The organism is Pseudoxanthomonas mexicana (genome assembly GCF_001556105.1).
Lineage (GTDB): Bacteria > Pseudomonadota > Gammaproteobacteria > Xanthomonadales > Xanthomonadaceae > Pseudoxanthomonas_A > Pseudoxanthomonas_A mexicana_A.
This window is the reverse complement of record NZ_LSIF01000034.1, coordinates 1-57671: the sequence shown is the minus strand read 5'-3', so window position 1 is coordinate 57671 and position 57671 is coordinate 1. Positions and strand designations below refer to the sequence as shown.

Annotated in this window: 39 protein-coding genes and 3 tRNA genes (1 of these 42 running past the window's edge); 8 read left to right on the top strand and 34 right to left on the bottom strand. The window is 66.3% G+C overall.

The window, feature by feature from the left end; all coding sequences use genetic code 11:
- From AX730_RS05775 to AX730_RS05760, 4 genes are all read right to left on the bottom strand, one after another.
- A protein-coding gene (locus tag AX730_RS05775) for a glycosyltransferase (RefSeq protein WP_062353292.1) crosses the window boundary here: on the bottom strand, positions 1-127 show its 5' end (the start). Its footprint begins 1037 nt before the window's first position; 127 of the gene's 1164 nt are visible here — the first part of the coding sequence; its start codon is at positions 125-127; its stop codon lies beyond the left edge, outside the window.
- A gap of 78 nt (positions 128-205) precedes the next feature.
- A complete protein-coding gene (locus tag AX730_RS05770; RefSeq protein ID WP_232310187.1) occupies positions 206-1480 on the bottom strand; it encodes an O-antigen ligase family protein in 1275 nt (424 codons plus the stop codon).
- A 61-nt stretch (positions 1481-1541) separates the two neighbouring features.
- Entirely contained in the window at positions 1542-2675 is a 1134-nt protein-coding gene (locus tag AX730_RS05765) for a glycosyltransferase family 2 protein (RefSeq protein WP_232310186.1), read from the bottom strand.
- On the bottom strand, positions 2675-4192 hold the full coding sequence (locus AX730_RS05760) for an oligosaccharide flippase family protein (protein WP_269746987.1): 1518 nt from the start codon (positions 4190-4192) through the stop codon (positions 2675-2677). Before AX730_RS05760 ends, AX730_RS05765 begins: the two co-directional genes overlap by 1 nt.
- A 142-nt stretch (positions 4193-4334) precedes the next feature.
- Between AX730_RS05760 and AX730_RS05755 the strand changes: the two genes are divergently transcribed.
- Entirely contained in the window at positions 4335-5525 is a 1191-nt protein-coding gene (locus AX730_RS05755) for a glycosyltransferase (protein ID WP_083537752.1), read from the top strand.
- A gap of 23 nt (positions 5526-5548) precedes the next feature.
- Here the strand turns inward: AX730_RS05755 and AX730_RS05750 are convergent, their stop codons facing one another.
- Genes AX730_RS05750 through AX730_RS18380 form a run of 3 tightly spaced genes read right to left on the bottom strand, consistent with a single transcriptional unit; the run spans position 5549 to position 10403 of the window.
- Positions 5549-6559, bottom strand: a complete 1011-nt coding sequence (locus AX730_RS05750) for an NAD-dependent epimerase/dehydratase family protein (RefSeq protein WP_083537751.1) — start codon at positions 6557-6559, stop codon at positions 5549-5551.
- Entirely contained in the window at positions 6556-7626 is a 1071-nt protein-coding gene (locus AX730_RS05745; RefSeq protein WP_083537750.1) for a Gfo/Idh/MocA family protein, read from the bottom strand. Before AX730_RS05745 ends, AX730_RS05750 begins: the two co-directional genes overlap by 4 nt.
- Positions 7623-10403, bottom strand: coding sequence for a right-handed parallel beta-helix repeat-containing protein (locus AX730_RS18380; RefSeq protein ID WP_198147046.1), 2781 nt, complete (start codon positions 10401-10403; stop codon positions 7623-7625). The genes AX730_RS05745 and AX730_RS18380 overlap by 4 nt, the downstream gene beginning before the upstream one ends.
- Before the next feature lie 315 nt (positions 10404-10718).
- Between AX730_RS18380 and AX730_RS05735 the strand changes: the two genes are divergently transcribed.
- Positions 10719-11702: a polysaccharide deacetylase family protein gene (locus AX730_RS05735; RefSeq protein WP_062353279.1), complete on the top strand. Its 984-nt coding sequence runs from the start codon at positions 10719-10721 to the stop codon at positions 11700-11702.
- Between the two features lie 19 nt (positions 11703-11721).
- The gene (locus AX730_RS05730) at positions 11722-12435 is read left to right on the top strand and encodes a J domain-containing protein (RefSeq protein ID WP_062353277.1); all 714 of its coding nucleotides are present in this window, start codon (positions 11722-11724) and stop codon (positions 12433-12435) included.
- 52 nt (positions 12436-12487) lie between these two features.
- Here the strand turns inward: AX730_RS05730 and AX730_RS05725 are convergent, their stop codons facing one another.
- The 17 genes from AX730_RS05725 to AX730_RS05640 form a co-directional block, all read right to left on the bottom strand.
- Positions 12488-14071 carry a class I adenylate-forming enzyme family protein gene (locus tag AX730_RS05725; RefSeq protein ID WP_198147044.1) on the bottom strand — a complete coding sequence of 528 codons (1584 nt, stop codon included), beginning with the start codon at positions 14069-14071 and terminating at the stop codon, positions 12488-12490.
- Positions 14071-14328: an acyl carrier protein gene (locus AX730_RS05720; protein WP_062353274.1), complete on the bottom strand. Its 258-nt coding sequence runs from the start codon at positions 14326-14328 to the stop codon at positions 14071-14073. Before AX730_RS05720 ends, AX730_RS05725 begins: the two co-directional genes overlap by 1 nt.
- 262 nt (positions 14329-14590) lie before the next feature.
- The gene (locus AX730_RS05715; protein ID WP_083537748.1) at positions 14591-16243 is read right to left on the bottom strand and encodes a right-handed parallel beta-helix repeat-containing protein; all 1653 of its coding nucleotides are present in this window, start codon (positions 16241-16243) and stop codon (positions 14591-14593) included.
- A gap of 479 nt (positions 16244-16722) precedes the next feature.
- Positions 16723-17583 carry an alpha/beta hydrolase family protein gene (locus AX730_RS05710; RefSeq protein ID WP_157074116.1) on the bottom strand — a complete coding sequence of 287 codons (861 nt, stop codon included), beginning with the start codon at positions 17581-17583 and terminating at the stop codon, positions 16723-16725.
- A complete protein-coding gene (locus AX730_RS05705; protein ID WP_062353265.1) occupies positions 17580-23372 on the bottom strand; it encodes a non-ribosomal peptide synthetase in 5793 nt (1930 codons plus the stop codon). The genes AX730_RS05710 and AX730_RS05705 overlap by 4 nt, the downstream gene beginning before the upstream one ends.
- The gene (locus tag AX730_RS05700) at positions 23369-30775 is read right to left on the bottom strand and encodes a type I polyketide synthase (RefSeq protein ID WP_062353262.1); all 7407 of its coding nucleotides are present in this window, start codon (positions 30773-30775) and stop codon (positions 23369-23371) included. The genes AX730_RS05705 and AX730_RS05700 overlap by 4 nt, the downstream gene beginning before the upstream one ends.
- 206 nt (positions 30776-30981) lie before the next feature.
- Positions 30982-32376 (bottom strand): TIGR03013 family XrtA/PEP-CTERM system glycosyltransferase, encoded by a 1395-nt coding sequence (locus AX730_RS05695; protein ID WP_062353259.1) that lies wholly within the window; start codon positions 32374-32376, stop codon positions 30982-30984.
- Between the two features lie 128 nt (positions 32377-32504).
- The gene (locus tag AX730_RS18375; RefSeq protein WP_083537747.1) at positions 32505-33305 is read right to left on the bottom strand and encodes a 4'-phosphopantetheinyl transferase family protein; all 801 of its coding nucleotides are present in this window, start codon (positions 33303-33305) and stop codon (positions 32505-32507) included.
- Between the two features lie 150 nt (positions 33306-33455).
- Positions 33456-33532, bottom strand: a tRNA-Arg gene (locus AX730_RS05680).
- Positions 33533-33707: 175 nt separating this feature from the next.
- Positions 33708-33800: transfer RNA gene (locus AX730_RS05675), tRNA-Ser, on the bottom strand.
- A gap of 78 nt (positions 33801-33878) precedes the next feature.
- Complete coding sequence (gene csrA / locus AX730_RS05670; RefSeq protein ID WP_062353251.1) at positions 33879-34088, bottom strand: carbon storage regulator CsrA; 210 nt, start codon at positions 34086-34088, stop codon at positions 33879-33881.
- A gap of 149 nt (positions 34089-34237) precedes the next feature.
- Entirely contained in the window at positions 34238-36889 is a 2652-nt protein-coding gene (alaS, locus tag AX730_RS05665) for an alanine--tRNA ligase (protein WP_062353247.1), read from the bottom strand.
- 93 nt (positions 36890-36982) lie between these two features.
- Positions 36983-37492, bottom strand: a complete 510-nt coding sequence (gene recX, locus AX730_RS05660; protein WP_407071473.1) for a recombination regulator RecX — start codon at positions 37490-37492, stop codon at positions 36983-36985.
- 34 nt (positions 37493-37526) lie between these two features.
- Positions 37527-38558 (bottom strand): recombinase RecA, encoded by a 1032-nt coding sequence (recA, locus tag AX730_RS05655; protein WP_062353242.1) that lies wholly within the window; start codon positions 38556-38558, stop codon positions 37527-37529.
- Between the two features lie 178 nt (positions 38559-38736).
- Positions 38737-39378, bottom strand: a complete 642-nt coding sequence (gene lexA, locus AX730_RS05650) for a transcriptional repressor LexA (protein WP_062353239.1) — start codon at positions 39376-39378, stop codon at positions 38737-38739.
- 105 nt (positions 39379-39483) lie between these two features.
- Positions 39484-39975 (bottom strand): CinA family protein, encoded by a 492-nt coding sequence (locus tag AX730_RS05645; protein ID WP_062353577.1) that lies wholly within the window; start codon positions 39973-39975, stop codon positions 39484-39486.
- Between the two features lie 125 nt (positions 39976-40100).
- On the bottom strand, positions 40101-42668 hold the full coding sequence (locus tag AX730_RS05640) for a TonB-dependent receptor (RefSeq protein ID WP_062353236.1): 2568 nt from the start codon (positions 42666-42668) through the stop codon (positions 40101-40103).
- Positions 42669-43059: 391 nt separating this feature from the next.
- On the opposite strand from AX730_RS05640, the gene mutS reads away from it, so the two are divergent.
- The 3 genes from mutS to AX730_RS05625 all read left to right on the top strand — a co-directional run bounded on the left by mutS (position 43060) and on the right by AX730_RS05625 (position 49039).
- Entirely contained in the window at positions 43060-45603 is a 2544-nt protein-coding gene (mutS, locus tag AX730_RS05635) for a DNA mismatch repair protein MutS (protein WP_062353575.1), read from the top strand.
- Positions 45604-46003: 400 nt separating this feature from the next.
- Entirely contained in the window at positions 46004-48247 is a 2244-nt protein-coding gene (gene katG, locus AX730_RS05630; protein WP_062353233.1) for a catalase/peroxidase HPI, read from the top strand.
- A 174-nt stretch (positions 48248-48421) separates the two neighbouring features.
- Positions 48422-49039 (top strand): DUF937 domain-containing protein, encoded by a 618-nt coding sequence (locus tag AX730_RS05625; protein WP_062353230.1) that lies wholly within the window; start codon positions 48422-48424, stop codon positions 49037-49039.
- Between the two features lie 68 nt (positions 49040-49107).
- On the opposite strand, the gene AX730_RS05620 is transcribed toward AX730_RS05625, so the two are convergent.
- From AX730_RS05620 to ffh, 8 genes are all read right to left on the bottom strand, one after another.
- Positions 49108-49509 carry an RNA-binding S4 domain-containing protein gene (locus tag AX730_RS05620; protein WP_062353228.1) on the bottom strand — a complete coding sequence of 134 codons (402 nt, stop codon included), beginning with the start codon at positions 49507-49509 and terminating at the stop codon, positions 49108-49110.
- 22 nt (positions 49510-49531) lie between these two features.
- The gene (locus tag AX730_RS05615; RefSeq protein ID WP_062353225.1) at positions 49532-49777 is read right to left on the bottom strand and encodes a hypothetical protein; all 246 of its coding nucleotides are present in this window, start codon (positions 49775-49777) and stop codon (positions 49532-49534) included.
- A 128-nt stretch (positions 49778-49905) separates the two neighbouring features.
- Positions 49906-50307: a 50S ribosomal protein L19 gene (gene rplS / locus AX730_RS05610; protein WP_062353223.1), complete on the bottom strand. Its 402-nt coding sequence runs from the start codon at positions 50305-50307 to the stop codon at positions 49906-49908.
- Positions 50308-50456: 149 nt separating this feature from the next.
- Positions 50457-51215, bottom strand: a complete 759-nt coding sequence (trmD, locus tag AX730_RS05605) for a tRNA (guanosine(37)-N1)-methyltransferase TrmD (RefSeq protein ID WP_062353573.1) — start codon at positions 51213-51215, stop codon at positions 50457-50459.
- 63 nt (positions 51216-51278) lie between these two features.
- The gene (gene rimM, locus AX730_RS05600) at positions 51279-51806 is read right to left on the bottom strand and encodes a ribosome maturation factor RimM (protein ID WP_062353220.1); all 528 of its coding nucleotides are present in this window, start codon (positions 51804-51806) and stop codon (positions 51279-51281) included.
- 38 nt (positions 51807-51844) lie between these two features.
- Positions 51845-52099 carry a 30S ribosomal protein S16 gene (gene rpsP, locus AX730_RS05595; RefSeq protein WP_062353216.1) on the bottom strand — a complete coding sequence of 85 codons (255 nt, stop codon included), beginning with the start codon at positions 52097-52099 and terminating at the stop codon, positions 51845-51847.
- A 105-nt stretch (positions 52100-52204) separates the two neighbouring features.
- Positions 52205-53005, bottom strand: coding sequence for an aminotransferase class IV family protein (locus tag AX730_RS05590; RefSeq protein ID WP_062353214.1), 801 nt, complete (start codon positions 53003-53005; stop codon positions 52205-52207).
- 119 nt (positions 53006-53124) lie between these two features.
- Positions 53125-54495: a signal recognition particle protein gene (gene ffh, locus AX730_RS05585; RefSeq protein ID WP_062353211.1), complete on the bottom strand. Its 1371-nt coding sequence runs from the start codon at positions 54493-54495 to the stop codon at positions 53125-53127.
- A 115-nt stretch (positions 54496-54610) separates the two neighbouring features.
- On the opposite strand from ffh, the gene AX730_RS05580 reads away from it, so the two are divergent.
- Both AX730_RS05580 and AX730_RS05575 read left to right on the top strand, forming a co-directional pair.
- Entirely contained in the window at positions 54611-55402 is a 792-nt protein-coding gene (locus AX730_RS05580; protein ID WP_062353208.1) for a cytochrome C assembly family protein, read from the top strand.
- Positions 55399-55917 (top strand): demethoxyubiquinone hydroxylase family protein, encoded by a 519-nt coding sequence (locus AX730_RS05575; RefSeq protein WP_198147042.1) that lies wholly within the window; start codon positions 55399-55401, stop codon positions 55915-55917. The genes AX730_RS05580 and AX730_RS05575 overlap by 4 nt, the downstream gene beginning before the upstream one ends.
- 120 nt (positions 55918-56037) lie before the next feature.
- Here the strand turns inward: AX730_RS05575 and radA are convergent, their stop codons facing one another.
- Both radA and AX730_RS05565 read right to left on the bottom strand, forming a co-directional pair.
- Positions 56038-57429 (bottom strand): DNA repair protein RadA, encoded by a 1392-nt coding sequence (gene radA, locus AX730_RS05570; protein ID WP_062353205.1) that lies wholly within the window; start codon positions 57427-57429, stop codon positions 56038-56040.
- A 104-nt stretch (positions 57430-57533) separates the two neighbouring features.
- A tRNA-Thr gene (locus tag AX730_RS05565) sits at positions 57534-57609 on the bottom strand.
- Between the last annotated feature and the right edge of the window lie 62 nt (positions 57610-57671).

Sequence of the window (57671 nt, the reverse complement as noted above, 5' to 3'; positions counted from 1 at the left end):
ACAAGCCGGGAATGCGCGGATAGCTCGCCTGCTGGAAGAACACGCGTACCTGCGCAAGCTGCGACAGCGCGCGCGCCGTTTCATGGATGTAGCGACCCCGCGTCTGGTCGTGGGGTACGGGCAGCATCGGTGTGACAAGGGCTATTCGGGGCATCATCAGACTATTTGAACGCGATTGTTGCCGATCTCAGGCCAGTCGCATGGGTCACCCCATCGCCAACAGCACCTTCAACACGACGTAGAACGCCGCTACGGCACCCATCGTCAGCACGCCCCAGCGCACGATGTGGCTACGCAGGCGCAACTCGCCCAACGCCGGGAATCGCGCCAGGACGTTGGAGTGGTGCGCCACGACGAGGGCGGCGAGCAGGTACAGCAGGATCACGTAGCTACGGCTGAGGAAGAAGGCCGCGGCGAAGAATCCCGACTGCGCCACCAGCAGGACCAGCGCCATCCTCCTGGCCTCCTGCCAGTCCAGGATGTCGTCTTCATCCTCGAACTCGGGTTCGAAACGGACGATGCGGTACATCATCCAGAAGCCGTAACCGACGAACGCGAACCACAATGCGAAACCGACGATGCCGGTCTCCGCCAGCACCAGGATGATCGAATTGTGCGCCGTCAGGTAGTGGTATTGGGTGAATTGCCCGGCACCGACGCCCAGCACGGGGTGGGTGATGAACATCTGCATGCCCTCGTACCAGGCGTCGATGCGACCCGACGCCGACGATTCCTGCACGTTCAACTCGTCAAGCCGCGAAGGCATCAACCGCAGCACCACCAGGGCACCGGCGCCCAGCATGGAGGCCCAGATCGCGCCGCGCTGGATCCAGATGTACACGGCCGTCATCGCGACCACGGCCAGGAACGAGCCTCGCGAATTGGTCAGGTAGATGCCATAGGCCAGCAGCAGGCACCCGCAGAACCAGAACAGTCGCCGCATGCCGAGGAAACCGCCACGGCTCCCCAGGTAGACCGCCATCGGGATCGAGATGACGAACAGCATGCCCAGGTCGTTGGGATCGCTGAAGATGCCCACGTACTGGATGCGTCCGTCCTCGACCGTGGTCTGGCCGGTCCAGCCGACGCCGGTGGAGGCCTGCTGGGCACCGTGCACCGCCATGACGAACGCGCACAGCACGAACACCATCATGGTCGTCCGCGTGTAGCCCGGCGTATTGACCGCATTGGCGAGCAGGAAGAACGACACCACGCACGGCAGGAAATAGAGGAAGGCCTCCAGCGCGCCTGCGAACCACCCGATCGCCAGCAATGACAGGCAGAGGACGAGATGGAACATCGGCAGCAGGATGTACTGCGGCGCGTTGAATCGCTTCTCGCGCGAGAACACCCAGGCCGCCGCCGCCGCCGCCATCGCCAGCGGCAGGATGGGAATGGCGAAGCCCTGCATCTGCGGATAATCCTGCGGCCGCAGCAGCACCAGCATGAGATAGATCAGCACGAAGACGAACATCATCATCGGCAGCTACCCGAAGAGGCGTGTGCATGGCGTCCGCACCGGGGCATCGCAGGATCTCCGCTCACCACAGGTGCAGCCTCGGGTTGCGTACGTACGCGACCAGCGCCTGGCCGGCGTAGAGGTTCATGTGCAGGAACGTGGACATCAGGCGCACGGGCATCCAGGTCGACAGCGCGGGTAGCCAGGTCGCAGCGGTCAACAGCGCGATGCCCCCTAGTCCGGCAAGCAGGCAGGCCAGGTAGAACGGATGGGAGAACGCCAGGACCGCCGACGAGGCGGCCAGGATGCAGAGCAGCCAGGGCACCGCCAGTCTCAGCAGCTTGTGGCTGACGAAGCGGAACCAGAGCGGATTCTGGAACGGGATCACCAGCCACGGCGCGATCGCGACCGCCTGGTAGTTCCCGGCCAGCGTGCGGACTTTGCGTACGCGCTCCTGCGTCGATGTCGTGGAAGGCGTGTCCCAGGCGACGGCGCCCGCCTCGAACACGACGCGATAACCATCCCGCACCACATTCATCGGCGTCAGCACGTCGTCGAGCACGGTGCCGGCCGGGAGCGGCACGTACAGGTCCCGGCGGATCGCATACAGCGCGCCGGTGACACCCACGACAGACCCGCTGCGGGCTTCTGCGTTGCGGATCATTTTCTCGTACCGCCAGTAGGCGCCCACGTTGGCCGCGAATCCTCCCTCCTCATCGAGGAAGCAGAGTTCGCCACTGACCGCCCCGATGTCCTGGTCAGCGAAATTGGCCACCAGCCGGGACAAGGCATCCGGTTCGAGCCGCTGCCGCACATCGACCATCAGGAGGACTTCCCCGGCGGCCATGCCCGCGACGTCGGCCAGGCAGGCGGCCTTGCCGCGACGATGCGGAAAGTCGACGACGCGCACGCGACGGGACGCGATATTCCGCAGCGCATCGGCGGTGGCATCCGTGCACCCGTCGCAGGCAACGACGATGTCCAGGCTACCTGCCGGATAGTCCAGCGACAGCAGGTTCTCGACCTTGGACACCGCGCTTTCCGCCGCATTGTGCACGGCCAGGATCGCGGTGACGCGCGGGAAGTACGCGCGCTTGCGCACGGGCTTGGGAAACAAACGGCCCCACGCGAGTATCCACAGCGGATAGCCCACGTACGTAAACACCACGACGAACAAGCTGGCCCAGAACGCCAGGAGAACGGAGGTATGCAACATCAAGGCGCGCCATCCGCCGGCAATCCGTCGGCCCAGCGTTGCAGGCGACCCTGCAACCGGCTCGCGAGGGCCGGGTAGCGCTGCAGCAACAGGCCCAACTGATGCACGTCGCCCGCCCGCCAGGCACGCATCACCATCGTGCCCAGCACGAAGACCGCCGCGTAGAGCAGGCCCGCGGCCAGTTCGGTCCACAGGTTGATGCCGCTGATCAGCATCGGAATGATCGCGATGGCGAGGGCGACCAGCGCACAGGCCAGCATGCGTCCGAGTTCGCGCCACGGCACCCGCAGTTTCAGCAGGCGCGACACGCCGGTGGCCATCAACGCGAAGATCAGGACTTCGGAAATGGCATGCGCGGCGACGGCGCCATTGAGACCGTAGCGCGGAATCAGCAACAGCGACAGCACGGCCACGCTCACGATCGAGAACAACACGTAGCCTACGCGCAGGTGCTGGTTGTCCGTGGTGGACAACAAGGCATTGAACGCGCCGCCGATCATGGTGAATCCGCCCACCACCATCATCGCCCTCAGGGGGCCCACCACCTGCTTGTACTCCGCGCCATAGAGCAGCGCGACCGCGGTATCGGCCAGCAGCGCGCCCGTACCCGCCAGCAGCAGGCCGATGAACGCGAAGTACCGCATGGCGTTGGCCATGATCGCGTTGACACCGTCCTGTCCCGTCTTGCCGAATGCGTGCCCCATCATCGGCATCAGCACCGTGCCCAATCCCGACGCGAGCAGGTCGACGCCGCCTCGCGTCAGCGCGGCGGCGATCGCGAAGTAACCCACCGCCGCAGAGCCCACCATGGCGTTCAGCATCCAGGTCTCGATGGACTTGTTGCTGATCGCATAAGACAGCGTCAGCACCACCGTCCAGCCCAGGTGACGCTTCAACCGCACCAGCGTCGCCGGTTCGATCGGTTCCGGCGAAGGCCGTACCCCCGCCTTGCGCAACATCGCAGACGAGCACACCACATAGCCCACGCTGACCGCGGTGAAGAGCAGCAGGTAGGCCAGCAGCGACGCGTTCATCGCCACCAGCACAAGCACGGCCACGATGTTGATCAGGCTCATCGTCACCGTGGAGCGCGCCTCGACGTGGAACAGGCCGTATCCCTTGGCGACGGAGACATCGAACAGGAACATGGACTTGGCGATGGCCGCGACCAGCACCACCCCTGCGAACACGGCCAGGTGTCCCTCCCAGCCGGCGGGCGTGAAGAACGGCATGATGAGCAGGAACACCAGCGTGACCAGCACCACGCAGACCAGTTGCCACCGGCGCAACCATCCATGGATGCTGCGGGCGGTCTCCGGCGAACCCCGCCCCAGGCTTTCCGATGCGAAGCGGATGACCGTCGTGGTCAGGCCGTTGTTGCTGAACATGATCAACAGACCGGCCATCCACACCATGTAGGTGTAGCGTCCGAACTCGTTGGGTCCCAGGGTCCGGGCCACCAGGACGCTCGTCAGCAACCCCAGCGCGTAGGTCACGTACGTGGAGCCCATGACCATGATGGCGCCGCGTATGGCCGTTCTGCCGTTGAAAGGCTGGTTCATATTCCCCTGGGGTCGGTGCAATGGGCCGCACCCATGCTGATTGTCAGGAACAACGCGAAAACCACCCGACAGTGGTCACGTACCCGGCATCGCCCGCATGGCTGACGTTCATGCAGTGACCTCCGGCCGCTACCTTTTCCGTTGTTCGCTCCATATGGAACCTTCAGGCAAGCTGGGCATCGTTCATATCGTTGATTCTCTCGAGTACGGCGGACTGGAACGCGTCGTCGCCGACCTCGCCATCGCACAGGCCGCGCATGGGCATCGGGTCAGGATATTCAGCCTCTGTGACACCGGCGGGTTCCGTCCGCTGCTCGAAGAAGCCAACATCCCCGTCATCATCGGCCACAAGCGGGGCGGCGCGGATCCCGGACTGATCCGTTCGCTGCGCGCCACGTTGCTGGATGCCGGCGTGGATGTGGCGCATACGCACAACTTCGTCCCCAGCTATTACGCCGCGGCCGCGACACGGTTTTCCGGGCGGCGACCGGCCCTGGTCAACACCTGCCACAACATGGGGAGAAGGCTGGCCAATCGTCGGCTGCGCTGGCTCTACCAGTGGTCGTTGGCGCGGTCGCAGAAGATCGCCCTGGTCGGCATGAAGGTGCGCGACCAGTTGCTGTCGCGCGACCTGGTCCCGGCCGCCAAGAGCAGCATCGTGCTGAATGGCATTCCGGTCGATCGTTTCCAGCCATCGCCGGCGGACCGCGCCCGGATCCGTGCCGAGCTCGGCATCGCCCGCGAGGCGCTGGTGGTCGGCACGGTCGGCAGGCTGGTCGAACTGAAGAACCAGCGGCTGTTGCTGGAAGCGGCCGCGCTGCTGCAACCGTCCCATCCCGACCTGGTCGTGGTCCTGGCAGGCGAAGGCCCGCTGCTGGACGACCTGACGGCGCTGGCCGGGCGACTCGGCATCGAGGACCGCGTCGTGTTCACCGGTCCCCGCAAGGACGTCCCCTCGCTGCTCAACGCCTTCGACATCTTCGCCCTGCCCTCGCACACCGAGGGCCTGTCGATCGCCTTGCTGGAAGCCTGCGCCGCCGGACTTCCCCTCGTCGCCACGCGCGTGGGCGGCAACGATGAAATCGTCCAGGACCACCACACGGGCCTGCTGGTTCCGTCGGACGATGTCGGTGCGCTCCGCACGGCGCTGTCGGACCTGCTGCAGGATCCCGCGAAACGCCTGCGCATGGGCGAGGCGTCCCGCCGATGGGTGGTCGAACACGGTTCGATCGGGGTCATGCGGGACCACTATGACGCGCTTTACGCCAGCGCCTTGGGCGTGCGCTGAATCCCCGTTCCGGATCCCGGCCGCTACTGGCCGGCCCGGCTTGCCAGGTCCTCGAACGCGCGCTCGAGGCCGGCTTCGGTCGCAACGCGCTGCTGCCACCCGATCGCCTTCAGCTTGTCGTTCGGGTAGTCGAAGCGGCGGTACATCGAACGGACCACGTACGGCGTGAACACCGCGGGCAGTTGCCCCTTCGACCACTGGTGGTAACGAAGCAGCACCCTGGCGCCCAACAAGAACAGCGGATACGGCACCGGCACGACGCGCAGCTTCCCGACCCTGCGCCGGTAGGCCCGCAGATACTGTGCGCAGGTGGGGATATCGTCGTCGACCACGTTATACGCCTGACCGTCGACGCCACGCAGTGCGGCGCAGGCGATCGCATCGGCGCAGTTGTCCACGTAGGTCAGCGGCAACGGTGCGCCACGGCCCAGGCTGAAGAACAGGCCCATCGCACCGATCCCCACCCGGTTGGAGAACGCACCGCCGCCCGGCCCATAGATCACGCCGGGGCGCAGTACCACGGTCTCGAAGCCATGCCGGCTGCGGTACTCGTCGAGCAGGTGCTCCTGCCGTGTCTTGGCATGCGCATACGGCCCCTTGTCGATGCCGATCGGTTCGATCGGCACCGTCTCGTCATGTGCGGCGCCGGTCGGCAGCGATGCCGTGCGGTAGACCGCGAACGAACTCACCATCACCACCCGGCGCACGCCGGCATCGGCGGCGGCCTGCAGCAGGTTGCGGGTGCCGACGACGGTGTTGGCGAACATGTCGGCCGCCGAGCCGCGCATGCCGGCCGCCGCGTGCACCAGCACCTCCACGCCCTCGAGCATCGGCGCCAGGTCGTGGCGGTGCAGCAGGTTCGCCGCCACCACGCTGACACGGGCGTCGGGATGCGCGCGCTGGAGCTTTTCCAGCAGGCCGGCGGGCGCGGTGCGGCGCACGTGGATGCGCAGGTCCTTCACGCCCGCGACGAGCAGGCTTTCGGCGATCCTGCGACCGAGGAACCCGGCCGCGCCGGTCAACAGGACGGTCATGCGGGCCGCTCCAGCGCTTCGACGATGCCGTCGATCACGGTCGCCACGCGCAGGATGTGCGCATGCGGCACGGGATCCTCGCCCTTGCCCTCGATCGCGTCGTAGAACCCTCCCAGCAACACGCGCATGCACTGGAAGTAGTGGAACCGGTGGTGCATGAAATCCCCTGTGTTCTTCGCGCCGCTGCGAGCGAAGCGCAGCGCCTGTACCCACGCCGGGAACAGCCGTCCCAGCGCGCTCGGCTGGTCCTGCCGCGCACTGCGCACCAGCGTGCGTGCCGCGTAGTCGAGCTCGACGGTGTCGCGCGTGCCGTACACCTTCATCGCGTGCGAGACCGGCCTGGCGTGCGAGCTGACCATGCCTGACACGGTGGTCCCGTTGGCGCCGGCGAGGGTGAAACGCAGTTCGTCCGGCATCGCATCCAATGCCGGATCGCCACTGGCCGGGCGCATACGGTGGGCGAACGCGTTCACCACCACCGGCTCCTCCAGGAACGGCACGACCTTGGCCAGTACGTGGTCGAGCACGTTGTGGAACAGCTTGCCCGGCAGCCGGTGGACCCAGTGCGCCGGATCGCCCATCACCGCGATGCCGTAGTCGCCACCGAGGTTGTAGCCGTAGCTGGTGTCCACGTGCACCACGTCGCCCAGCGCGTGCTCGGCCATCAGGTCGCGCAGTTGCAGGCCGGGAGTCTCGAAGTTGTAGAGATAGTTCACGCCGATCCTGCGGCGGGTCGCCTGCGCAGCATCGAGGATGCGCCGGGTACCGGCGGCATCCAGCGCGAACGGCTTTTCCAGGAAGACGTGGCAGCCAAGTTCCATTGCCTCGCAGGCGAGTTGCACGTGCGAATCCGGCGGCGTCACGATGTGCACCACGTCCAGGCGTTCGGCCCGGATCATGTCCGCCATGTCGGCGTGGCCGGTCACACCACTCCAGCGTTGTGCGAACCGTTCGACCATCAGCGGTTCACGGTCGCACGCGGCGACGAGGTCGGCGCGACCGATCGCGCGCAGTTGCTCGGCATGACCATCGGCGATCTTGCCGCACCCCACGATCCCTACCCTCATCCGATGCTCCCGGCGGTGCGCGGCATCGCCGGCTCCGACGCGGTTTCGGCGACGCGGTACGCCGGTCGCGGGATCACGTAGTCCCGGTACTCGCCCGGCTCGCCGGTTTCCCCGGCCTCCGCGGCCTTCGCCAGGTTGTACATCTCGCGCGCACTGACGTAGTGCAATTTCCACTCCTTGCCGTCGTTGTAGCGGGACTCCAGGTAGCGGTGCGCCTCGTCCATCGACGGGCCCAGCAAGGTGTCCATGTCGCAATCCTCGGCGCCGTGGGTATGAATCTTGACGAAGGTCCACTCGGGACGGCCTTCGACATGGATGCCGGTCTTCACCCACGCGTCGATGCGATCACGCGACGGCGGCGCCACCTTGCGGATGTCGGAATTCTCGATGCGAGGGATCACGCCGAACTTGCGGCTCTTCCAGCGGAAGCCCAGCGGGCCCTGGATGATCATCAGGTCCGCGTCCTGCCGGCCGCCGACGCGCACGCGCGGACCGGTATCGTGGGATTTGCAGCGCAGCGGATCGTCCTTGGCGTAGTGGATGCGGTTGACCGTTCGCGTCTGGCACGGGTCCGGCGCTGCCGGCAGCGTGAAGTCGGCGTAGCAGCCCTCTTCGCGCAGCACGATCAGTTCGTTGTTGACGCCGCAGTGGCGGCCGCTGGGATGGCTGTTGTCCAGCGCCCAGTTGCCATGGATGAACGACCAGCGTGGCTGGCCGGTGAGCGGGTCGCGCGGCAGCGCATCGTGACGCGCGGCCAGCAGTTCGGTGAAACGCGACAGCTTCTCGCGAAGCCCGGCCTCGGTGTCGTTGTCGTGGTGGAGATGGATTTCGATCTCACCCAACCCCTGCCGGCAAAGGTCGACCAGCGCGTCGAGGTGTTCCTCGCGGTACTCCTCCTCGGGATAGAAGAACGAGTGCACTGGCGCGCGGCCATCGGCGTCGCGGTGACCGGCACACAGCTTCGGCAGGTCGCGACTCCAGCGCGCCACGCGCGCCCGCTCCTTCTCCAGGTCGGGCTTGCCCCAGGCCGGCTCGTAATGGTCGACGAAGCAGAACAGCAGGTGCCGGGTGGTGCCCTTCGGGACCGGCGCGCGCCAGTCCTGTTTCATCCAGGCAAGCAGCCAGCCCATGACGTTGCGTTTGCGTACCAGATGCACCGCCAGGACCAGGCCCAGCAGCGCGACGACCGTCAGCGAAAGCAGAATGAACTTCATCAGTGGTATCCCGGGAGCAAAGCGGTCCCATGCATTCTGCAGGGAGAGGTAGTGCGAGCGCGCGGCAAGGTCGGCATCGTCTGCGCCGGCGTCCAATGTGGCAAGGGTACCGTCGCCGACGGCGACCGCCGGTGGTGGTGGTGGCGCGGCCGCCGCCTGCAGGCCCGTCTCGTACGCACCGAGGTCGGGCGGATCGCCGCGCGGATGGCCGTCGACGTCATCGGTGACCGTGTCCAGCGGCGTGCCGGCCCTGATCGCAGGACTGCCGGGCTGCGGCTTGCCCGTCTCGTCCAGCAGGAAAGCCGCCTGCATGCCGTGGGCATCGGCCCCCATGCGCCGGCGCCAGCGGTCGAAATCGCCATTGGCGACCAGCATCGGCGACTGGGGGCGCTGATCGATGAAGCGGCAGGCGCCCGCACGATCCGAATACCCGTTCCAATCCATGCCGGGATCGCCATCGAGCGCTGACAGTCCGCCGCCCAGTTCCTCTTCATGCACCCAGCGGATCTCCACGCACGGGCGGCCATCCTGCATGACGAGGTTGTTGCGTACGGTCGGATTGACGTTCGCCGGCCGCTTGGCGTCCTTGTCCCAGTCCTGGAACGACAGGCCGAAGAACAACGCAGCATGCCCCTTCAGCCCGGCATTGATGATGGTGTTGTTGGCGACGATGGCGTCCTTGGACGCGTACATGCCAATGCCCGAGTAGCCCGTGTTGCGCACCACGTTGTTGCGCACGATCCCGCGGATCGACTCGTAGTACTGCGGGTTCGCGCTCAGGTCGAAGAACTCCACGCTGGTGTCGAAGCCCACCAGGATGCCCGCATCACCCGTGTTCTCCACCCGGTTGCGCTGCACCACCACGTCCCGTGCGCCCCCCTTGAAGTACATGCCGGTGGTGGCCGTGTCGTGGATGTAGCTGTCTTCCACCAGCATGCCGTCGGCATTGACGTTGTCGATGCCGTCGGCGTTGCTGTTGTCACGTGCGCCGGTGGTGTGGATCTCCACCCGCCGGATCGTGGCCCGGTTCGACTTGGGCGTGATCTTGATCCCGTCGCGCCCCGTGCTGTGGATCAGCAGGTCTTCCAGCACCACGTCGCTGGCGCCGGTGTCCGTGGCCGGGCCGCCCTGGTACCAGTTGGTCTGCAACATGATCCCGTAGTAGTAACCACCGCTGATCTCCAGGTTCGACAAGCGGCTGCCAGAGGCCGCCGGGTCGATCTGGATGGTCACCGAGTCTGCCGTGGTGATCGCGCAGTGGATGCGTGCCTTGCCTTCACCGGCGTAGGTCTGCAGCGTCATCTTCTGCCGCAGGCGGACATCGCACTCGTTGTAGATGCGGTTGTTGGCGGGCGCGCGCAGGGTGATGGTGTCGCCGGCCCGGCCAGCGCTGATCGCACGCTTGACCGTCCGGTAGGGGTTCTGCAGCGTGCCGGTACCGCTGGTGTCGTTGCCGGCCGTCGACACGTAATACTCCGCCGACAGCGCGGGCACGCTCAATACCGCACCCGCGACAAGCAGCAGTGCGGCCACGACACCGGAAACGCGTGCAGGAATGGGCATGTACATCGGCGACGGATTTCCTGAAGTTTCGAGTCCCGCCGTGTACCATCACGACAGTGCGGGGCTCGGGCGATCCCGGGCGCACACGTCGCGCCCGTCATCGCTATTGCCGACAACGCGTTCGTCGTGATCGCCCCAGGAAATGGCCCGCGCACCGCGTCTCATTGGGGAAAAACGCGGATGTGCCCGGATTCCGGCCATGACAGTCCTGTTTCAGCGACAAACCGCGTTGTACAGGGACAGGATCTGCAAGACGCGTGTCGCATGCCGGGGCTGCGCGCGAGGTCATGAAGGGGATGGAACTTGAAAAGAGGCATGATCGCCAAACTGCTTTCGGTGACGGGATTGGGCCGGGTGCTGGCCGCCATTCCCCGCCGAGGGGTGCTGGTGTTCAATTACCATCGCGTCGGCGATGGCGCGCAGTCGCAGCCATACGACCGCGCCCTGTGGAGCGCCAGCGTCGATGACTTCGACGCACAGGTCGGCCATCTCGCCCGTGGTTTCGATGTCATCTCCCCGAAAGACCTCGACCACGCGCTTGGCGACCGCCGGGGTCGCTATGCGCTGATCACCTTCGACGACGGCTATCTCGACAACTACGAGCTGGCCTTCCCGATCCTTCGACGCCACCGTGTTCCCGCTGCGTTCTTCATTGCCACGGGTTTCATCGACAAGCCTTCACTGCCGTGGTGGGATGAAATCTGCTGGTTGCTGCGCACCTCCACCCAGCCACGTATCTCGCTGGCGCCGTGGATTACGCAACCGCTGCTGCTGCAACCTTCGTGCGATACCGCCATCGCCCTTGTGCTCGCCCGATACAAATCACTACCCTCGAGCGAAGCCGCGACGATGCTGCACGCGCTGCGCGAAGCAGCGGGCGTCCGTCATCCGGACGATGTGTCCGGTCACTGGATGAACTGGGACATGGTCCGCGAGATGGCGCGCGCCGGCATGACGATCGGCGGGCACACGGTCAACCATCCGGTGCTGTCGCGGATGCCGAAAGAGCAGCAGTACCAGGAAATCTCCGGCTGCGCCGCGCGCCTGAAGGCCGAAGTGGGCTGCGACATGGAGTACTTCGCCTACCCCGTCGGCAACCGCACGTCGTTCAACGACGACACCCGCAGTTGCCTGGAGGCGCTGAACGTGCGCCACGCGTTCTCCTACTATGGCGGCTATGCCACGCAGGCATCGCCGCGTTTCGACATCCCTCGCGTGGCCATGGAAAGGCACATCATGAAGCACGAGTTCGAAGCCATGGCATCGCTGCCGCAGATCTGCGCGCGCCCCTACAACTAAGCTCCCGCACTGTTTCCACATGAACCACGGCGCAGACTTTCTGGCCTTGTACAGGGAACTCGGCGTCGGCCCCGAGTGTGACCCCGACACCTTCAAGCGCGCCTATCGCCGACGCGTATCCGGACTGCATCCGGATCGCGCGGGCGGTAATTCCGGCAACGAAGACGCGCTGAAGACACTCAACTACGCATATTCGTCCGCGCTGGAGTTCCATCGCACGCACGGCCGCTTCCCCGGTACGACGGTGAAGGCGGCACCCGTGGCGCCTGCGGCACGAACGGAGGTCATGCACAACCCGGAGGATGCCCTCGAGGGTGAAGCCGGCGGCAGCCCTTCGAGATGGCGGACGCTGGCCTGGCTCGGACTCGCGGTCGCATTGACCGTCCTGCTGTTCTCCGCGAACGAAGGGAACATGCGTGTCAAGCAGGCGCCGTCATCCGACATAGCCCGGGCCACGGCACAAGCCGAATCCCCGCGCGCCGCCGACGGGCCCGTACTGAAGCTGGGCATGTCGCCGGATGAAGTGATCGCGGTCATCGGCCCGCCGTTCAGCAGCGACGATACCGGTCAGCAATGGCTGTACGGCGCATCATGGGTGCGGGTCGCATGTGGGCAACTGGTGGACTGGTACAGCTCGCCGCTGCAGCCGCTGAAAGTCACCCACGATCGTCCCGACCCGAGCGACACGGTGGCCGACTTCCGCCCGCGGCGGCACTGTCCCGCCACCTCCTGATCGCAACGCCGACGAGGTACGCGGAACCCGCGAGGGGTCCCGCACCACTGCCTTATGCGGGCTCTTCGTCAGCCGGGATCGGCTTTCCCTCGGCCTCGGCCTGCAGCACGCTGCGACGGATCTTGCCGGTGCCGGTCTTCGGCAGCGCATCGCGGAATTCGACGCTGCGCGGGATCATGAACTCTTCCAGGTGCGCGCGGCAGTGCGCCATGATGGCGCGTGCATCGAGGTCCTGGCGGTCGGTAACCACGATCGCCTTCAGCGCATGGCCCATCACCGGATCAGGGACACCGACCAGCGCTGCCTCGCGTATGCCAGCGAGCGCATACAGCACGTTCTCCACTTCCTTCGGGCTGACCTTCTCGCCGCGGGATTTCAGGATGTCATCCTTGCGCCCGACGAAGTAGAGGAAACCCTCTTCGTCCATGCGGAACAGGTCGCCGGTGTGCAGCACCTTCTCCCACGGATAACGTCCGGTCTTGAGCGTCTTCGCGGTCGCCTCCTCGTTGCGCCAGTAACCCTTCATCACATGGCCGCCACGCACGACGAGTTCGCCGGTGACGTTCGGCGCGACCGGCTTGCCCTCGTCGTCCGCCACCCACACCTCCGTGCCCGGAATGGCGATACCGACGCTGTCCGGCCGTTTTTTCAGTTGTTCCGGCGGCAGGTAAGTGCAACGCTTGGACTCGGTCATGCCGTACATCGAGTAGATGCGGGCGTTCGGGAAGATCTCCTGCAGCTTCAGGATGTGCGCCGGCGGCAGTGCCGCCGCGGTGTTGGTCAGGTAACGCACGCCCTGCGCCCAGGCCGGATCGAAATTGCCGATCTGCACGATCAGTGCCGCCATCGTCGGCACCAGCGGGAAACCGGTGATGTTTTCCGATGCCAGCATCGGCAGGATCTTCTGCGGGAAGGCGAAGGATTTCTCCAGCACCAGCGTCGCGCCCATCTTCACGCACATCAGCAACTGGTACAGGCCGTAGTCGAACGACAGCGGCAGCACGCTCAGCACCACGTCATCGCTACGCGACTGCAGGTAGGTGGTGATCGAGGTCGCGGCATGCTCGATGTTCTTGTGCGTCATCATGACGCCCTTCGGATTGCCGGTGGAACCCGAGGTGTAGACCAGCATCGCCAGGTCGATATCGACGCCGGCATGGCGCGTCGCCGCGATGCCGGGCGTGGCCCCGCCGACGAACGCGGCATAGTGTTCCGCACCGTCAGGCAATGGCGTGGCGGTATCGTCGACCACCACTACCTTGCGGATGCTGGGCGCCAGCGATGCCGCGGCCAGCGCCACCGTCACCAGGCTGGCCTGGGTGAACAATACCGAGGCCTCGCAGTTGTTCAACACGAAGGCGAGCTTGTCGGTCTTGGTGGTCGGATTGACCACACTGAAGATGCCGCCGGCGCGCAGCGTGCCGAAGATGCCGATCGCGGTTTCGACGCGGTTTTCGAGGAACAGCACGCATCGCTCGCCGTTGGCAAAGGCGACACGCTCGATCAATGCATCGGCGAAGCGGTCGGCGGCGGCGTCCATCTCGGCGTACGAGGTGTGCTCGCCCGCGTGGATGATCGCGGCCTTGGACGGATCGCGGGCAGCCGCGGCTGCCAGGTGCTTCTCATACCTCAGCATTAGTGCCCCGCCTCCCGTTGCTTGCGCTCCACATAGGCGACGATGCCGGCGATGCTGCCCAGGTTCTCCGGCAACACGTCCTCGTCGTCCACCGTGACCTCGAAGGTCTCCTCGATCCACGTCACGATCGTCAGCACGCCGATGGAGTCGACGACCCCGGCATCCAACAGGTTCTGGTGGGTGGCGAGCTCTTCACCAGCGTCGACCGGGAAATTCGTGCTGATGAACTCTCGTACGCGGCTTTCCATCGATTCCATGCAGGGCGATCCAATTCGTGTTCTGAGGTGTGGGCAGGGATGATGACGCAGGCAAGCTGCCCGCCGCCATCGCCTCGCGATTCTGATCCGGCCGGCGACGCATACATCCCCATCAGCGCGGGCGGCTCCGATACACAGGAAAACGCACAAGCAGGGCTGGAACGGCCAGCACCGGCATGCACGGTGTGTGCGCCCAAACGCAGACGGGGCCCAGCGATGCCGGGCCCCGTCGTTGCTACGTGTCGCTTTTTCTAGGCGTGATTCACTGCAGCCAGCCCAGGCGCGCCAGCAGCCAGCGCCACGCCACCCATGCTGGCGGCGTGTACTTGCTCACCGCTGGCCCAGCGGCGGGCTTGGCGGTGGACACGGTGGTCGTCGTGCCGGTCGAGGCCGTGATGGACTGCGTTGGCGCAGGTGTCGACGCCGAGCTGGTCGGCGCACTTCCAGCCGTCACCGCCGTGGACGACGCCGTGCTTCCCCGCACCGGGATCAGCGGCTGCACGCCATTGACCCGGATCGGTGCCGCGCTCTGTCCACCATATTCATCCGCACCCAGGTCATACGGTGCAACGCGAGTCTGGCGATCGATGTCGTCGGTCACTGCCGCCAGCGTGGTGCCGCTGTCGATCGCCGGGCTGCCTGCCGGCAAGCGTCCGGTGGCATCCACAGAGAACGCCGCTTGCTTGCTGTTGGCGTCCGCACCGGTGCCACTACGCCACTGTGCGAGCGTCCCCGCGGTCACGGTACTGCCCGGCCGGCCATCCCGGAACACGCAGCCATTACCGAAACCGTTCCAGTTGCTGTTCGGCGAACCGGCAAGGCCCGACAGGCCACCCAGGTCCGACGCATAGCGGATCTCGACGCAGCGGTTGTTGTCCTGGATGACAAGGTTGTTGCGGAGGGTCGGATTGGTGTTGGCCGGACGACCCGCATTCGGATCCCAGTCCTGGAAGGTCACGCCGAAATAGAGCGCCGAGTGGCCCAGGCGGCCCGCATTGATGATGGTGTTGTTGGCGACGATGGCGTCCTTGGACGCGTACATGCCAATACCCGAGTAGCCCGTGTTGCGCACCACGTTGTTGCGCACGATCCCGCGGATCGACTCGTAGTACTGCGGGTTCGCGCTCAGGTCGAAGAACTCCACGCTGGTGTCGAAGCCCACCAGGATGCCCGCATCACCCGTGTTCTCCACCCGGTTGCGCTGCACCACCACGTCCCGTGCGCCCCCCTTGAAGTACATGCCGGTGGTGGCCGTGTCGTGGATGTAGCTGTCTTCCACCAGCATGCCGTCGGCATTGACGTTGTCGATGCCGTCGGCGTTGCTGTTGTCACGTGCGCCGGTGGTGTGGATCTCCACCCGCCGGATCGTGGCCCGGTTCGACTTGGGCGTGATCTTGATCCCGTCGCGCCCCGTGCTGTGGATCAGCAGGTCTTCCAGCACCACGTCGCTGGCGCCGGTGTCCGTGGCCGGGCCGCCCTGGTACCAGTTGGTCTGCAACATGATCCCGTAGTAGTAACCACCGCTGATCTCCAGGTTCGACAAGCGGCTGCCAGAGGCCGCCGGGTCGATCTGGATGGTCACCGAGTCTGCCGTGGTGATCGCGCAGTGGATGCGTGCCTTGCCTTCACCGGCGTAGGTCTGCAGCGTCATCTTCTGCCGCAGGCGGACATCGCACTCGTTGTAGATGCGGTTGTTGGCGGGCGCGCGCAGGGTGATGGTGTCGCCGGCCCGGCCAGCGCTGATCGCACGCTTGACCGTCCGGTAGGGGTTCTGCAGCGTGCCGGTACCGCTGGTGTCGTTGCCGGCCGTCGACACGTAATACTCCGCCGACAGCGCCGGGACACTCAGTCCAAGGCCGGCGGACAGCAGAAGGACAGGGAATAGGGATCGGGGACGCAGGGGGGCGATGGCCATGAAAGCTCCGTTAAAGCGTGACAGCGCCCCCTGTTGCGCCGTGACGGTTTTTGAAAAATCATTCAAAATCAATCATTTAGGATTGATTTGAGCGGGGAGTCTAGCACGTTGAAATGACATTGCGCATGACGGGAGGTGGCCGGAAAGGGCTGCGTTCATCGTTTTGCAGCCGCACGTCCCATAAACCGGCCCTCGCAGCATGGCGACAGCCAGGCGCGTGGTCAGGGCCAGCAGGGCCGACCGCAGCGACAGGTTCGAAGGAACCGCACGTTCGCCTACACAGGGACGCGCGCATCGCAGCGCGACATGTTGGAGGCACGTGCGAGCGTAGATGCCGCCCGGACCCGGCGGCGATAGGCGATGTCTTTAGCTGCTGGCCGTCGCCGCGACGTGCACCGCACTCGCCCGGATGCTAGACAGCCTTCGGCTTCGGCCGGAGCTGCATCGGGGAGCGGGCATCGAAACCAGGAGACGCCTGATCACCCGGCGTATCGCGCCTTCATCCACTCGACCACGGTAGCCGACAGCCGCTCGCGGTGCTGGCGTGCGTAGAACGTATGGTCACAGTCGGCCCAGTACTCGGTGCTCATGCGCGGCGAGCGCATCACGGTGCCGAAGCATTCGCGCGCCTGCCGCTTGTGGTTGTAGTAGCGCTCGATGCCACCGGTATAGAGCATCAGCACGCTGGCACCACGCGCATCCAGTGCCTTCAGTCTGTCGACCGCCTCCGGCTGGCTCGGAAAATCGCGGAAGCTGTTCGGATCGATGGTGGCCTGACCGATCGACGCGCTTCGTCGCAGCAGCCTGCGCACACCACGCAGGACCTTGCCGGGATGCAGGAGACGCGGCAGGTAATAGCGCAATCGATACAGTGGGGTGATGTATGCCACGCCGTCCAGCAGCAGCAGCCCCATCACCCGGGATTCTTGGGGCGCGATGTTGAACGCATCGTCCGCCGCCGAGCACAGTCCACCCAGCACGCACTGGCGCACCCCTGTCTCGCGCGCCACCACATCCATCGCCGCGACGGTTTCCCTGCGCTTGCGCCCTTCCCCCGCTTGCGACGAGACCGGGCTATCACCCAGCCCCGACTGGTCGAAACGGAACACGACGAAACCTTCCGCCGCCAACGACCTCGCCAGTTGGACATAAGTGCGGAACGGCCCGACCCGCGGAAGCAGGCCGGCATTCAGCAGTATCAGCGCGGTGCCGGCCGGCGTGCCCGCCGGTCGCGTCAGTACGCCGACCAGATCATCGCCGAACGTGTGCGCCGTCTCCACGATACCCGGCGCGTTGTCCGCGTCCGTCATCCGCGTGCTGTCCACCGCCATGACCGTCATGCCTGTGTCTCCGTCAAAAGCGCCGCGAGTTGGACCACACTGCGGCGCGGTAGCGCCTGGTTCTCGAACTGCATCGGCTCATCCCAGGGTGGCCTGTCGTCGGCCGCCAGGTGCGTGACCTGCACCGCGACGCCCGCGGCCTGCTGGGCATCGATGAAGCTCTGGACATCGGCATCGACGCTCCAGACGACCACGTGCACGCGACTCCCTGACGGCAACGGACGCGCGCGGAAATCCAGCGCGGACAAGGCCTCCAGGAACGCTGGCGCCACGTCGAAGCCCAGCAGTTCGTCCGCTGCGATCGCGTGACCGCGGCGCGTGATGTAGCGCCCCACGTCCTTGAGCTGTTCCTGATGCTGGCGACGCCAGCGATCCACCATGGAAGCGCCACGGACGATCGGATCCCACAGCACCAGGTCGACCGGTGCGGCGCCGGCGCTCGCCGACAACAGCACGGGCAGGCACGCGCTTCGCAGTGCCAACGTACGCGGCGCAAGCGCACCGGCTGCCATCTGCTCGACGGCAATCTGCAGATCCCGCTGCATGCCCTCCAGGCCGAGCTGTCGCGTATCGCCGGTGGAATCGCCCGTGCCGAACCAGTCGAAGCGCAATGCACTGCCCTGCTGGCTGGCCACAGCCTCGCACAGCGTCCAGAGGGCGCGCTGGCTCATGATGCCCTCCTGCAGCAACGGCGCCACGCACAACAAGGTCGTCGGCACGGACGCGGCGGCGGACCCGTCGCTTCGATGACGCATGCCGAACAGGCGGCGGTTTCCCGGCCCGAAGAAGAATGCCTTTCCCGCATCGCTCCCCGACCCTGCATCCGTCGTGGGTACCGAAGATGCCGCGTCCGCGTCTTCCTGCGCAAACATCGACGACGGCAGTTCCATGGCCAGCTGCGCCAGGGTCTGCGTCGCCAGCGGCATCATCTTCAGTTTTGCGCCGGTGTCCTTGGCGACGCGGCTGGCCATCTGCACGGCCAGCATCGAATGGCCACCCAGGTCGAAGAAGTTGTCGCCCGCCGACACGCGGGTGTCGAGCATTCCGGACCACACCTCGATCAGGTAGGTGATGCGCGGGTCCTGACCCGGCACGCGCGTCACCGCCGGCGCGTGATCGCGGCTGTCCGCAGCCACGGGTGCAGCTGCCGTATCACGCCGCTGCACGACAGGAGGCAGGGCGAAGTCGCCGAGCGCATCGACATGGTCGTGCGGCCCGGAGGCGATGCGTTCCAGCAGGGCGACATAGTGGCCACGCAGCGTTGCGACATCCTCCTCCAGCAATACGTCGGCGTTGTAGACCATGCTCGCGATGATCCCGTCGTCGCGCTCCAGGATCCACAGGCCGAGATCCTCCGTCGCACCCGGCTGGAAGACCTCCAGGCGCTCGTGGTCCAGGTTGCCCCAACGCGTCACCCGCTGGCGGATGTCCTGCATCGAGAACAGCGTCTGGTAAAGCGCGGACATGCGCTGTCCGCCGCGCGAGCTCAGCTCCTGCGCCACTTCTTCGAGGCGGATGTCGGGATTGGCGAAACTGTCGAGCACCACGTCCTTGACGCGCTTGACCGCGTCGGAGAACGGCAATGCAGGGTCGATCTTCACCCGCAGCGGCAGCAGGTTGGTGAAGTAGCCCATCAACTCCTCGACGTCGGCGCTGTTGCGTCCGCGCACGGGCGTGGCGATCACCATGTCACGGCGGCCGGTGATGCGGTTGAGCAGGACGAAGTAGGCGCTGAGCAGCACGACGAACAACGTGGCATCCATCCCCAGGCCGACCTTGCGGAGCCGGTCGCCCAGTGCCTTGTCGATGTGGAAGCCCTGCGCCAGCCCGCGCCCGGAGGCCGTGCCGCGCTTGCTGCGTCCCCGCGAGAGATCGAGGGTGCCGCCCTCGCCTGCCTCGTAGGTCGCACCCAGCTTGTCGCGCCAGAACGCGCGCTGGCGCGCATAGCGTTCACTGGCCACCCATTCGTGGTGCCACACCGAGAAGTCGCCGTATGTCACCGACAAGGGCGGCAACACCGGTGCACGGCCTTCGAGCAGCGCGGCATAGGTTTCCGCGAGATCGCGGTAGAGCAGGTCGAAAGACCAGCCGTCCCAGATGATGTGGTGCGTCATGAACATCAGCGCATGACGGTCGTCGTCGAACTTGAACAGGCGTGCGCGGAACAGCGGCGAGCCGATCAGGTCGAATGGCGTCTCGATCATGCCCTTCAGGCGCTGCGCCAGGAAACGCTCGCGCTCGGCAAGCGGTATCGCGGTGAGATCTTCGACATCCAGCAGGCCGCTGTCCATGCGGCCGTGGACGACCTGCACGGCGTCGCCGTCGCGTTCCTCGATGGTGGTGCGCAATACCGACTGCCGTTGCATGACGGCCTGGAACGCCTGCTCGAACTTCGGCAGGTCCAATGCACCTGCCAACCAGTGCGCCGACGGCGTGTTGTAGGTCAACTGGCCCGGGTTGAACTCCTCCATCAGCTTGAGGCGTTCCTGGATCAGCGAAAGCGGCGCTTCACGCTGGTCGGCCCGGTGCAGGATCGGCGGCCGCGGCGGCAACGTGTCCGGGGCAGCGGATTCGATGGTGGTCGCGAGCTTTTCCACCGTGGGCGCGTCGAACAGCGTGCGCAGCGACAGGCCAAGCGACAACTCGCGATTGAGACGCGAGGTCAGCTGGGCCGCGAGCAACGAATGTCCGCCACTGGCGAAGAAGTTGTCGTGCAGCCCCATCTGCGGCAGGCCCAGGACGTCCGCCATGATCGAGGCGACCTGCCGCTCCAGCGGGGTGCGCGGCGGCTGGAAGTCGCCGGTGCGCGCGACGTTGATCTCCGGCGGTGGCAACGCGCCACGGTCGACCTTGCCGTTGGGAAGCAATGGAATCGCCGGCAGGCGGACGAAATGCTGCGGCACCATGTAGTCGGGAAGGTTGAGCTTGAGGTGCGCGACAAGCGCCGCATCGTCCAACGCCACGCCCTCGCCCAGCACGACATACGCCACCAGGCGCACATCGCCCGGACGGTCCTCGCGCGCCATCGCAACGGCGCGGGAGATATCGCGATGCGCCAGCAACTGGCCTTCGATTTCCCCCAGCTCGATGCGGAAACCACGCACCTTGACCTGGAAATCCAGTCGCCCCATGTGCTCGATGCAGCCGTCCACGCGCCAGCGTCCACGGTCGCCGGTGCGATACAACGTGGGTGACGGGATGTCCGTGCCGAAGCCGTGGGCCGCGTCGGCGAACATATCCGGCAGGAAGCGCTCGGCGGTCAGCTCGGGGCGATTCAGATACCCTCGCGCGACACCTTCGCCGCCGATGCATATCTCTCCGGATGCGCCGTAGGGACACAGCTGGCCCTGCGCATCCATGATCCAGACCTGGGTATTGTCCAGCGGGCGACCGATATGGATGACGGGCCAGCGTTGCCCATTCGTCGCCGGCATCACCCGCATGCCCGTCGAGTACACCGTGGTCTCGGTCGGACCGTACAGGTTCCACAGCTGTCCACAACGCGCGAGCAGCGCTGTCGCCAGGTCCGGCTGCATCGGTTCGCCGCCGCAGAAGATCTTCAACGCCGGATTGCCTGTCCAGCCTGCCTCCAGCAGGACCCGCCAGGTGGCGGGCGTCGCCTGCATGACGGTCGCGCGCGAGCCCTGCAGCAGCGCGGCAAGCGCCTGCCCATCGCCGGCGACAGACTTGTCGGCGATCACGACCTGCGCTCCTACACTCAGCGGCAGGATCATCTCCACCACCGAGATGTCGAACGACAGGGTCGTCACCGCGAGCAGGCGATCATCCGGGTCCATGCCCGGCCAACGCTGCATGCTCGCCATCAGGTTGGCCACGGCGCGATGCGGCAGTTGTACCCCCTTGGGCTTGCCGGTCGAACCCGAGGTGTAGATGACGTAGGCCGTCGACTCGGCTTCCGCAGCAGACGCATCACGACCCAGACGGCCGTCCGCTTCGGCCGCCAACGCGGACTCCAGCGCATCCAGCGCAAGCACCGGGCGCCCGCGCAGGTCCAGGCGTCCTGCATGCGCGCGCTGGGTCACCAGCGCCGCCAGTCCGGCATCCTCCACCATGTAAGCCAGGCGGCCATGCGGAAACGCGGGATCCAGCGGCACATAGCCGGCGCCGGCCTTCAGGATGCCGAGCATCGCCGCCAGCATGTCCAGTCCACGGTCCAGGGCGAGGCCCACCAGCGCACCGCGGCCGATGCCGTGGCGGCGCAACAGGCGCGCAATCCGGTTGGCGCGTGCCTCCAGTTGCCGGTAACTCAGGCTGGCATCGCCATGCCGCGCCGCGATGCGGTCCGGGGCGCGATCGCACTGCCCTTCGAAGTGTTCGTGCATCAGGCAATGCCGGTCGAAGACCACCGGTGCCGGCTGCAGGGCCGCCAACTCCGCCAGCGCCGGCGCGTCCACCAGCGGCAGCCGCGCCATCGGCTCTGCCGGCCTGTCGACCGCAGACCGCAACAGGGTCTCGTAGGCGGCCAGCCATCGCCGCACGGTCGCGGCGTCGAAAAGATCGCGGTTGTACTGGCACTCCAGGCGCAGCTGCCCGTCCACTTGCACGGCGTTCACCGACAACTCGAAGTTGTCATGGCTGCGCGGATTGGTGGTGAAGTCCAGCTCCAGATCCTGGAAGCCCGTCTTGGCCGGATCCAGCGCCTGGTCGATATTGAAAAGCACGCTGATCAGCGGCGTGCGCGAAGGATCACGTGCGACGCGCAATTGCTGAAGCAGCGTGCCGAACGTGTAGCGTTGATGGTCCAGCGCGTCCAGCAGCGTTTCCTGGGCCGCGTCCAGGCTGTCGGCGAAACTGCGGGCGTGGTCCAGGTCGAAGCGCAGCGGCAGCAGGTTGACGCAGTGGCCGACCAGATGCTCATGCCCGTCCACCGACTGGCCTGCCGCGGGAATGCCGACGACGACGCGATCCTGGCCGCTGATTCGCGACATCAGTGCAGCGAATCCGTTCAGCAGCGTGGCGAACAGACTCACGCCACGCCCCGCGCCGAGCTTCTTCACGCCGGCCGTCAATGCGGCATCGAGCATGCGGTCCTCGCGGGCGGAGGCCGTCGTGCGGTGCATGGGCCGCGGATGATCCAGCGGCAGTTCCAGCACGGGAAGCTCACCGGAGAAACGCGACAACCAGTAGCGTTCGTCGGCGGCGTGGGCGTCACCGTGCGGATGCATCGCGCTGTCCAGCGCATAGCCGGCGAACGAGGCGGCCGCTGGCAATGCCGCCGACACGCCGCGATACAACGCACCGAGCTCGCGCACGATGACCCACCAGGACCAGCCGTCGCACACGATGTGATGGGCATGCATCAGCAACAGGTGGTCGTCCGTCTGCAATCGCAGCAGTTCGGCGCGGAACAGTCGACCTTGCTCGAGGACGAACAGCGTGTCGACACCCTGCTGCCGCCGCGCGTTCACGGCCGCATCGCGAGCCTGCGGGGACAGCGCGGAGAGATCCTCGAACGCCGTCGCGAACGCCTGCGGTTCGAGCACGCAGAAGCTCTCGCCATCCGGGCCGATGCTGGCACGCAACGCGTCGTGCCGTTCGACGACGCCGCGCAGCGCTACCTGCAGCCGATCCACATCCAGCGCGCCCCGCAGCCGCAACGACACCGATTCGTTGTAGGCCAGCGAAGCATCATGGTCCAGCTTGGCCGCCAACCACACTTCACGCTGCGGTTCGGTCGTCGGCACGACACGCTGCAGCGCGCCTCCGGCGAAAGGGTCGTAGTCGACGCGCGTGCGGCCACCCTGACCCGTCACTTGGATGGCACTCATGCGTCCACCTTCGAATACTGGCCAGGTTGGTCGGGATCGGCCAGGTACCAGCCGGGCCGGCCATCGGGATCGCGCCCGAGGCGCGCCCCGGGCACGGCCGGAAGATCGGCGTCCATCACCCCGGGCACGCCGGCCGTCGCGTCGCCCGGCAGCAGCTTCGCTTCCTGCAGTTCCAGCACGGACTCCTTGTAGGCCTGGATGATCGCCTGGAAATCCGCCTCGCTATGCGCAGTGGTGAAGAAGCACGGGAAGTTGTCGAGGATGTGGATGCCGCGGCTGCGCATCATGGCGAACAGCAGGTCCTGCAACGGATGGTCTTCCTCGAAGTGGGTGCGCCACAGCGAGGCGAAATGCTTGATCCGCACGGGCGCGCCGACCTTCATGCAGAACGCGTTGATCTCCTCGGCCATCGCCGTGGTGCGCTCGTTGAGCTGCTGCTGCAAGGCCACGCCGTACTGCTTCATGTGCAGCAGCGAGGCCTTGGCCGCCGCCAGCGTCAGCGGGTGGCGCACGAACGTGCCCGCGAAGTACGTCACGCCGGCCGGCGGAACGGAGTCGTCGCCGTACTGCCAGTACCCGCCATCCAGTGCATCCATGTAGTCGCGCTTGCCCGCCATCACGCCGATCGGGTATCCACCGCCGACCACCTTGCCGTAGGTGCAGAGGTCGGCCTGGATGCCGAACAGCGCCTGCGCGCCACCGGGATGCGAGCGGAAGCCGGTGATCACTTCATCGAAGATCAGGACGGCGCCGGCGTCGGCCGTGATCTTGCGGACCTCCTTGAGGAACTCCACCGGCTGGAAGTCCGGGCGACGGCTCTGCACCGGTTCGACCAGCACGGCGGCCAGTTCGTGCGCACGCTCGCGGATGATCTCCAGCGTCTCCGGCGTGCCGTAGTCCAGCACCAGCACCTTCTCGGCCGTATTGCGCAGGATGCCCGGCGCGGCAGGCACCGCACGCAGCTTCTTCGTGCCCCGCACGATCACTTCGTCGTTGATGCCGTGGTACGACCCCGAGAACACCACGATGGTTTCGCGCCCGGTCGCGGTACGTGCGATACGCATCGCGCCGAGCACGGCTTCCGAACCGGTGTTGCACAGCGCAGCGCGGTCATGGCCGGTCAGTTCGCACACCAGCTGGGACACTTCGCCGGCCAGCGGGTGCATCGGCCCGATCTCGTAGCCGTGGTCGATCTGCTGCTTGATCGCGTCGACGACGAACTCCGGCTGCCAGCCGAACAGGCTGGTGCCGAAACCGTTCAGCGCATCGACGTATTCGTGGCCGTCGATGTCCCACACATGCGAACCCTTCGAGCGTTCCACCACGATCTGGTAGACGATTTCCTTGGTCAGTGGACGGAAGCCCGTGACCACGCGCGGATCCGCCATGTGGCCACGGTGCTGCTGCGTATACGCCTTCGACTTCGGGGTCCGCGCGGTGTAGCGCTGGATGAAGCCGTCCAGGCGCTTGCGCTGGTGCGCATCCAGCTCGGTGCCGCCCGCCGCATCGATACGGGCGATGGCGCCGAAGGCCTTCTTCAGGTCGTAGCGCGTGTGTGCCAGCGCCGCTTCCTCATCACCGCCGGCAACAACCGCCGCAAGCGATGCGGGCTCGCGCGTCAAGCTTTGCGGGGGTGAGGGTGCGACCGGCGTCGGCGTGGCCTCCACGACAGGCGAGGATGCAACGCCGGCCAGCAAGGCCAGCTGCTGCGACATCAATTGCATCTGCTGGGCGATCACGTTGCGGATCACGTCACCGTCGGCCCCGGTCGGGAGCCCGGCGGTGAACGTCGGCGCCGCAAGCGGCACTGGCAACGCCTGCGCGGGTAAGGGCGCGGGCACAGCCGCAGCCACGGGTGTCGCGGCTGCGGTTACCGGCGCCGGATCGGCAGGCAGCTGCGCATCCAGTCCCGCCGCCAGCCGGTCCACGCTGGCGTACTCGCCCATCAGCTGGCGGAAGGTGATCTTCACCGGGAAGATCTTCTGCAACTGCAACGCCACCTGCGTCAGCATCAGGCTATCCATGCCCAGCTCGATGAAACTGGCATCGCCGTCGGACTCGGCAAGTTCGAAACCCGCCACATCCTCGAATACCTCGCGCAGTCGCGCCGCCAGGCGAGGGCGGCGGTTGGCGGGGGCAGCGGGAGAAGAGACGACGGACATCGGGGACTCCTGGATCGCGTGGTTGGCGATGTTGGCATGGGGTACGACGTTGCTGGACGCCGCCACAGGCGGCTCGACCCAGCAGCGCTTTTTTTCGAACGGATACGTCGGCAGGCGCACGCGCAGGCGGCGCTGGCGGCGGTCCAGGCGGGCGGGCGACAGGTCCACGCCACGCGCCCAGAGGTGACCGAATGCAGCGATCAGCGCGGCATGTTCCTCTTCGACCTGATCGGTCAGCGAGGCCACGGCGGTGATGCCGTGGGATTTCAGCAGCGGCTGTTGTCGCGACAACGTGGACAGCGTCGCGCGTGGACCAATCTCCAGCAGCACGCGACCGGGCCGATCCAACAGCTGCGCGATGGCTGCGGAGAAGCGCACCGGTTCGCGTAGATGGCGCGCCCAGTACTCGGCGGACATCGCCTGCCCGTCCTGCAGCCAATCACCGGTGGCAGTGGACAGGATGGGCAGCGACGGCGCGCTGCGCACCAGCGCCTCGACCTCGGCACGGAACGCCGGCATCACCGCATCCATCATGGCCGAGTGGAAGGCATGCGAGGTCTTCAGCGCGCGACAGGCGATGCCCTCGCCTTCCAATTGCTGCTGGAAGGCGACAATGGCGTCGTGCGGCCCCGCCACCACGCAGGCACCAGGCGCATTCTCCGCGGCCAGTGACAGCGTGCCCGGCAGTCGCGGCAGCAGCGCATCGAGCGGTTGCCGTACCGACAGCATGGCGCCCGACGGCTGCGCCTGCATCAGGCGTCCACGGCGTGCCACCAGACGCAGCGCGTCGGGCAGTGCGAACACGCCAGCCAACGTCGAGGCGACGAACTCGCCAACGCTATGCCCGATCATCGCCGCCGGCATGATGCCCTGCGCCATCCACCAGCGCGCCAACGAATACTCGATGCTGAAGATCGCCGGCTGCATGATCGCCGTCGGCAGCAACGCATCGGCATCGTCACCGAACACGAGGGCGCACAGGTCCTGCCCGAGTTCGAGATCGAGCACGCGGGCACACTCATCGAACGCGGCGCGGAACGCCGGCTCACGGGCGTATAGCGTGCGACCCATGCCGGCGTACTGGCAGCCCTGCCCGGGGAACATGAACACCACGTCGCTGGCCTGCGCGGGTCGCGACTTCGCCGCGGCCGCAGACAGGTCGGGACTGCGCAACTGCGCGACTGCGGTGATCGCCGTGTCGGCGGCAACCGTGATCCGGTGCGGAAAGACCTTTCGACCAACGGCCAACGTCCACGCGACGTCGGCGAGGTTGGCGTCGGCATCGCGTTCCAGATGATCGGCCAAGCGCGTGACGGCTTCCACCAACGCAGCCGGCGTGCGGGCCGACAACGTCAACAGCGGTGGAACATCGGCCGTCTCTGACGGTGCCTGCAGTGGCGCCTGTTCCATAACCACATGCGCGTTGGTACCGCCGACCCCGAAGGAGCTGACGCCAGCGCGACGCGGCTGGCCGTCGCTGGTCACCCAAGGCTGCAGCTCGCCGCTCACCCGGAACGGCGTGCGTGCGAAATCGATCACCGGATTGGCCTGGCGGAAATGCGCGGTCGGCGGCAGGCAGCCATGATGCAGCGCGTAGGCCGTCTTGATCACGCCTGCCGCGCCGGCCGCCATCAGCAGATGGCCGACATTGCTCTTCACCGAACCGACGACGCAGAAACCGTTGTCGTCCGTGCTCTGGCGGAAGGCGCGGGTGAGGCCTTCGATCTCGATGGGGTCGCCCATCGGCGTGGCCGTGCCATGCGCCTCCACGTAGCCGATGCTGCGCGCATCCACGCCGGCATCGGCATGCGCCATCGCAATCACCGCGGCCTGCCCCTCGCTGCTCGGCGCGGTGAAGCTGGCCTTCTGGCCGCCATCGTTGTTGATGGCTGCCCCGCGCACCACCGCATGGATCGGATTGCCATCGGCAATCGCGTCGGAGTGGCGTTTAAGCAGCACGACCGCGGCACCGTCGCTGAACACCGTGCCGGTCGCGTCGGCATCGAAACTGCGCGTGTGGCCATCGGCCGACAGCATGCCGCCCTCCTGGTAGACGTGGCCGCTGCGCACCGGACAGGTCACCGCAATGCCGCCGGCCAGCGCCATGCCGCAGCGGCCGTTGCGCAGGCTGTCGATGGCCTCGCTGATTGCGACCAGTGACGTGGAGCACGCCGTATGCACGCTGATGGCCGGCCCGGTGAGGTTCAACTTGTGCGCCACGCGCGTGGCGATGTAGTCCTTTTCGTTGCCGAGCATCACCTGGAACGCGCCGACCTTGTCGATCAGGGCCGGGTGCGCCAGCACGTTGCGCTGGTAATAGCTGGCGTTGTACATGCCAGCGAACACGCCCACCGGCACCTCGCTCGCGTCAGGCACATGGCCGGCACGTTCGATGCACTCCCAGCACAGCTCCAGGAAGATGCGCTGCTGCGGATCCATCAGTTCCGCTTCCTTCGGCGAGATGCCGAAGAAGGCGGCGTCGAACCTGTCGACGTCGTCGAACACGCCACGTGCCGGCACGTAGGCAGGATCGCCATGCTGCGCTTCGGGGATGCCCGCATCGAGTTCGTCCGCGGCGAACATGCTGATGCTGTCGCGGCCGGCGCACAGGTTGTCCCAGAACGCCTCCACCGTCGCCGCGCCGGGGAAACGCCCAGCCATGCCCACGATGGCGATCGGCTCGTTCGCCTGCGCCTCGCGACGCACGGACATGCGCGAGGCATCCAGCGAATCGCGCCGGCCAACCATGGCCTCGGCCAGCTGTGCAGGCGTCGGCGCACGGAACAGCGCCATCGCCGGCACATCGCCCAGGCGCTCGCGGCGCGCGGCTTCCAGCACCCGGATCGCCAGCAGCGAGGTGCCGCCCAGGTCGAAGAAATTGTCGTCGCGACCCAGGTCTTCCAGATCCAGCACGTCGGCGAAGATGCGGCACAGGGCCGCTTCGGTAGCGTCGCGCGGTGCGCTGTAGCCGCCGGCCCATTCAGGACGCTGGCGGCCCGGGCGCGGCAGCGCGTGGCGATCCAGCTTGCCGTTCGGCGACAGCGGCAGCGTGTCCATCTGCATGTAGGCGACCGGCACCATGTAATCGGGCAGTACGCCGACCAGATGCTGCCGCAGGCGCTCCACATCCACCGGCGCGGCACGGTCCTGTGGTGACAGATAGGCGACCAGCCGCTTCAACCCCGGCACGTCCTCGCGTGCCAGCACGCCGGCCTCGCGTACGCCGGGGAACGCCATCACCTGCGCCTCGATCTCGCCCAGTTCCACGCGGAAGCCGCGGATCTTGACCTGGAAATCCTGCCGGCCCAGGTACTCGATCGTGCCGTCCGACAACCAGCGACCCAGATCGCCGGTGCGGTACATGCGCGCGTCTTCCACCTCGACGAACGGATCACGCAGGAAGCGTTCGGCGGTCAGTTCGTCGCGCTGCAGGTAGCCACGCGCCACCACCGGACCTGCCAGGTACAGCTCGCCGATCACGCCGTGCGGCAGCGGCTGACCCTGCGCGTCGAGCACATAAACGCGTGCATTCGCGATGGGCCGGCCGATGGTGGGCAGGCGCGGCCATGCGTGCGGGTCCTCCGGCAGCGTCAGCGCGGTGACCACGTGCGTTTCCGTGGGGCCGTAGTGGTTGTGCAGGCGACAGCCGGGCAATTGCTCGAAGAAGCGCACGATCTTGGGCTCGATGCGCAGTTGCTCGCCGGCCGTGATGACCTCGCGCAGCGCGCAATCGAGGCGTTGACCTTCCGGCAGGGAGGCGAGATGCCCTTCCAGGCCTTCGGCGAGCATCTGCAGTGCGAAGTACGGCAGGAACATGCGCTCCACGCGCTGCTCGACGATGACATCGAACAGCTTGCCCGCGCTCATGCGGGCCTCCTGGTCGATGGCGAGCAACGTGCCGCCGGTGGACAGCGTGGCGAAGACTTCCTGGAACGCCACGTCAAAGCCGAGCGCGGCGAATTGCAGCGTGCGCAGTGGAACCCCATTGCCTGGCTCGCGCATCTGCCACTGGATCAGGTTTACCAGCGGCCCGTGCGGCATGGCCACGCCTTTGGGTTTGCCGGTGGAGCCGGAGGTGTACAGCACGTAGGCCAGATGATGTGCTTCGACGCGGCCTTCGCCGTCATCCAGCACATACGCAGGCAATGCAGTCCAGGCCGGCGACGGATCGCGCAAGTCCACCACGGCGAGGCCGGCCGGCAAGTCGCCCAGCACGGTCCGCGCGTCCTGCTCCATTCCCGACATCGTCAGCAGCACGCGCGGTGCGCTGTCGGACACGGTATAGGCAAGTCGATCGGCCGGGTACGTCGGATCCAGCGGCACGTAGGCGCCACCGGCCTTCAGCACGGCGAGCAGCCCCAGCACCACTTCGATACCGCGCTCGACATAGATCGCCACGCGTTCATCAGGCCCGACGCCGTGCTGCTTGAGCAGCCGCGCCAGTTGGTTCGCCTGCGCATCCAGCTGCGCATACGTCATGCGACGCTCACCGTGGATCAGCGCGACGGCATCCGGCGTACTCGCGGCCCGCGCTTCGAACAGCCGATGCACGCCCGCGACACGGGGAAACGATGCGAGCGTCGCGTTGCCCGCTTCGATGGCGGCTTTCGCCAAGGCCGGCGCCAGCAGCGGCAGCCGGCACAACGGCTGCGTCGCATCGGCAGACAGGCCGTCCAGCAGGGTCGACCAGGCCTCCAGCATCTGCTGGAGCGCATCCGATCCGAACGCGCCAGTCGTGCTGCGCAGCACGACATCGCTGTCGGTGACCGTCATGTCCAGTTCGGCCACGCGCAGCAAATGGCTGCCGGCACCGGCCAGGAACGCCGTTCGCTCGCCTTCGCCGGCCGGAGGGACCAGGTCCGCGAGCAGTTCCAGCGACAGGCCCTTGCACGCGCCATCGTCGGCACGCTGCGTGCGCACCTGCGCAAGTGCGGCATCCATCGTCGTGCCGGGGTCGACGTCGATGCGCAGCGGCAGCACGCCTGCACCATCCGTCGAGGTGACGAGCAGGAGGCTGGCCTGGTTGGACAGACGCGCGATTACCAGCGCCCACAGCACGCTGGCAACGTCACCGCGGGGGGCGTCCAGCCGGACCGACGTCCTGTCGAGCGACGGTGGCAGGACCGCGTCGATGCGCGTCTCGACGCCGGTCGAGGGCTGCTTCCAGGCAATATCCGGGTACGGGACACCACCCAGCAGGACATCCTGCCAGTGGCTGCCGCTATCAGCGGAAATGCTCAACGATCCCCCGTCCTGCCATTGCTGGCATGCCCTGTTCACACCCTAAACGTATCCCGCGACAGGATGAGGCCAGCAGCCAAGAGGCAATCAGTGCCGCATGACCACGATCACCCCGTCGCGGATTCGGGGGCGGGGTGATCGGGAACGTCGTTTCCTGCGTGGCGCTGACCCTCGGACCAGCGGCGTGGCACAGCGGATGGGCACGCTCAACGTGCGCCGCGCCCGAACAGCACCACCTCGACCGTCTGCAGCAGGATCATCATGTCGAACACGAGGCCGTGGTTCTTGACGTAAAAGAGATCGAACTTCAGTTTTTCCTCGGCATCCTTCACCGAGGCGCCGTACGGATAGCGCAACTGGGCCCAGCCGGTCAGCCCAGGCTTGACGCAATGACGGACGCGGTAATAGCGCACCTCGTCATTGAGCATGTCGACGAACTGCGGACGCTCCGGGCGCGGCCCGACGAAGCTCATGTCGCCACGCAGCACCGCAAACAGCTGCGGCAGTTCATCCAGGCGCGTCTTGCGGATGAAACGGCCGACGCGCGTCGTGCGATCGTCGTCCTTGCTCGCCCACACCGCGACACCGCCCTTCTCCGCGTCCGTCCGCATGCTGCGGAACTTGGTCAGCTTGAAATGATTGCCACGTTCGCCCACGCGAACCTGGCTATAGAGGATCGGACCCCCCGACTCCAGCCAGACGGCCGCCGCGGTCAACAGCATCAGCGGCCACGCCAGCAGCAGCAGCGCGCCGGCCGCTAGCAGATCGAAGAAGCGCTTGCTGAGGCGACGCGGCGTCGAATAGTCGAAGCCACCGGAGAACACCAGCCACGATGGGTCGACGATGTTCAGCTGCACCATGCCCGCTTCACGCTCGAAGAAGGTGGACAGGTCGATTACGTTCACCCCCTGCTGCACGCACTGCAGCATGTCCTCCATCGGCAAGCCACCACGCCGTTCATCCGGTGCGATGACCAACTCGTCGATCTCCAGTTCCTCGACCAGGTCGACGAGCGCGCCGGGCGGCCTTACCAGCAGGTCTTCCTTCACGACGACGGACTGCCCGGCTACCGGCACGAACCCGACGACAAGGAAACTGCGTCGATCCGCCTGCCGCCGCATGCGGGTGTTGATGAGGTCCGCATTGTTGCCCGCACCCAGCACCAGGATGCGCTGCTTCAGCACATCGGTGCGGAACAGGCTGACCGACAGCATGCGCACGGCCACGATGCCCGTCGCCGATATCAGCAGTGAGAGCGCCAGCACGCCGCGGCCGATGTAGGCCTGCGGTATCACGTAGTACAGCACCAGCAGTGCGATGCCGCCGAGCACGAACGACATGAGAAACCGCAGGAAGAAATCCATGCGGCTGTGGCGCATGTGCACCTGGTACAGCCCGAAAGCCGCCATTGCACCGGTCAAACAGAGCGCCACGAGCAGAGCACGCGCCGGTGCATGCTCGATGAACTCCATGTGCGTCGTATGGTCGTTCAGGAAGCGGAGCCAAGCCGAGCCCAATACCGCAAGCACGATGATCACTACTTCCAGAAGCCACAGGAACCGGATGGCCCTCGACTTGTGGCTGGCATGGGTCGATTTCATTCTTTCCCCCGTCTGTGGGCCGAGCCCGGCTGCACCCCATCACGCGGCCTTGCCGCATGAGCAAGCACCCGGCTCCGGTGCCCTTCTTCCTCCAAAAACGCAAAACGTGACATATCCGGACACCGCCCCTACTGCGGTTCGCCCACACGCACCGGATGCAGCCAGGCCGCCGCGCACGCGCTATCCGGCGCGCGTGCCACCGCGCACACCACGGCGGGCCCCAGGTCGAGCAGATCGACGATGCTCCGTGCTGCGTCACCGGCATGCAGCGCGTGCGAGCGCCCCTCCGGCAGGGCGAACGTGTCCATTTCACGCTCGAGCCCCACGCCTGCAGCCTTGAGGAATGCTTCCTTGCGTACCCACAAGTCGAGCAGCGCCGCACCCTGCGCGGCATCGTCGTATCCGGCGATGCGGCGATACTCGTCGCCGTGGCATATCCGCTCGGCGATGTCGGGCATGCCCCCTGCGCGATGGGAGGGCTCGATATCCACGCCGACAGGCCCACACATGCCCACCGCCACTGCGGCATATCCCTCGGCATGACTCAGGCTGGTATCCACCGCCATCCCGACAAGCAGCGGCCGTCCACGCGCGTCACGCGTCAGCGGTACGCGCTCAGGCGACATGCCCAAGGCTTGCGCGAGAACGAGTCGGTGCAGGGCATAAGCCAGCGCAAGACTGTCCCTATGGCGCTCCTGTCGCTGACGTTGCACGCGCTCGCGCTCGCGGGTATCGATGATGTCGAACGCATCACCGACCCAGCCCCGCCAGTCTTCCAGCGCAAACACCGCCACGACGACGCCCTGCCTTGGCAATCTATCAAAGGACAGACCACCGGCTACGCGCGGGAACGCCGCCGTCAGGGACGTCACAGTCATGGAGGAGCCGTAAAGGCTGGATCGCAGGTGATGCGCCGATAAGAACGACATGCAGAAGCCACAAGTGCTCGAGCGAGTGCGAATACCTGCATCTCACGCAGACGACAGCTGCAACAGGCCATGCAGTGCACAGGCGGGATGTGGCTACGGACGCAGAAACGCAAAGAGCCAGCGGATGACCGCTGGCTCTTTGCGTTTTAATGGCGCGCCCGGAGAGATTCGAACTCCCGACCGCCTGGTTCGTAGCCAGGTACTCTATCCAGCTGAGCTACGGGCGCGTGAGGAGCGGAATTATGCGGGAAGCGTTTTCCACTCGTCAATCTTTTTTCTACTTCTTCTTATATGCCTTGGCGCCGTAGAAAACGCTTCAGGACGCGGTGCGTACGAACACTTTCTCGCAGCGCGGATCTCTTGCTTGCATGCCTCCATGGATGCGTGCATGCCAGACGAAACTGGCGGAGTGAGAGGGATTCGAACCCTCGATAAGGCTTTTGACCCTATACTCCCTTAGCAGGGGAGCCCCTTCAGCCGCTCGGGCATCACTCCGGTTTTGTCCCCCGTTGCAGGCGTGCTGCAGCGGCCGCATAGGATAGCGGCTCGCCGCGCGGCCGGCAAACAAAATTACTACTCGGATGTGGCGCTCTCCGACGCTGAAGTGGAGGCAATCTCTTCGCCGCGCTGGATGCGCTGATAGATTTCCTCGCGATGCACCGCCACATCCTTGGGCGCGGTGATGCCGATGCGCACCTGGTTACCTTTCACGCCAAGCACGGTCACCGTGACCGAATCGCCGATCATCAGGGTTTCGCCGACACGGCGGGTCAAGATCAACATGTTTCTTCTCCGTAATCCGGCAAAGGATAGTGCCGGGGGCGCGCTGGCTCCGTGAAAGCCGGCCAGTGGCTTCCTGGTACATTCATGAACCTAAAGCATGTTAGCGGCCGGAGGTACACGGCCGCAAGCGCCGATTGGTCTAGCCTTGGTCAGCCGAGCCGCTGTTCGACCCAGCCCGGAACGCCCTGCAGCGCGGTCGCAAGGGCGGGCCCGTCTTCACCACCACCCTGGGCGAGGTCCGGGCGACCACCGCCCTTGCCGCCGATCTGACTCGCGATATGTGAGAGGAGTTCCCCCGCCTTGATCCGGCCGGTTGCGGCGCCATTCACACCCGCGACGAGCGCCGCCTTGCCGTCAGACGTGCCCGCCAAGACGATCACCGCGTCGCCGAGCTGCTGCTTCAGGCGATCCACCGCATCGCGTAGCGCCTTGGCGTCAAAACCTTCGAGGCGAGATGCAAGCACGCGGATGCCGCCCACATCGACGGCAGTGCCGCCCAAATCCGAGGTGGCAGTGGAAGCGGCTTTGGATTTCAACGATTCCAGTTCGCGCTCAAGCTTCTTCTGGCGGTCGGAAAGCGCGCGGATCTTCTCGACGACCTCGCCCGTACTGCCACCCAGCAGCCCAGCCGCTTCGATCAAACGACGCTCCTCGTCGGCTACGTAATCGAGTGCGCCCTGCCCTGTCACTGCCTCGATGCGCCGCACACCGGCGGACACGCCGCTTTCGCCTACCAGCTTGAACAAGCCGATATCGCCGGTGCGGCCGACATGGGTGCCGCCACACAGCTCGGTGGAGTAATCGCCCATCTTCAATACACGCACGTGCTCGCCGTACTTCTCGCCGAACAGCGCCATGGCACCGAAGTCCAGCGCCTCCTGCATTCCCATCTGATGCACTTCCGCCGCATGGTTTGCGCGGATCTGCACGTTGACGCGACGTTCTATCTCGGCCAGTTCTGTGGCCGTCATCGGCTGGAAGTGGGAGAAATCGAATCGCAGGCGATCCGGCGCCACCAGCGAGCCCTTCTGCTGTACGTGCGTACCCAGTACTTCGCGCAATGCCGCATGCAACAGGTGGGTAGCCGAATGGTTGAGGATGGTGTTCGCGCGACGCGCGGTGTCCACCGATGCCACCACGTGGTCACCGACCTTCAGCGCGCCTTTCCCTACACGACCGGCGTGACCATGGAACTGGCCGGCGAACTTGATCGTGTCGGCGACATCGAACTGAACACCTTGCTCTGCCAGAACGCCGGTATCACCGACCTGCCCACCGGACTCGGCGTAGAACGGCGTGCGGTCCAGGATGACCACTGCGTCGTCTCCTGCCTGCACGGCCGACACTGGCCGCCCGTCCTTCAGCAGCGCGGCAACCCGCAGGCCGCCCGCATCGAGCTGGTCGTAGCCCAGGAACACCGTCGGTGACAATTTGGCCACGAGATCCGCAGGCAGACCCGTACTTGAGGTGAACCTGCCCGCGGCACGGGCCGTTTCCCGTTGCTGCTCCATCGCGGCGTCGAATCCTGCCATATCCACCGTCAGCCCACGCTCGCGCGCGATGTCAGCAGTCAAGTCGACCGGGAATCCATAGGTGTCGTATAGCCGGAAGGCATCGGCACCCGGGATCACGCCATCGACCACGCGCGTGGCGATGTCATCGAAGATCCGCATACCGGAATCCAGCGTCTCGGCGAACCGCTCCTCTTCGGCCTTTAGCGCACGCTCGACGAGTTCACGCGTTGCCGGCAACTCCGGGTAGGCGTCGCCCATCAGCTCCGACAGCGTGTCGACCATCTTATGGAAGAAGGGCTGGCGAACGCCCAACATCCAGCCGTGGCGCAGCGCGCGACGGATGATCCGGCGCAAGACATAGCCACGACCCTCGTTGGATGGCAGAACGCCATCCACGATCAGGAAGCTGCACGCGCGGATGTGGTCTGCGATGACGCGCAGCGATTTGTTCTCGAGGTCGGTCGTGCCCGTGAGTTCGCTGGCCTTGCGGATCAGCGTCTGGAACAGGTCGATCTCGTAGTTGGTATGGACGTGCTGCAGGACCGCCGCGAGGCGCTCCAGTCCCATCCCCGTGTCAACGCAGGGTGCCGGCAGCGGCACCAGCGTGCCATCGGGCTGGCGGTCGAACTGCATGAAAACGTTGTTCCATATCTCGATGTAACGATCGCCGTCTTCGTCAGGCGACCCTGGCGGGCCGCCTGCAATGTGGTCGCCGTGGTCGTAGAAGATCTCGGTGCACGGTCCGCAGGGTCCCGTGTCGGCCATCTGCCAGAAATTGTCCGAGGCGTAAGGCGCGCCCTTGTTGTCGCCGATACGCACGATGCGCTCGGCAGGCAGGCCGATCATGTCGTGCCAGAGATCGTAGGCCTCGTCATCGTTGTGGTACACGGTGACCAGCAGGCGCTCCTTCGGCAGCTTCCAGACCTCGGTCAGCAGCTCCCATGCCCAGCCGATGGCTTCCTTCTTGAAGTAATCGCCGAAGGACCAGTTACCCAGCATTTCAAAGAACGTGTGGTGGCGCGCCGTATAGCCGACCGAATCGAGATCGTTGTGCTTACCGCCGGCGCGCAGGCAGCGCTGGACGTCGGCGGCGCGCACGTAGCTGCGCTTCTCCGCGCCCAGGAACACGTCCTTGAATTGCACCATGCCGGAGTTGGTGAACAACAACGTGGGGTCATTGCCGGGTACCAACGAAGCGGAGGGCACGATGGTGTGGCCCTTTCCGGCGAAGAAATCGAGGAAATCCTGGCGGATCTGGCGGGTGCTGAAGGTCTTGGAAGTGGTCATCTGGCAGGCATTGGCTGGAAGGCGCTTTCTTGCACCGCGCTGTCCGCAACATGCGGACACGGCCGGGTGGAAGCAACCCAATGCCCTAGATTATCAGGCTGTCCCGTCCCAGTCCTCGGGCTCCAGCCGGCTTGCGGCACGAACCGCAGCGCCATCGAAGCCGCGCCGGATGAGGAAATCGGCGATTTTCCGCCGCTGCGACTGATCGATCTGGCGGCCTGGACCGAAACGCCGGCGGACGAGGTCGCACGCCGTTTCGGTCCAGTCGCCATCGAAGGTGGCCATCGCCGCCGCGACCGCCTCGCGGTCCAATCCATGGGTGGACAGTTCGGCCTTGATCCGCAGCGGACCATAACCACCCGAGACCCGGCTGCGAACCAGGGCTTCGGCAAAGCGCGTGTCGCTTTGCCAGCCTTCGCCCGCCAGCCGGTCCACGGCCGATCGCACATCGGCCGCCTCCACGCCCCGGAAGCTCAGCTTCCGGGACAGTTCGCGCTGGGAGTGCTCGCGGCGGGTCAGCAGTTCCAGCGCCCGCTGCAGCGGCGTTCGCTCAGCAGGCTTGGGGCGACGGCGCGCACTGACCGCCTTTTCGCCCTCATCCACCATTGCCGCGCACGCCCTCCCCGCTCACCAATCCTTACTCACCGTCGTCGGCACTTTCTTCACGCTGCGCCTCGGCCGGCTGGAACTTTTCCCGCAGTTCGGCTTCCAGCTTGGCGGCAATGGCCGGGTTCTCGCGCAGGAACGTCCGTGAGTTGTCCTTGCCCTGTCCGATACGCTCGCTGCCGTAGCTGTACCAGGCACCGGCCTTGTCGACCAGCTTGGCTTCCACGCCCATGTCGATCAATTCACCCTCGCGGCTGATGCCTTCGCCGTACAGGATCTCGGTGACGACCTGCTTGAAGGGGGGGGCCAGCTTGTTCTTGACCACCTTGATCTTGGTCTGGTTGCCGATGATCTCGTCGCCCTTCTTGATGGCACCGATGCGACGGATATCCAGACGGACCGACGCGTAGAACTTCAGCGCGTTGCCGCCCGTGGTGGTTTCCGGACTCTGGCCGGGCATCATCACGCCAATCTTCATGCGCAACTGGTTGATGAAGATCACCGTGGTGTTGGAGCGCTTGATATTGCCGGTGAGCTTGCGCAACGCCTGGCTCATCAGGCGGGCCTGCAGGCCCGGCAGCTGGTCGCCCATTTCACCCTCGATTTCCGCCCGCGGCGTCAAAGCCGCCACGGAATCGATGACCACGATGTCGATGGAGCCCGAGCGGACCAGCATGTCGGCGATTTCCAGCGCCTGCTCGCCCGTGTCCGGCTGCGACAGCAGCAGATCGTCCACGTTGACGCCCAGCTTGGCGGCATAGATCGGGTCCAGCGCATGCTCGGCATCGATGAACGCGGCCGTGCCGCCCTGCTTCTGGCACTGGGCGATCGCCTGCAGGGTCAGGGTGGTCTTGCCGGAGGACTCCGGACCATAGATTTCGACGACGCGGCCACGCGGCAGGCCGCCGATCCCCAAGGCGATGTCCAGCATCAGCGAGCCCGTGGGGATGATCTCGACGGGCTCGATAACCCGGTCGCCCATGCGCATCACCGAGCCCTTGCCGAACTGGCGCTCAATCTGGGTCAGGGCGGCGGAAAGGGCGCGCTTCTTGTTCTCGTCCATCGTCGTGGTCCTAGTCAATGTGGTCAGGTGCGATCAGTGTGGTGGGGCCCCATCGCACAGGCTGCGACGGTACGGGCAGGAGTGAAATTAATCGTCGACATCCGCTCACCGACATCGGGCCCCGACGCGCAGATGCATCGGGAAACGCCGCCCGGCGATGTCGGAACCGTGGCCGGCATCACCGGTTGGGCCTCACCAGACCGCAATACAAGCCCTCGATGGCGAAGTCCTGGTCGGGCAGCACGTCGATGGGGGCATAGTCGGGGTTGCGGGGCAACAGCCGGATACGGTCCTTGCCGATCTTCAGCAGTTTGACGGTGATGGCATCGTCTACACGCGCAACCACGATCTGTCCTGAGCGCGCATCCCGCGTGCGATGCACGCCGATCAGGTCGCCATCGAAAATACCCTCATCGCGCATGGAGTCACCCTTGACCTTCAACAGGTAATCCGGGGCGGGCGCGAAGAAGGCGCGATCCAGCAACACATAGTCATGATGACCTGCGTCGGCGCCGATCGGGGCACCGGCCGCGACTTGCCCCAGCACCGGAATCCGCAGGCCATCGTCGTTGGCGGAGGGAAATGCCAGATCGGGCTGTGCGGAAAGTGGCGCTTTCAGCAAGCGAATCCCGCGCGCACGGCCCGGAACCCGTTCAATGGCACCCGCCTGTTCCAGTGCCTCCAAGTGGTACTGGGCGGCCCGGACGCCCTTGAAACCGAACGCCTTGGCGATTTCCGCCTGTGACGGCGGCATGCCCTCGGCGTCGAGCCGCTCGGCGATCAGGGCGAGAATGGCGTGCTGGGTATCGGTCAGGTCCATGATTAGTAGTATTACTACTAATGACCGCACTCTGCAAGCACTCTGCGCGCGCTTCCGTGACTGCACCCCCCAATCGTCCTCCTCAAACGGAAGGCGCAGGCGCGGTCAGACCGCCTCCAGCCCGCGCAGGGCGGCAGCTACCGTCTGCCGGCGTACCACATCGCGATCACCGTCGAACTGGAAGATCTCCGCCCGCGCATAGCCGCCACGACGCTTCCAGCCGATCCACACCGTCCCCACCGGCTTGTCGGGGCTGCCGCCGCCCGGACCGGCGATGCCGGTGACCGCCACGGCAACGCTCGCGCCGGAATTCACCAGCGCGCCCGACACCATTTCAATGACGGTTTCCCGGCTGACGGCGCCATGCGTTTCCAGCGTCTGCGGACGCACGCCCAACAGCGCCTGCTTGGCCTCGTAGCTGTAAGCCGCCAACCCGCAGTCGAACCAGTCGGACGACCCCGCGATATCGGTGACGCACTTGGCGATCCAGCCACCGGTACAGCTTTCCGCGGTCACCAGACGATCGCGTCCGTGTCTCAGATGCTCGCCTAGACGATGGGCCAGGACGCGCAGCGCTTCATCGGTGGGAACGGACATCATCGGTTCCAGCAAGGGGGCATGGGTGTTGTAGCCGATTTGAACCGCGCTGTCGCGATACCGGAGCAGCAAAAAAGAGCGGCCCGCTGTCCAAGCGGGCCGCTCGCTACATCATGCCGCTGGAATCAGTAGCGGACGCGCAAGGTGACCCCATACATGCGCGGCGCGCCGAGGAACGCGTTGAAGGTGTTGAACGGATTGTTCGGTGCCGGGGACACGTTCTGCAGCGGGCCGTCGAAACCGACCTGCACATAGTCCTCGTTGGTGATGTTGGTGCCCCACAATTCCAGCATCCAGCGCTGGTCCTGTGCACCGATGCCGATACGCGCGTTTGCGACGGTATAGGCGTCCTGCGTTTTCTCCGGATCGAGATCGGAGCCAGTGTTGTACTTGGACACATATTTCGCACCGATGTTGAACCGCGCCATCAAGCTGCCGATGTCCCACTCGTAGGTCACCGATGCGGAACCCGACCACTTCGGCGCAAAGCTCATCTGCGAACCGGGCAGCTTGTACAGCGCACCGGTCGGCGCGACGAAATCGCCGCCCGGAATGGTGTCGCCGTAGGTGGTGTCGGCATACATCAGGCCGCTCTGCAGCATCAGGCCACGGATCGACTTGGGCTGCCACATCAGCTCGGCATCCAGGCCCTGGGAGACCACCTCGGGAATGGAACGCACCACGAAACTGGTACCGAGGAAGCTGTTGAGCTGGAAGTTCTCGTACTTCTGGCGGAACAGCGTGGCGTTCAGCAGCAGGTTGCCGTCCAGCCAGGTGGTCTTGGCACCCAGCTCGTAACTGTCGACGAATTCTCCCGCGAACGAGGTGTCGAGCACTGGCACGATACCGGTGCCGCCGCTGGACAGGCCGTTCGACGACTGCACGCGATCAAGGTTGAAGCCACCACCCTTGTACCCACGCGCGAACGAGCCGTAGGTCATCACGTTGTCGTTCCAGCGATAGGCCGCCTTCAGCGTGCCGGACCATTCCTTCTCTTCGCGGCTCTGCACCGTGTCGCGCGACGGTGCGTTGTGCAGCGGATTGGCCCACGGCAGACAGCCGTAGCCCACCACGGTAGGTGCCGCAGCACTGGCCTGCGCAACGCTCAGGCCACGCGCCACCAGGGCGGCGACAACCTGCGCCGGGTTGGCGAGCATCGAACCACAGCCGGCGCCGCCGTTCGGATTGCTGTAGTTCGAAATCAGGGTTTTCTTTTCGCGGGTGTAGCGCAGGCCCAGCGTGAGGTCGAGCGCGTCCGTCGCGTGCCACGTGTTGTTGGTGAACAGCGCCGTGCTCTTGGCGCTCTGCTGGTAAGTGTCCAGCGCGCCGAGCCCGGCAAATGCGCTGCCGAAGGGGCGACCACTCGCCTGCGACAGGAACAGCGGCGCGGTCGGCGACGCCCCCAGCGCGGGATTGATCATCGACAGCAGCGCAACCGACAGGTAGGGCTCGTACTGCTGGCCGATCCGGTAGGTTTCGGTGCGGTCGAGGTCCTCGTCGGTGTAGAACGCACCGACCATCCAGTCGATGCGATCGGTCGAGCCGGTCAGGCGGAATTCCTGACTGAAGGTCTTGAAGCCGGTGAACGACTCGTCCTTGTCCGCCACGCGGTACAGGATATCGGCCGTGCTGAAGTCGTAATCGAGGCCGTTGATCGCCTCCCACTCGCGCTGGGCGGTGATCGACGTCAGCGTGGCGCCGCCGAACCAGGACGAATCCCAGTTCACTTCGACGGCGACGCCGTTTTCCTTGATGTCCTGTGTGGTCGGGCGGTTGCTGTACGCCACGCGATTGAACGGGTTGTCGGTCGGCGCGGCCACCGCCTGACCGCCAGCCAGCCGGTTGAGGATGGCCGCCGTCGCGCCGACGGTGGTCTGCACGGCTGCGCAGCAGTTTTCCTCGCGGCTGGTGAAGTCGCCGGATACCAGGATTTCCAGGTTCTCCGTCGGCTCGAGCAACAGCTTGGCGCGCACGGTCTGGAAATTCTGGTCGTTGTCTTCGGTTTCCTGTCGCGGACCGTTGCCGGTGCGCACATCCATCCAGCCACCGCGCTTGCGCTTGGCCGCATAGATGTTGAAGGCGCCGACTTCGCCCAGCGCATCGTTGTAGGCGCCGGAGATACCCAGCGCACCATAGTTGCCTGCGGTGACCTCACCTTCGGCGCTCTGCGTGTAGCTGGGACGACGGGTGATGACGTTGATGACGCCGGCAGAGGTGTTCTTGCCGAACACCGTGCCCTGCGGACCCTTCAGCACTTCGATGCGCTCAAGCTGGCCGAGGTCGCCGAAGCCGACGCTGTTGCGCGGGCGGTACACGCCATCGATCACCACGCCGACCGACGATTCCAGGCCTACGTTGTCGCCGACCGTACCCACGCCGCGGATACGCGCGGTGGTGATCGCCTCGCTCTGCGTGCTGGTGACGGTCAGGCCCGGCACCAGGGTCTGCAGGTCCTTGATGTCGCGCACGCCGGTGTCCTGCAGCAGTTGCTCCGAGATCGCAGTGATCGCGATCGGCACGTCCTGCATGGCTTCTTCGCGCTTCTGCGCGGTGACCGTCATGGTGGCCAGCGTGGTCGGCTCTTCCTCGCCGGCCGGCGCGGCAGCCTGTTGCGCGTACGCCTGCGTGCTGGCGCAGAGCGCGGTGAAGACGGCGAGCGAAAGCGCTTTGTGCCTGGGCGATGCGTTGACCATGTTGTCCCCTCCCAAGGGTCATGTCTGGCGGTTGATGCTGTGGTGGTTACCGATGTGGCGTGCGGCGATGCCGCTATGACGGACGCAACTCCCCTTGCGTCAACGCGAAACTAACATCCGTTTTACAACGCATGCATTCTGCACTGCGTCGATACGGAGTATGTGACTTTGGCACGGATAAGCCCCTGATTTTCCGAACGATCGTGCGGAACCCCCCTTGCCCCGCTCGCGAAGCCTCCTTTCGCGTGTCATGCAAATCGCGTTCCGTCGTCATTGGCACACAAGTCCGACCGCCGCGGGCGACGGCGCCCAACCGCTACAATCGAGGTCCTTTCGCACTCCCTTCCCCGCTGGCCTCGTGAGCAAAGACAAGTCGGAACACACGCCCCTGATGAAGCAGTTCTTCGCCGCCAAGGCGGAGTACCCGGACCTGCTGGTGTTCTTCCGGATGGGCGATTTCTATGAGCTGTTCTACGACGACGCGCGCAAGGCCGCGCGGCTGCTCGACATCACCCTGACCCAGCGCGGCAGTTCCGGCGGCGCGCCGATCCCGATGGCGGGCGTGCCGGTGCATGCCTGCGAGGGCTACCTGGCCCGCCTGGTCGCGCTGGGCGAATCGGTGGCGATCTGCGAGCAGATCGGCGATCCGGCGTTGGCAAAGGGTCTGGTGGAACGCAAGGTGGTCCGCGTGGTCACACCAGGCACGGTGACCGACGAGGCCCTGCTCAACGAGCGTCGCGACACCCTGCTGATGACCGTCTGTCGCGGGCGCTCGGGCTACGGCCTGGCCTGGGCCGACCTCGCCGGTGGCCGCTTCATGGTCAACGAAGTGGATGGCGAGGACGCGCTGGAGGCCGAACTCGCGCGCCTGGAGCCGGCCGAGCTGCTGATCCCCGACGAAGAAGGCCTGCCCGCGTTCCTGCAGCAGCGCACCGGTATCCGCCGGCGCGCGCCGTGGCTGTTCGATCCCGATAGCGGGCGCCGGCAACTGCTCGCCTTCTTCGGCCTGCACGACCTGACCGGCTTCGGCATCGACGACAAGGCGCTGGCCACCGGTGCGGCCGGCGCACTGCTCGGCTATGTGGAAGAAACCCAGAAGCAGCGGCTGCCCCACCTGACCGCGATCGCGGTCGAATCCGCCGGCGACGCCATCGCGATGAACGCCGCCACGCGCCGGCACCTGGAGCTGGATACGCGCGTCGACGGCGACACCAGGCACACCCTGCTCGGCGTGCTGGATACCACGGTCACCCCGATGGGCGGCCGCCTGCTGCGCCGGTGGCTGCACCGCCCGCTGCGCGACCGCGTGCTGCTGGGCGAACGCCATCATGCGGTGGCGACCCTGATCGGCCACGGCACGGACCGTGACCTGCGGACCGGCTTCCGCGCGCTGGGCGATCTCGAACGCATCCTCACCCGCGTGGCGCTGCGCTCGGCGCGCCCGCGCGACATGTCCACGTTGCGCGATGGCCTGGCGCTGCTGCCCGATGTCCGCGCACACCTGCAGCCGCTCGACTCGCCGCGCCTGCAGGCACTCGCCTCGGAACTGGGCGAACACGACGAGACCGCCGCGCTGCTGCTGGCCGCGATCGCGCCGCAGCCGCCGCTGAAGCTCACCGATGGCGGCGTACTGGCCGACGGCTACGACGCCGAACTCGACGAACTGCGCCGGCTCAGCACGCATGCCGACCAGTTCCTGGTCGATCTGGAAGCGCGCGAGCGTGCGAGCAGCGGCATCGCCACGTTGAAGGTCGGCTACAACCGCGTGCACGGCTATTACATCGAGATCAGCAAGGGCCAGGCCGACAAGGCGCCGGTCCACTACACGCGCCGGCAGACCCTGACGGGCGCCGAGCGCTACATCACCGAAGAACTGAAGCAGTTCGAGGACAAGGTGCTGTCGGCGCGCGAACGCTCGCTGTCGCGCGAGAAGCTGCTCTACGACGCCCTGCTGGACACGCTCAACGCAGGCCTCGAACCGCTGAAGCGCTGTGCCGCCGGCCTGAGCGAACTCGACGTGCTGGCGGCCTTCGCCGAACGCGCGCAGGAACTGGACTGGGCGCAACCCGAACTCGGCGATGCGCCGGGGCTGTGTATCGAACGCGGTCGCCATCCGGTGGTCGAGGCGGTGCGCAAGGAGCCGTTCGAGCCCAACGACCTGCGCATGGACGAGGCGCGCCGCATGCTCGTGATCACCGGCCCGAACATGGGCGGCAAGTCGACCTACATGCGCCAGAACGCACTGATCGTGCTGCTCGCGCATATCGGCAGCTTCGTACCGGCGTCGCGCGCGGTGATCGGACCGATCGACCGCATCCTGACCCGCATCGGCGCCGGCGACGACCTCGCACGCGGGCAATCCACCTTCATGGTGGAAATGGCCGAGACCAGCTACATCCTGCACCACGCCACCGCACAGTCCCTGGTGCTGATGGACGAGATCGGCCGCGGCACGTCGACCTACGACGGCCTGGCGCTGGCCGACGCGGTGGCGCGCCACCTGGCCGCCAGCAATCGTTGCTACACGCTGTTCGCCACGCACTACTTCGAACTGACCGCGCTGGCCAACGAGTCCGGCAGCGGCATCGCCAACGTGCATCTGGACGCGGTGGAACACGGCGACTCGCTGGTCTTCATGCACGCGGTGAAGGACGGCGCGGCGGACCGCAGCTTCGGCCTGCAGGTCGCGGCGCTGGCCGGTCTGCCGAAGACCACGCTGCAGCAGGCGCGTCGCCGGCTGGCGGAACTGGAGCAGCGCGGCCGGGAGACGCATGCGTCCGACATGGCCCCGCAGGCGCTCGACGCCCCGCAGCAGTTCGGCCTGTTCGCTGCTGCACCGTCGGCCGCACAGGACGCGCTGGCCGCGATCGATCCGGACGAGCTGACACCGAAGCAGGCACTGGAAGCGCTCTACCGGCTCAAGGCTCTGCTCTGACCGAGTAACGCGTGTCGCCCGCACGGGCGCATGGACGCTGCGAGGCAACATCGCAGCGTCCTCCCTCGCACCTCTCTCCAACATCCGCGTAACGCGCGCGGAGTATCGTGATGCACGCGACGGGATGCCTTTCGATGGCGCAACGCACCATTGAAAACCGCTATCGAACTCTTCGTCACAAACGATTTTCATTGATCGTTCGCACTGCCTAGTCTGGTCGCCATCCGCCAACGCCCTTGAAGGACGTCAGCCATGCGAGTCCCCACGTTGCCGATCTGCCGGCATAGCCCCCTTCTCATCTGACTACGCGCGACCAAGCTCGTTTCGCGCGGCATCGCCTTGCAGTCTCTCCGCTCCATCCCATTCCCACCCACACCCGACGGCCAAAGGAAGGAAACCCATGACCACCGAATCGAAGTGCCCGTTCCACCAGACCGCAGGCGGCGGCACCGGCAACCGCGACTGGTGGCCCAACCAGCTGCGCGTGGACCTGCTGAACCAGCATTCGTCGCGCTCCAATCCGCTGGCGGGCGACTTCGACTACGCCGAGGCCTTCAACAAGCTGGACTACCACGCACTAAAGAAGGACCTGCGCGACCTGATGACCGATTCGCAGGACTGGTGGCCGGCCGACTTCGGCCACTATGGCGGCCTCTTCATCCGCATGGCATGGCATAGCGCGGGCACGTACCGCATCCAGGACGGGCGCGGCGGCGGCGGACGCGGACAACAGCGCTTCGCCCCGCTCAACAGCTGGCCGGACAACGTCAGCCTGGACAAGGCACGCCGCCTGCTGTGGCCGATCAAGCAGAAGTACGGCCAGGGCATTTCCTGGGCCGACCTGATGATCCTCACCGGCAACGTGGCGCTGGAGACGATGGGCTTCCGCACCTTCGGCTTCGGCGGTGGCCGCGAGGACGTGTGGGAGCCGGACCAGGACGTCTACTGGGGCCGCGAAACCACGTGGCTGGGCGGCGATGTGCGCTACGCACATGGCTCCGACGGCGTCGTGAAGCCGGGCGATGAGGGCGTATTGGTGTCCGATGACGATGCCGACGGCGATGTGCATTCGCGCCGCCTCGAGAACCCGCTCGCCGCGGTGCAGATGGGCCTGATCTACGTGAATCCGGAAGGTCCGGACGGCAATCCGGATCCACTGCTGGCGGCGAAGGACATCCGCGACACGTTCGCGCGCATGGCGATGGACGATGAGGAAACCGTGGCGCTGATCGCCGGCGGCCACACCTTCGGCAAGACCCACGGTGCCGGCCCCGCCGACAACGTCGGCGCCGAGCCCGAAGCCGACGAACTGGAAGCGCAGGGCTTCGGCTGGCACAACACGTTCGGCAGCGGCCGCGGCGGCGACACCATCACCTCCGGCATCGAGATCACCTGGACGCAGACGCCGACGCTGTGGAGCAACAAGTTCTTCGAGAACCTGTTCGGCTTCGAGTGGGAGCTGGAGAAATCCCCGGCCGGCGCACACCAGTGGGTCGCCAAGGACGCGCCGGAAGATGTGCCGTTCGCGCACGACAAGATGAAGAAACAGCGCCCCAAGATGCTGACCACCGATCTGTCGCTGCGTTTCGATCCGATCTATGGCCCGATCTCGAAGCGCTTCCTGGAAAACCCGCAGGCCTTCGCGGAAGCGTTCGCACGCGCGTGGTTCAAGCTGACCCACCGCGACATGGGTCCGCGCGTGCGTTACCTCGGCCCGGAAGTCCCGAAGGAAGAACTGGTGTGGCAGGACCCGCTGCCGAAGGCCGACTACGCGGCGATCGACGCCGGCGATGTCGAGGCGCTGAAGCAGAAGATCGCCGCGTCGGGCCTGTCGGTGGCGGAACTGGTGTCGACCGCGTGGGCGTCGGCCTCCACGTTCCGCGGCGGCGACAAGCGCGGCGGTGCGAACGGCGCGCGGATCCGCCTCGCCCCGCAGAAGGACTGGGCGGTCAACCAGCCCGAACAGCTGGCGAGGGTGCTGAAGGCGCTGGAACGCATCCAGATGGAATTCAACCTGGATGCCGCCGGCGGCAAGAAGGTGTCGCTGGCCGACCTGATCGTGCTGGCGGGTGGCGTCGGCATCGAGCAGGCGACGAAGGCCGGCGGCCATGCCGTCACCGTGCCGTTCCGCCCGGGCCGCACCGATGCGCGCGCCGACCAGACCGACGTCGACTCGTTCGCCGTGCTGGAACCATTCGCCGATGGCTTCCGCAACTACCTGAAGGGGCGCTCGGCCGTTCCCGCCGAACACCTGCTGGTGGATCGGGCGCAGTTGCTGACGCTCACCGCGCCCGAGATGACGGCGCTGGTCGGCGGCTTGCGCGTGCTCGGCGCGAATGCCGGCGGCGAGCAGGGCGTGTTCACGGATAAGCCCGGCACGCTGAGCAACGACTTCTTCGTCAACCTGCTCGACATGGGCATCGAGTGGAAGGCCACCGGCGCCAACGGTTATGAAGGTCGCGACCGCAAGAGCGGCGCAGTGACGTGGACGGGCACGCGCGCCGACCTGGTGTTCGGCTCCAACTCGGTGCTGCGCGCACTGGCCGAGGTCTATGCCAGCCAGGACGGCAAGGCGAAGTTCGTCGGCGACTTCGTGGCCGCCTGGACCAAGGTGATGGAACTGGACCGCTTCGACCTGCGCTGACATCCACAGCGGAATCATTCCGCCGTACCGAGCCTGCCGACGCCGCACGCCTGCACGGGACGGCGGCGTCGGCACTTCCGCTGGTCGGCCATCGCTAGTGTGAGGCGGCGATCACATTATTTGGCGCTAGGATGGTAGCCGCCACTATCACTCGTCCAGGAGGACGGTCACACGATGAGCAACCAGTCACTCGCAGAAGAACTCTTCGCCCAACTGCAGGGCGCGCCGTTGCAGCAGGTTTCGCAGCAGCTCGGCGTAGGACAGATGCAGGCCTCCGGCGCGGTGGCGGCGGCCCTGCCGTTGCTGCTGGGTGCGCTGGGCAAGAACGCCGCGCAACCGCAGGGGGCAGAAGCGCTGTTCGGCGCACTGCAGAAGGACTATGCGGGTCTGGATCTGGGTAGCGTGCTGGGAGCGGTCCTGGGCGGCGGATCAACGCCCATCCGGCAGACGGATGGCGGCGCCATCCTCGGAAAGATCTTCGGCGGCGCGCAGCCACGTGCGGAGGCCAGCCTGGGTCAGGCGACGGGGCTGGGCGGCGACAAGTCGGCGATGCTGATGAAGATCCTCGCCCCGATCGTGCTGTCGTTCCTCGCGCAGCGTTTTCTTGGCCAGGGCAATGCGAATCCGAACGCGCTGGGCCAGGTCCTTGGCCAGGAGCGGCAGGCCGCACAGCAGCAGGGTGGCCTCGGCGGCGGACTGCTCGGTGCCGTGCTCGACCAGGATGGCGATGGCCAGCTGGGCCTGGGCGACATCCTCAAGATCGGCAGCGGCATGTTCGGCGGCGGGCGCTGATACACGCGCCCGCGTCGAGCCAACGAAGAGAAAGGGCGCCGATGGCGCCCTTTCTCTTTGCCCCGCCACTACAACGCGTCGATATCGCCCAGCGCACGGATCAGCCGGCGCGCGCGCTTGTCCGGTCGCGACTGCGGCGCCTGGTAACCCGCGCGTTCCGCCTGCCGTGCCGCCTGCGCGACGGCACGCCGCTCGCGCGAGGACGCCGACTCGACGTACAGGGCATGGGCTACGGACGCCGAGCCACGCTTGTCGCTGAGCGCGAGGACTTCGATGTCGAACACATCGTCGCCACGCGTCACCACCAGCGTGTCGCCCACCCGCACCGCGCGCGAGGACTTCGCGCGCTGCCCGGCCACGTCGACCTTGCCGGTCTCGATGGACTGCTTGGCTAGGCTGCGCGTCCTGAAGAAACGGGCCGCCCACAGCCACAGGTCGAGGCGGACGGAAGCATCGGCGTATTCGGTCATCGGAATACGGAGTACGGTCGTCTCACGGCAGGCGCGAGGGAACGACGGGAAAAGGCAGCTCGGTCTTGTGCTCGTAAGCGCGCTGGCAGGCCTTGGACATATGGAAATCACGCGCCGCCCGTCGCTGGGTGGGCGTGGCGTCCTTCGGCAGCGGCTGCGAGGCGGCGGCACGTGCCTCGTCGGCGCACCAGGCAAAGGGCGCCGCCACGTACGGATCGTTCGACGCCACGGGATCGCTGGCGCAGGCCGACAACAGCAGGATACCCATGGGAAGGATTCGCATCGGGCGCATGTCGCTCTCCGTGGCCGTTGGTGCAAGTCTGCACCGGAATTCGCCTGGCGGAAACGCAAACGGCCACCCGGAGGTGGCCGTTCCTGCGACACGCTCGTGCCGGATTACTCGGCGGCGGCAGCGGCGGCAGCCTGGCGGGCGGCCTTGGCGGCGGCGTTGGCGGCCAGGTCTTCCTTGATGCGGGCAGCCTTACCTTCCAGGTCACGCAGGTAGTACAGCTTGCCGGCGCGGACCTTGCCGCGGCGCTTCACTTCGACCGAGTCGATGGTGGCGCTGTGGGTCTGGAAGACGCGCTCGACGCCGTAGCCGTGCGAAATCTTGCGGACGGTGAAGGCCGAATTCAGGCCGGCGTTCTTCTTGGCGATGACGACGCCTTCGTACGCCTGTACGCGCTCGCGGTTGCCTTCCTTGACCTTCACGTTGACGACCACGGTGTCACCGGGGCCGAACGCGGGCAGCTCGCGCGTGATCTGGGAGGCTTCGAATTCCTGGAGGAGCTTGCTCATGTTGGCACCAATGCGTGTATGCGTGATTGTGTCTTGCGACAACGAAACCTGATGCAGTCGCCGGATTGCGCTGCACGATATTGTTATGGGGTCCGGGGGCGAGAACCGCCCAAGGGTCGCGCATTCTACCGGATTCCCGCCGGAGCTGGCTACCCTGCCCCGTCTACGCCCGGCAGACCGGCCCGAAACGCGGCCAGCAGGGCCTTGTCGGCCTTGGACAGGCCGGCTTCGTCCAACAGGTCCGGACGGCGCAACCAGGTCCGGCCCAGGGCCTGTTGGCGCCGCCAGCGGGCGATCGCGGCGTGGTCGCCAGAGCGCAGCACGGCCGGCACCTCGCCCAGCGCGTGGCCTGCCGGATGGGTGAAATGCGGGCAATCCAGCAGGCCATCGCCTTCGAAACTGTCCTGCACCGCCGAATCGGCATCGTTCAGCGCACCGTCCTGCAGCCGACCGACCGCATCGATGACCACCGCCGCAGCCAGTTCCCCGCCGGACAGCACGTAGTCGCCGATGGAAATCTCCTCGTTCACTTCGGCTTCGAGAAAGCGCTCGTCCACACCCTCGTAGCGCCCGCACAGCAGGATCATGCGCGGCAGCGCCGCCAGTTCGCGCGCCTTCTTCTGCGTCAGCGGCGCGCCCTGCGGGCTCAGGTAGATCACCGGCGCCGGTACCGTATCGGCCGCACGCACCGCTGACAGGCAGGCCTGCAGCGGCTCGATCATCATCACCATGCCGGGACCGCCGCCAAACGGACGGTCATCGACCCGCCGGTAGCCGCCACTGGCGTAATCGCGCGGATTCCAGCCATGCAGCGACAGCAAGCCGCGTTCCTGCGCACGCCCGACCACGCCCACGGCAGCCGCCTGGGCGATGAACTCGGGAAACAGGGTCATGACGTCGATGCGCATGGCGATCGGCTGCAATCCGTTGGGGAGACAGGGTAACCGCGGTTGCGGCCACCCGCGGGACGACTAGAACTCGGGATCCCAGTCCACGGTCACAACGCCGGCTTCGAAATCCACCGAGCGCACGTACTCGGGTTCGACGAACGGGATCAGCCGTTCGCGATCGCCACGCGCGACCAACACGTCGTTGGCCCCGGTCGAAAACAGGTGCGAGACGGTGCCGAAATCGGTGCCGTCGACATGGATGACGCGCAGGCCTTCCAGATCGACCCAGTAGAACTCGCCGGCGCTCGGCGGCGGCAGTGCGGAGCGCGGGACGAAGATCTCCTGCCCGTGCATCGCCTCCACCTGGTCGCGGTCTTCCATGCCGGGCAGCGTCGCCACCAGGTGCTTGCCGGAGGCTTTGCCCCGCGCGCCGCTCAACTCGCGTTCGGCGCCGCTGGCGTCGCGCAGGGTCCACGGCTGGTAGCGGAAGATGGCGTCGCGCGGCTCGGTCCAGGATTCGATCTTGATCTGGCCGCGCACACCAAAAGCGCCCAGAAGCCTTCCCAGCAGAATCATTTTCTGCGGGGTCGGTGGGCGCTCGGTGTTCATCCGTAAGATAGGCCGCGCGATCCGCGCAGCCGGAACCATCAGGCCGCGGGAGCGGCTTTGACTTCCTTGTACAGGTTGCGGACCTTTTCGGTCAGCTGCGCGCCGTTCCCAACCCAATGGTCGACACGGGCGATGTTGAGTTCAACGCGCTTCTCGGCACCAGCGGCGACCGGGTTGTAGAAACCCACGCGCTCGATGTTGCGGCCGTCGCGCGCGCTGCGCGAGTCGGTGACGATGATGTGGTAGAAGGGGCGCTTCTTCGCGCCGCCGCGGGTGAGACGGATCTTGACCATGGTGTTTTCCAGTGCTGCCCAGTCGCCAGAATGGCGAGGTAAGCCAGTTATTCTAAGCCATTGAATCGATCAGGAAAACCCACCCCGGACGGGTGACCCGGCAGATCAGGCCAGCGACGCCCGCGGGGCGGCCTCAAGAACGTCATCCAACTGGGCCATCAGGGCCGTATCAGCCCCCCATGCGACAGCGTCCGCCATGACAATGGGCTGCAAACCACTGGCATTGCAGGCGAAGGCGGCCCGAAAGTCCCCCAGTTCGTCCAGCCTGACGGTGGCCACGCGCTGCAGAACGCCCGCCTGATCCAGGGCCGCCCGCAACAGCCGTTCGGTCGTTCCCCGCAGGGCGGGCCCTGCCGGCCAGACGATGGCCTGGCCGTCCCACAGGCCCAGATTCCAGATCGACCCCTCGACCACCTGCCCCGCCGGATCGACGAACAAGGCGTCGTCGTAGCCGTCCGCGAGCGCCTGTCGGCGGTAGTGGAACAGGGGGAACGTACCCACGTGCTTGTACTGCGGCAACGGGCGGACGAACGGGTACGACTTCACCCGCAACGCGGGCTTGCCCGCCGATGCGGCCGGTGACAGCGTCACCAGCACGTCGGGCACGACATTGCGCGAGGGATCGCGGTAGTCGAAGCGGGTGGAGAATACGGTGATGCGGACCGACGCATCGCGCAGGCCGGCATGATCCATCGCCTGCGCCGCCAGCTTCAGCGCATTGTCGCCGTCCAGCGTCGTGCCGAACAGCGCGAGCGTCGCCTCTTCCAGCCGCTGCCGATGCAGCGCACGGCCCTGCACCGCGCCATCGCGCACCTGCATCGAGGTGAAGTGACCGTAGTTGGCCAGTGCGAGGGCGCGCAGATCGTCGGCGGTGGCAGGTCTGCCGTTGAGGAATGCCGGAATCATGCGAGCGGCTCCTTATGCCACTGTAGGAGCGACGTAAGTCGCGACCGCGACAACGAAAGCGCCATGAACTCTGCAGGTGTACGGTCGCGACTTACGTCGCTCCTACACGTGCAAAAACCTCACCGGAACGGCATGCCGCCGCGGCCACCCATCATGCTCTTCATGTTGCGCATCATGCCCTTCATGCCGCCGCCGGCCAGCTTGCCCATCATTTTTTCCATCTGCTGGTACTGCTTCATCAGCTTGTTGACGTCGGCAGGCGTCAGGCCTGCGCCCTTGGCGATGCGGGCACGGCGCGAACCATTGAGCAGCGTCGGGTTGCGGCGCTCCTTCTTCGTCATCGAGTTGATGATGGCGATCATGCGCGGCACTTCCTTGCCCTGCTGCACCTGCTGCTTCACGTGTTCGGGGATCTGGCCCATGCCCGGCAGCTTGTCCATCAGGCCGCTGATGCCGCCCATGTTCTGCATCTGCTCCAGCTGGTCGCGCATGTCGTTGAGGTCGAACTTCTTGCCCTTGATGACCTTGGCGGCGAGCTTCTCGGCTTTCTCGCGGTCGACGTTCTGCTCGACCTGCTCGACCAGCGACAGCACGTCGCCCATGTCGAGGATGCGGTTGGCCACGCGTTCGGGGTGGAACACATCCAGGCCATCGGGCTTTTCGCCCACGCCGATGAACTTGATCGGCTTGCCGGTGATGTAGCGCACCGACAGCGCCGCGCCGCCGCGCGCATCGCCATCGGTCTTGGTCAGCACCACGCCGGTCAGCGGCAGCGCCTCGCTGAAGGCCTTGGCGGTGTTGGCCGCGTCCTGGCCGGTCATTGCGTCGACGACGAACAGCGTCTCCACCGGCTTCACCGCCGCGTGCAGCGCCTTGATCTCGGCCATCATGGCCTCGTCGATCGCCAGGCGGCCGGCGGTGTCGACCAGCAGCACGTCGACGAAGGACTTCTTCGCGTCGTCGATGGCGGCGCGGACGATGGCCTCGGGCTTCTGCGCCGCATCGGACGGGAAGAACAGCACGTCCACCTGCTGCGCCAGCGTCTTCAGCTGCTCGATCGCGGCCGGACGGTAGACGTCGGCGCTGACCACCATGACCTTCTTCTTGCGCTTCTCGCGCAGGTGCTTGGCCAGTTTGCCGACGGTGGTGGTCTTGCCCGCGCCCTGCAGGCCGGCCATCAGGATGACGGCGGGTGCGGGCACGTTGAGGTTCAGGTCGCTGGCCTGCGAACCCATCACCGCGGTCAGCTCGTCGCGGACCACCTTGATCAGCGCCTGGCCGGGGGTGAGCGACTTCAGCACTTCCTGGCCGACGGCGCGCACCTTGATGCGCTCGATCAGCGCCTGCACCACCGGCAGGGCGACGTCGGCCTCCAGCAGGGCGATGCGGACTTCGCGGGTCGCCTCGCGGATGTTCTCCTCGCTCAGGCGGCCGCGGCCGCGCAGGCGCTCGATGGTGCCGGAGAGTCGCTGGGTCAGGGATTCGAACATGGGGGCAGGCAGGACCAGGGAAAACGGACGGCGATTATAGCGGCCCCGCCCGCCATCCCCGTCCCGCACCACCCAGACACTGCGCCGCGCACAGCCGCTGTGCGACACTCCCCCGATGACACTCATTCTCATCGCCGTCGCGCTCTACCTGCTGTCCGCAGGCATGCTGGTCCGCTCCGTGGCCCGCGACACCGGCGATGCGCCGCGCCCCTGGGTCTGGCCGGCGCTGGGCGCGGTCATCCTGCACGGCACCTACCACCTGCTGGTGGCGTGGCGCACCCCGGGCGGCCCGGACATGCATTTCTTCGCCGCGCTGTCGCTGGTGTCGCTGGGCATGGCGGTGATGACGCTGCTGGTCGCGATCCAGGGCCGCATGGCCGCCCTTGGCGTGGTCGCCTTCCCGCTGGCCGCGCTGTTGCTGGCGACGTACCACTTCCACGGCCACCAGGCCACGAACGGGCTGGACTGGCGCCTGCAGCTGCATGCATGGCTGGCCCTGTTGGCCTACGCCGCGCTGGCGATCGCCGCATTGTTGGCAGTGATGCTGTGGGCACAGGAACGCGCGCTGCGCCGGCGCGAATTCCACCTGTGGCTGCGCGCACTGCCGCCGTTGACGGAGCTGGAAGACCTGCTGTTCCGCACGATCACGGTCGGCTTCATCCTGCTGACCGCCACGCTGCTGACCGGCGTGCTGTTCGTCGACAACTTCCTGGTCCAGAAGCTCACCCACAAGACCGTGCTCAGCGTGCTGTCGTGGCTGACCTTCGGCGCCCTGCTCATCGGCCGCTGGCGCTACGGCTGGCGCGGCGCCAAGGCCGTGCACTGGACGCTCACCGCGATGGCGCTGCTGCTGCTCGCTTTCTTCGGCAGCAAGTTCGTCTACGAAATGGTGTTGAGGGGCGGTTGAGTACGCGTCTTGGCGACCGGATCCTGAAAGTCGATCACGCGGGAGAACACGGCGCAGTCAACATCTATCGCGCGCAGATCCTGATGACGCGCTGGACGGCGCCGCAGCTGACGCCACTGCTCCGGCATTTCCTCGAACATGAACTCGGTCATCGCGCCCTGTTCCGGAATCGCCTCCAGGCACGCGGGATCCGTCGCTGTCGCAGCTACCTGCTGTGCGGCGTCGGCGGCTGGGCGCTGGGCCTGGTGACCGGCCTGCTGGGCGCGTCCGCCATCGCGGCCACCACCTACGCGGTCGAAAGCGTGGTGCTGCAGCACCTGATGGAGCAACGGCAGCAACTCGAGCCCATCGACCCGGATGCGTTCGACGCCGTGTCGCGCATCGTGGCGGAAGAACAGGAACACCACGATCACGGCCGCGACACGATGCGGGCCGGCGCCTTCTGGCCGCCGATCCTGACCCCCGTCGTGCGCGCCTCGACCGAAGCTGTCATCTGGCTGGGAATGCGGCTCTGATTCCCTTTCTGTAGGAGCGACGTAAGTCGCGACCGCACGGCCGGCGCTCGCGACAACGTTTGATGGGGATTCGGTCTCACGGTCGCGACTGACGTCGCTCCTACACCAGCCGTGTGCGCCCTACTCCGCCGCCGCTTCCAGCGCCTGCGACAACCGCTCTACCGCCACCACCTCCAGACCCTTGAACGTGCCCGACTTCGGCGCGTTGCCCTTGGGCACGATGGCGCGCTTGAAGCCGTGCGTCGCGGCTTCGCGCAGACGCTCCTCGCCGTTGGGCACGGGGCGGATCTCGCCCGACAGGCCCACTTCGCCAAAGGCAATCGTCTTCTCGGCCAGCGGGCGGTCGCGCAGCGAGGACAGCACGGCCAGCAGCACCGGCAGGTCGGCCGCGGTTTCCTGCACGCGGATGCCGCCCACCACATTCACGAACACGTCCTGGTCGCCCACTACCACGCCGCCGTGCCGGTGCAGCACGGCCAGCAGCATCGCCAGGCGGTTCTGCTCCAGGCCCACTGCCACGCGACGCGGATTCGACAGCGGCGAGCTGTCCACCAGCGCCTGCACTTCCACCAGCAGCGGGCGCGTGCCTTCGCGCGTCACCATCACGCAGCTGCCGGGTTGCTGGGCGCTGCCGGACAGGAAGATCGCCGACGGATTCGGCACTTCCTTCAGGCCCTTCTCACCCATCGCGAACACGCCCAGCTCGTTCACCGCGCCGAAGCGGTTCTTGAAGGCGCGCAGCACGCGGAAGCGGCTGCCGCTTTCGCCTTCGAAATACAGCACGGCGTCGACCATGTGTTCCAGCACGCGCGGGCCGGCGATGCCGCCCTCCTTGGTCACGTGGCCGACCAGGAACACGGCCGTGCCGGTTTCCTTGGCGTAACGCACCAGCCGCGCAGCGCTCTCGCGCACCTGGCTGACGGACCCTGGCGCGGCGGTCAGCGATTCGGTCCACAGCGTCTGCACGGAATCGGCGACGATCAGCTTGGGCCGCGCCACCGAGGCGTGCTGCAGGATGTTCTCGATACCCGTCTCGGCCAGCGCCTGCAGGTTGTCCAGCGGCAGGTCCAGGCGCACGGCGCGGCCGGCGACCTGGGCCAGCGATTCCTCGCCGGTGACGTACAGCGCCGGCAGGCTGGCCGACATTCGGGCAAGGGCTTGCAGCAGCAGCGTGGACTTGCCGATGCCGGGATCGCCACCGACCAGCACCACGGCGCCTTCCACCAGGCCACCGCCGAGTACACGGTCGAATTCACCGATGCCGGTGCTCACGCGCGCCTCTTCGCTGTGCCGCACGTCCTTCAACGCGGTGATCTTCGGCGCCTCGGCCTTGCCAGCCCAGCCAGAGCGGCGGGCGGCGGGTGCGGATACCGCGGCGGCGGTCTCCAGCACGATCTCGCTGAGCGAATTCCACGCCCCGCAATCGGCGCACTGCCCCTGCCATTTGCTGTGGTCTGCCCCGCATTCGGTGCAGACGTAGGCGGTGCGGGACTTGGCGGAGGTCTTGGCCACGGGGAACCTGTCGGGAAGGCGAGCGGCTACTGTATCGGCCCACCGTCTCTGCGGGCGAGACCCGGAAAAAACAAAGCCCCGCCGAAGCGGGGCCTTGTCACAACTGGTGCCGGAAATAGGAATCGAACCTACGACCTACGCATTACGAATGCGCCGCTCTACCAACTGAGCTATTCCGGCGGAGCCGCGAATTTTAGGGGTTGGGGCGGGGGCGGGTCAATGCGGGCGGCTCCGGCCCGCTT

Bases quoted from the DNA above. Each gene is read 5' to 3' on its own strand.
- AX730_RS05705 (WP_062353265.1), bottom strand. From the start codon at position 23,372: ATGAGTGCCATCCAAGTGACGGGTCAGGGTGGCCGCACGCGCGTCGAC.
- AX730_RS05760 (WP_269746987.1), bottom strand. From the start codon at position 4,192: ATGGTCATGGGCTCCACGTACGTGACCTACGCGCTGGGGTTGCTGACG.
- csrA (WP_062353251.1), bottom strand. From the start codon at position 34,088: ATGTTGATCTTGACCCGCCGTGTCGGCGAAACCCTGATGATCGGCGAT.
- AX730_RS05735 (WP_062353279.1), top strand. From the start codon at position 10,719: ATGATCGCCAAACTGCTTTCGGTGACGGGATTGGGCCGGGTGCTGGCC.
- trmD (WP_062353573.1), bottom strand. From the start codon at position 51,215: ATGCGCATCGACGTCATGACCCTGTTTCCCGAGTTCATCGCCCAGGCG.
- AX730_RS05645 (WP_062353577.1), bottom strand. From the start codon at position 39,975: ATGTCCGTTCCCACCGATGAAGCGCTGCGCGTCCTGGCCCATCGTCTA.
- AX730_RS05590 (WP_062353214.1), bottom strand. From the start codon at position 53,005: ATGATTCCGGCATTCCTCAACGGCAGACCTGCCACCGCCGACGATCTG.
- ffh (WP_062353211.1), bottom strand. From the start codon at position 54,495: ATGTTCGAATCCCTGACCCAGCGACTCTCCGGCACCATCGAGCGCCTG.
- AX730_RS05640 (WP_062353236.1), bottom strand. From the start codon at position 42,668: ATGGTCAACGCATCGCCCAGGCACAAAGCGCTTTCGCTCGCCGTCTTC.
- AX730_RS05715 (WP_083537748.1), bottom strand. From the start codon at position 16,243: ATGGCCATCGCCCCCCTGCGTCCCCGATCCCTATTCCCTGTCCTTCTG.
- AX730_RS05755 (WP_083537752.1), top strand. From the start codon at position 4,335: ATGGCTGACGTTCATGCAGTGACCTCCGGCCGCTACCTTTTCCGTTGT.
- AX730_RS05625 (WP_062353230.1), top strand. From the start codon at position 48,422: ATGAGCAACCAGTCACTCGCAGAAGAACTCTTCGCCCAACTGCAGGGC.
- katG (WP_062353233.1), top strand. From the start codon at position 46,004: ATGACCACCGAATCGAAGTGCCCGTTCCACCAGACCGCAGGCGGCGGC.
- AX730_RS05730 (WP_062353277.1), top strand. From the start codon at position 11,722: ATGAACCACGGCGCAGACTTTCTGGCCTTGTACAGGGAACTCGGCGTC.
- AX730_RS05620 (WP_062353228.1), bottom strand. From the start codon at position 49,509: ATGACCGAATACGCCGATGCTTCCGTCCGCCTCGACCTGTGGCTGTGG.
- AX730_RS05580 (WP_062353208.1), top strand. From the start codon at position 54,611: ATGACACTCATTCTCATCGCCGTCGCGCTCTACCTGCTGTCCGCAGGC.
- AX730_RS05745 (WP_083537750.1), bottom strand. From the start codon at position 7,626: ATGAGGGTAGGGATCGTGGGGTGCGGCAAGATCGCCGATGGTCATGCC.
- rpsP (WP_062353216.1), bottom strand. From the start codon at position 52,099: ATGGTCAAGATCCGTCTCACCCGCGGCGGCGCGAAGAAGCGCCCCTTC.
- AX730_RS05750 (WP_083537751.1), bottom strand. From the start codon at position 6,559: ATGACCGTCCTGTTGACCGGCGCGGCCGGGTTCCTCGGTCGCAGGATC.
- AX730_RS05695 (WP_062353259.1), bottom strand. From the start codon at position 32,376: ATGAAATCGACCCATGCCAGCCACAAGTCGAGGGCCATCCGGTTCCTG.
- AX730_RS05615 (WP_062353225.1), bottom strand. From the start codon at position 49,777: ATGGGTATCCTGCTGTTGTCGGCCTGCGCCAGCGATCCCGTGGCGTCG.
- AX730_RS05710 (WP_157074116.1), bottom strand. From the start codon at position 17,583: ATGACGGTCATGGCGGTGGACAGCACGCGGATGACGGACGCGGACAAC.
- AX730_RS05770 (WP_232310187.1), bottom strand. From the start codon at position 1,480: ATGATGATGTTCGTCTTCGTGCTGATCTATCTCATGCTGGTGCTGCTG.
- recA (WP_062353242.1), bottom strand. From the start codon at position 38,558: ATGGACGAGAACAAGAAGCGCGCCCTTTCCGCCGCCCTGACCCAGATT.
- alaS (WP_062353247.1), bottom strand. From the start codon at position 36,889: ATGACCACTTCCAAGACCTTCAGCACCCGCCAGATCCGCCAGGATTTC.
- rplS (WP_062353223.1), bottom strand. From the start codon at position 50,307: ATGAGCAAGCTCCTCCAGGAATTCGAAGCCTCCCAGATCACGCGCGAG.
- AX730_RS05765 (WP_232310186.1), bottom strand. From the start codon at position 2,675: ATGTTGCATACCTCCGTTCTCCTGGCGTTCTGGGCCAGCTTGTTCGTC.
- rimM (WP_062353220.1), bottom strand. From the start codon at position 51,806: ATGAACACCGAGCGCCCACCGACCCCGCAGAAAATGATTCTGCTGGGA.
- AX730_RS05720 (WP_062353274.1), bottom strand. From the start codon at position 14,328: ATGGAATCGATGGAAAGCCGCGTACGAGAGTTCATCAGCACGAATTTC.
- AX730_RS18380 (WP_198147046.1), bottom strand. From the start codon at position 10,403: ATGCCCATTCCTGCACGCGTTTCCGGTGTCGTGGCCGCACTGCTGCTT.
- AX730_RS05725 (WP_198147044.1), bottom strand. From the start codon at position 14,071: ATGCTGAGGTATGAGAAGCACCTGGCAGCCGCGGCTGCCCGCGATCCG.
- lexA (WP_062353239.1), bottom strand. From the start codon at position 39,378: ATGGACCTGACCGATACCCAGCACGCCATTCTCGCCCTGATCGCCGAG.
- AX730_RS18375 (WP_083537747.1), bottom strand. From the start codon at position 33,305: ATGTCGTTCTTATCGGCGCATCACCTGCGATCCAGCCTTTACGGCTCC.
- mutS (WP_062353575.1), top strand. From the start codon at position 43,060: ATGAAGCAGTTCTTCGCCGCCAAGGCGGAGTACCCGGACCTGCTGGTG.